The organism is Dactylosporangium sp. CS-033363 (genome assembly GCF_050942475.1).
In the GTDB taxonomy this organism is placed as follows: domain Bacteria; phylum Actinomycetota; class Actinomycetes; order Mycobacteriales; family Micromonosporaceae; genus Dactylosporangium.
On record NZ_CP192032.1, the window covers coordinates 6,093,090 to 6,149,659 of the forward strand.

51 protein-coding genes (1 of these 51 only partly in view) are annotated in these 56,570 nt (G+C 71.8%); 18 read left to right on the top strand and 33 right to left on the bottom strand.

The features are described from left to right. Window positions 1–98: 98 nt before the first annotated feature. Window positions 99–2,294 carry a discoidin domain-containing protein gene (locus ACQPZ4_RS28220; protein ID WP_433041573.1) on the top strand — a complete coding sequence of 732 codons (2,196 nt, stop codon included), beginning with the start codon at window positions 99–101 and terminating at the stop codon, window positions 2,292–2,294. Between the two features lie 159 nt (window positions 2,295–2,453). On the opposite strand, the gene ACQPZ4_RS28225 is transcribed toward ACQPZ4_RS28220, so the two are convergent. After that, entirely contained in the window at window positions 2,454–2,642 is a 189-nt protein-coding gene (locus ACQPZ4_RS28225) for a hypothetical protein (RefSeq protein WP_433041575.1), read from the bottom strand. Between the two features lie 73 nt (window positions 2,643–2,715). Here ACQPZ4_RS28225 and ACQPZ4_RS28230 point away from each other — a divergent pair, with 73 nt between their 5' ends. After that, window positions 2,716–3,606, top strand: a complete 891-nt coding sequence (locus tag ACQPZ4_RS28230) for a TIGR03620 family F420-dependent LLM class oxidoreductase (RefSeq protein ID WP_433041577.1) — start codon at window positions 2,716–2,718, stop codon at window positions 3,604–3,606. A 217-nt stretch (window positions 3,607–3,823) separates the two neighbouring features. Here ACQPZ4_RS28230 and ACQPZ4_RS28235 read toward each other — a convergent pair whose 3' ends face one another. From ACQPZ4_RS28235 to ACQPZ4_RS28245, 3 genes are all read right to left on the bottom strand, one after another. After that, window positions 3,824–4,306 (bottom strand): carboxymuconolactone decarboxylase family protein, encoded by a 483-nt coding sequence (locus tag ACQPZ4_RS28235; RefSeq protein WP_433041579.1) that lies wholly within the window; start codon window positions 4,304–4,306, stop codon window positions 3,824–3,826. Window positions 4,307–4,370: 64 nt separating this feature from the next. Beyond that, window positions 4,371–5,231, bottom strand: a complete 861-nt coding sequence (locus ACQPZ4_RS28240) for an SDR family oxidoreductase (RefSeq protein ID WP_433041581.1) — start codon at window positions 5,229–5,231, stop codon at window positions 4,371–4,373. Further along, window positions 5,231–5,974, bottom strand: coding sequence for an SDR family oxidoreductase (locus ACQPZ4_RS28245; protein ID WP_433041583.1), 744 nt, complete (start codon window positions 5,972–5,974; stop codon window positions 5,231–5,233). The genes ACQPZ4_RS28240 and ACQPZ4_RS28245 overlap by 1 nt, the downstream gene beginning before the upstream one ends. Window positions 5,975–6,076: 102 nt before the next feature. Between ACQPZ4_RS28245 and ACQPZ4_RS28250 the strand changes: the two genes are divergently transcribed. Further along, window positions 6,077–6,925 (top strand): helix-turn-helix domain-containing protein, encoded by an 849-nt coding sequence (locus ACQPZ4_RS28250; protein WP_433041586.1) that lies wholly within the window; start codon window positions 6,077–6,079, stop codon window positions 6,923–6,925. Here the strand turns inward: ACQPZ4_RS28250 and ACQPZ4_RS28255 are convergent. Next, window positions 6,840–7,685 (bottom strand): hypothetical protein, encoded by an 846-nt coding sequence (locus tag ACQPZ4_RS28255; RefSeq protein ID WP_433041589.1) that lies wholly within the window; start codon window positions 7,683–7,685, stop codon window positions 6,840–6,842. The genes ACQPZ4_RS28250 and ACQPZ4_RS28255 overlap by 86 nt on opposite strands. A gap of 72 nt (window positions 7,686–7,757) precedes the next feature. On the opposite strand from ACQPZ4_RS28255, the gene ACQPZ4_RS28260 reads away from it, so the two are divergent. Genes ACQPZ4_RS28260 through ACQPZ4_RS28270 form a run of 3 tightly spaced genes read left to right on the top strand, consistent with a single transcriptional unit; the run spans window position 7,758 to window position 8,804 of the window. Then, on the top strand, window positions 7,758–8,066 hold the full coding sequence (locus ACQPZ4_RS28260; protein ID WP_433041592.1) for an ArsR/SmtB family transcription factor: 309 nt from the start codon (window positions 7,758–7,760) through the stop codon (window positions 8,064–8,066). A 1-nt stretch (window position 8,067) separates the two neighbouring features. Further along, entirely contained in the window at window positions 8,068–8,535 is a 468-nt protein-coding gene (locus ACQPZ4_RS28265; protein WP_433041595.1) for an SRPBCC family protein, read from the top strand. Then, window positions 8,532–8,804, top strand: coding sequence for a YciI family protein (locus ACQPZ4_RS28270; RefSeq protein WP_433041598.1), 273 nt, complete (start codon window positions 8,532–8,534; stop codon window positions 8,802–8,804). The genes ACQPZ4_RS28265 and ACQPZ4_RS28270 overlap by 4 nt, the downstream gene beginning before the upstream one ends. Here ACQPZ4_RS28270 and ACQPZ4_RS28275 read toward each other — a convergent pair whose 3' ends face one another. Next, window positions 8,805–9,410, bottom strand: a complete 606-nt coding sequence (locus ACQPZ4_RS28275) for a YitT family protein (protein ID WP_433041601.1) — start codon at window positions 9,408–9,410, stop codon at window positions 8,805–8,807. A 100-nt stretch (window positions 9,411–9,510) separates the two neighbouring features. Between ACQPZ4_RS28275 and ACQPZ4_RS28280 the strand changes: the two genes are divergently transcribed. Together ACQPZ4_RS28280 and ACQPZ4_RS28285 are read left to right on the top strand one after the other, a co-directional pair. After that, window positions 9,511–9,972, top strand: a complete 462-nt coding sequence (locus ACQPZ4_RS28280) for an Lrp/AsnC family transcriptional regulator (RefSeq protein WP_433041604.1) — start codon at window positions 9,511–9,513, stop codon at window positions 9,970–9,972. Continuing rightward, complete coding sequence (locus ACQPZ4_RS28285) at window positions 9,965–11,158, top strand: CoA transferase (protein ID WP_433041607.1); 1,194 nt, start codon at window positions 9,965–9,967, stop codon at window positions 11,156–11,158. The genes ACQPZ4_RS28280 and ACQPZ4_RS28285 overlap by 8 nt, the downstream gene beginning before the upstream one ends. Here ACQPZ4_RS28285 and ACQPZ4_RS28290 read toward each other — a convergent pair. The 9 genes from ACQPZ4_RS28290 to ACQPZ4_RS28330 form a co-directional block, all read right to left on the bottom strand. Beyond that, window positions 11,142–12,080 (bottom strand): RNA polymerase subunit sigma-70, encoded by a 939-nt coding sequence (locus ACQPZ4_RS28290; RefSeq protein WP_433041610.1) that lies wholly within the window; start codon window positions 12,078–12,080, stop codon window positions 11,142–11,144. The two genes, ACQPZ4_RS28285 and ACQPZ4_RS28290, sit on opposite strands and share 17 nt — an antisense overlap. Next, window positions 12,077–12,985 carry an alpha/beta hydrolase fold domain-containing protein gene (locus ACQPZ4_RS28295; protein WP_433041613.1) on the bottom strand — a complete coding sequence of 303 codons (909 nt, stop codon included), beginning with the start codon at window positions 12,983–12,985 and terminating at the stop codon, window positions 12,077–12,079. The genes ACQPZ4_RS28290 and ACQPZ4_RS28295 overlap by 4 nt, the downstream gene beginning before the upstream one ends. Before the next feature lie 36 nt (window positions 12,986–13,021). Continuing rightward, complete coding sequence (locus ACQPZ4_RS28300) at window positions 13,022–13,735, bottom strand: polysaccharide deacetylase family protein (protein WP_433041616.1); 714 nt, start codon at window positions 13,733–13,735, stop codon at window positions 13,022–13,024. Continuing rightward, window positions 13,732–14,490 carry a glycosyltransferase gene (locus ACQPZ4_RS28305; protein WP_433041619.1) on the bottom strand — a complete coding sequence of 253 codons (759 nt, stop codon included), beginning with the start codon at window positions 14,488–14,490 and terminating at the stop codon, window positions 13,732–13,734. The genes ACQPZ4_RS28300 and ACQPZ4_RS28305 overlap by 4 nt, the downstream gene beginning before the upstream one ends. 85 nt (window positions 14,491–14,575) lie before the next feature. After that, window positions 14,576–14,698: a hypothetical protein gene (locus ACQPZ4_RS28310; RefSeq protein ID WP_433041622.1), complete on the bottom strand. Its 123-nt coding sequence runs from the start codon at window positions 14,696–14,698 to the stop codon at window positions 14,576–14,578. A gap of 225 nt (window positions 14,699–14,923) precedes the next feature. Beyond that, on the bottom strand, window positions 14,924–15,331 hold the full coding sequence (locus ACQPZ4_RS28315; RefSeq protein ID WP_433041625.1) for a DUF3224 domain-containing protein: 408 nt from the start codon (window positions 15,329–15,331) through the stop codon (window positions 14,924–14,926). Continuing rightward, window positions 15,304–17,082 carry an ABC transporter ATP-binding protein gene (locus tag ACQPZ4_RS28320; RefSeq protein ID WP_433066685.1) on the bottom strand — a complete coding sequence of 593 codons (1,779 nt, stop codon included), beginning with the start codon at window positions 17,080–17,082 and terminating at the stop codon, window positions 15,304–15,306. The genes ACQPZ4_RS28315 and ACQPZ4_RS28320 overlap by 28 nt, the downstream gene beginning before the upstream one ends. Before the next feature lie 17 nt (window positions 17,083–17,099). Continuing rightward, window positions 17,100–17,585, bottom strand: a complete 486-nt coding sequence (locus ACQPZ4_RS28325) for a S26 family signal peptidase (protein ID WP_433041628.1) — start codon at window positions 17,583–17,585, stop codon at window positions 17,100–17,102. Continuing rightward, window positions 17,582–18,067, bottom strand: a complete 486-nt coding sequence (locus tag ACQPZ4_RS28330) for a hypothetical protein (RefSeq protein ID WP_433041631.1) — start codon at window positions 18,065–18,067, stop codon at window positions 17,582–17,584. Before ACQPZ4_RS28330 ends, ACQPZ4_RS28325 begins: the two co-directional genes overlap by 4 nt. A gap of 133 nt (window positions 18,068–18,200) precedes the next feature. Here ACQPZ4_RS28330 and ACQPZ4_RS28335 point away from each other — a divergent pair, with 133 nt between their 5' ends. Both ACQPZ4_RS28335 and ACQPZ4_RS28340 read left to right on the top strand, forming a co-directional pair. Beyond that, window positions 18,201–18,398 carry a hypothetical protein gene (locus tag ACQPZ4_RS28335; protein ID WP_433041634.1) on the top strand — a complete coding sequence of 66 codons (198 nt, stop codon included), beginning with the start codon at window positions 18,201–18,203 and terminating at the stop codon, window positions 18,396–18,398. 638 nt (window positions 18,399–19,036) lie between these two features. Then, complete coding sequence (locus ACQPZ4_RS28340; protein WP_433041637.1) at window positions 19,037–20,473, top strand: RNA-guided endonuclease InsQ/TnpB family protein; 1,437 nt, start codon at window positions 19,037–19,039, stop codon at window positions 20,471–20,473. Window positions 20,474–20,492: 19 nt separating this feature from the next. Here the strand turns inward: ACQPZ4_RS28340 and ACQPZ4_RS28345 are convergent, their stop codons facing one another. The 4 genes from ACQPZ4_RS28345 to ACQPZ4_RS28360 all read right to left on the bottom strand — a co-directional run bounded on the left by ACQPZ4_RS28345 (window position 20,493) and on the right by ACQPZ4_RS28360 (window position 24,852). Further along, the gene (locus ACQPZ4_RS28345) at window positions 20,493–21,665 is read right to left on the bottom strand and encodes a glycosyltransferase (protein WP_433041640.1); all 1,173 of its coding nucleotides are present in this window, start codon (window positions 21,663–21,665) and stop codon (window positions 20,493–20,495) included. A 77-nt stretch (window positions 21,666–21,742) separates the two neighbouring features. Next, window positions 21,743–22,858: a hypothetical protein gene (locus ACQPZ4_RS28350; RefSeq protein ID WP_433041643.1), complete on the bottom strand. Its 1,116-nt coding sequence runs from the start codon at window positions 22,856–22,858 to the stop codon at window positions 21,743–21,745. Beyond that, window positions 22,855–23,373 carry a SigE family RNA polymerase sigma factor gene (locus ACQPZ4_RS28355; protein WP_433041646.1) on the bottom strand — a complete coding sequence of 173 codons (519 nt, stop codon included), beginning with the start codon at window positions 23,371–23,373 and terminating at the stop codon, window positions 22,855–22,857. Before ACQPZ4_RS28355 ends, ACQPZ4_RS28350 begins: the two co-directional genes overlap by 4 nt. A gap of 78 nt (window positions 23,374–23,451) precedes the next feature. Next, complete coding sequence (locus ACQPZ4_RS28360) at window positions 23,452–24,852, bottom strand: BTAD domain-containing putative transcriptional regulator (protein ID WP_433041649.1); 1,401 nt, start codon at window positions 24,850–24,852, stop codon at window positions 23,452–23,454. 88 nt (window positions 24,853–24,940) lie between these two features. On the opposite strand from ACQPZ4_RS28360, the gene ACQPZ4_RS28365 reads away from it, so the two are divergent. After that, the gene (locus ACQPZ4_RS28365; RefSeq protein WP_433041652.1) at window positions 24,941–25,648 is read left to right on the top strand and encodes a siderophore-interacting protein; all 708 of its coding nucleotides are present in this window, start codon (window positions 24,941–24,943) and stop codon (window positions 25,646–25,648) included. 11 nt (window positions 25,649–25,659) lie between these two features. Next, entirely contained in the window at window positions 25,660–26,133 is a 474-nt protein-coding gene (locus tag ACQPZ4_RS28370) for a hypothetical protein (RefSeq protein ID WP_433041655.1), read from the top strand. On the opposite strand, the gene ACQPZ4_RS28375 is transcribed toward ACQPZ4_RS28370, so the two are convergent. Both ACQPZ4_RS28375 and ACQPZ4_RS28380 read right to left on the bottom strand, forming a co-directional pair. After that, on the bottom strand, window positions 26,130–28,664 hold the full coding sequence (locus ACQPZ4_RS28375) for an MMPL family transporter (protein ID WP_433041658.1): 2,535 nt from the start codon (window positions 28,662–28,664) through the stop codon (window positions 26,130–26,132). The two genes, ACQPZ4_RS28370 and ACQPZ4_RS28375, sit on opposite strands and share 4 nt — an antisense overlap. Window positions 28,665–28,696: 32 nt before the next feature. Further along, window positions 28,697–29,338: a TetR/AcrR family transcriptional regulator gene (locus tag ACQPZ4_RS28380; protein WP_433041661.1), complete on the bottom strand. Its 642-nt coding sequence runs from the start codon at window positions 29,336–29,338 to the stop codon at window positions 28,697–28,699. 98 nt (window positions 29,339–29,436) lie between these two features. Here ACQPZ4_RS28380 and ACQPZ4_RS28385 point away from each other — a divergent pair, with 98 nt between their 5' ends. From ACQPZ4_RS28385 to ACQPZ4_RS28400, 4 genes are all read left to right on the top strand, one after another. Continuing rightward, a complete protein-coding gene (locus ACQPZ4_RS28385) occupies window positions 29,437–30,210 on the top strand; it encodes an alpha/beta fold hydrolase (RefSeq protein WP_433041664.1) in 774 nt (257 codons plus the stop codon). 230 nt (window positions 30,211–30,440) lie between these two features. Continuing rightward, window positions 30,441–31,292 carry a carbohydrate ABC transporter permease gene (locus ACQPZ4_RS28390; protein WP_433041667.1) on the top strand — a complete coding sequence of 284 codons (852 nt, stop codon included), beginning with the start codon at window positions 30,441–30,443 and terminating at the stop codon, window positions 31,290–31,292. Next, window positions 31,289–32,149, top strand: coding sequence for a carbohydrate ABC transporter permease (locus tag ACQPZ4_RS28395; protein ID WP_433041670.1), 861 nt, complete (start codon window positions 31,289–31,291; stop codon window positions 32,147–32,149). The genes ACQPZ4_RS28390 and ACQPZ4_RS28395 overlap by 4 nt, the downstream gene beginning before the upstream one ends. A gap of 41 nt (window positions 32,150–32,190) precedes the next feature. Further along, a complete protein-coding gene (locus ACQPZ4_RS28400; protein ID WP_433041673.1) occupies window positions 32,191–33,555 on the top strand; it encodes an ABC transporter substrate-binding protein in 1,365 nt (454 codons plus the stop codon). Window positions 33,556–33,580: 25 nt separating this feature from the next. On the opposite strand, the gene ACQPZ4_RS28405 is transcribed toward ACQPZ4_RS28400, so the two are convergent. From ACQPZ4_RS28405 to ACQPZ4_RS28415, 3 genes are all read right to left on the bottom strand, one after another. Further along, complete coding sequence (locus ACQPZ4_RS28405) at window positions 33,581–34,195, bottom strand: hypothetical protein (protein ID WP_433041676.1); 615 nt, start codon at window positions 34,193–34,195, stop codon at window positions 33,581–33,583. A gap of 83 nt (window positions 34,196–34,278) precedes the next feature. Then, window positions 34,279–34,779 carry a hypothetical protein gene (locus tag ACQPZ4_RS28410; protein ID WP_433041679.1) on the bottom strand — a complete coding sequence of 167 codons (501 nt, stop codon included), beginning with the start codon at window positions 34,777–34,779 and terminating at the stop codon, window positions 34,279–34,281. Between the two features lie 5 nt (window positions 34,780–34,784). After that, entirely contained in the window at window positions 34,785–41,165 is a 6,381-nt protein-coding gene (locus tag ACQPZ4_RS28415) for an RHS repeat-associated core domain-containing protein (protein ID WP_433041682.1), read from the bottom strand. 411 nt (window positions 41,166–41,576) lie between these two features. On the opposite strand from ACQPZ4_RS28415, the gene ACQPZ4_RS28420 reads away from it, so the two are divergent. Then, complete coding sequence (locus tag ACQPZ4_RS28420) at window positions 41,577–45,299, top strand: CBM96 family carbohydrate-binding protein (protein WP_433041685.1); 3,723 nt, start codon at window positions 41,577–41,579, stop codon at window positions 45,297–45,299. A gap of 82 nt (window positions 45,300–45,381) precedes the next feature. Then, complete coding sequence (locus ACQPZ4_RS28425) at window positions 45,382–47,016, top strand: DUF885 domain-containing protein (protein ID WP_433041688.1); 1,635 nt, start codon at window positions 45,382–45,384, stop codon at window positions 47,014–47,016. A gap of 12 nt (window positions 47,017–47,028) precedes the next feature. On the opposite strand, the gene ACQPZ4_RS28430 is transcribed toward ACQPZ4_RS28425, so the two are convergent. The 9 genes in view from ACQPZ4_RS28430 to ACQPZ4_RS28470 are tightly spaced (at most 30 nt apart) and all read right to left on the bottom strand, a layout consistent with a single transcriptional unit that may run on beyond the window. Then, window positions 47,029–47,976, bottom strand: a complete 948-nt coding sequence (locus ACQPZ4_RS28430) for an aminotransferase class IV (protein WP_433041691.1) — start codon at window positions 47,974–47,976, stop codon at window positions 47,029–47,031. After that, the gene (locus tag ACQPZ4_RS28435) at window positions 47,973–48,461 is read right to left on the bottom strand and encodes a 3-isopropylmalate dehydratase (protein WP_433041694.1); all 489 of its coding nucleotides are present in this window, start codon (window positions 48,459–48,461) and stop codon (window positions 47,973–47,975) included. Before ACQPZ4_RS28435 ends, ACQPZ4_RS28430 begins: the two co-directional genes overlap by 4 nt. Further along, entirely contained in the window at window positions 48,458–49,702 is a 1,245-nt protein-coding gene (locus tag ACQPZ4_RS28440) for a 3-isopropylmalate dehydratase large subunit (protein ID WP_433041696.1), read from the bottom strand. The genes ACQPZ4_RS28435 and ACQPZ4_RS28440 overlap by 4 nt, the downstream gene beginning before the upstream one ends. Further along, window positions 49,699–50,721 (bottom strand): isocitrate/isopropylmalate dehydrogenase family protein, encoded by a 1,023-nt coding sequence (locus ACQPZ4_RS28445; RefSeq protein WP_433041699.1) that lies wholly within the window; start codon window positions 50,719–50,721, stop codon window positions 49,699–49,701. The genes ACQPZ4_RS28440 and ACQPZ4_RS28445 overlap by 4 nt, the downstream gene beginning before the upstream one ends. A 2-nt stretch (window positions 50,722–50,723) precedes the next feature. Beyond that, window positions 50,724–51,875 carry a homocitrate synthase/isopropylmalate synthase family protein gene (locus tag ACQPZ4_RS28450; protein ID WP_433041702.1) on the bottom strand — a complete coding sequence of 384 codons (1,152 nt, stop codon included), beginning with the start codon at window positions 51,873–51,875 and terminating at the stop codon, window positions 50,724–50,726. Continuing rightward, window positions 51,868–53,400 (bottom strand): argininosuccinate lyase, encoded by a 1,533-nt coding sequence (gene argH, locus ACQPZ4_RS28455; RefSeq protein ID WP_433041705.1) that lies wholly within the window; start codon window positions 53,398–53,400, stop codon window positions 51,868–51,870. Before argH ends, ACQPZ4_RS28450 begins: the two co-directional genes overlap by 8 nt. 30 nt (window positions 53,401–53,430) lie before the next feature. Continuing rightward, the gene (argG, locus tag ACQPZ4_RS28460) at window positions 53,431–54,651 is read right to left on the bottom strand and encodes an argininosuccinate synthase (RefSeq protein WP_433041708.1); all 1,221 of its coding nucleotides are present in this window, start codon (window positions 54,649–54,651) and stop codon (window positions 53,431–53,433) included. Window positions 54,652–54,666: 15 nt separating this feature from the next. Further along, window positions 54,667–55,881: an argininosuccinate synthase gene (locus ACQPZ4_RS28465; protein WP_433041711.1), complete on the bottom strand. Its 1,215-nt coding sequence runs from the start codon at window positions 55,879–55,881 to the stop codon at window positions 54,667–54,669. 13 nt (window positions 55,882–55,894) lie between these two features. Beyond that, window positions 55,895–56,570 carry the 3' portion of an MFS transporter gene (locus tag ACQPZ4_RS28470; protein ID WP_433041714.1) on the bottom strand. 563 nt of this gene lie beyond the right edge of the window, so only the last 676 of its 1,239 coding nucleotides appear in the window; its start codon lies beyond the right edge, outside the window — the gene reads right to left on this strand; the stop codon is at window positions 55,895–55,897.

Below are 56,570 nucleotides of genomic sequence, written 5' to 3' on the forward strand. Positions count from 1 at the left end.
ACGGTTGGGCGGCGGTTCTACGGTCCACTCATCCGCCCCGCATCCCCGCGCTGCCCGCCATTGCCGCGCGGTGATGGTGCACGCCCCTGGGAGAGCCCATGAGACGCTCGTTCATCGCGTTGGCAGCCGTCGCCGCGGCGCTGCTGGCGTACACCCTCGTCGTGATCACAAGACCGGCGCTGGCCGCGACCGCCTGCGGTACCACCAACGTCGCCCTGAATCGCCCGGCCACCGCGTCGTCGCAGGAGAGCGCGAGCCTCGGCCCGGCCAAGGCCGTCGACGGCTCCGCCACGAGCCGCTGGTCCAGCGCGCACGGCGTCGATCCACAGTGGATCCAGATCGACCTCGGCGCCACCACGCAGCTCTGCCAGGTGGTGCTGACCTGGCAACGATCCTACGCCAAGTCCTACCGCGTCGAGGTCTCGGCCGACGGCACGAGCGGCTGGTCGCCGATCTACTCGACCACCACCGGCGCGGGCGGGACCGAGGCCCTGGCCGTCAACGGATCCGGTCGTTTCCTACGCGTGTACGGCCTGACGCGCGCCACCCAGTACGGCTACTCCCTGTTCGAGGTCGCGGCGTACAGCGGCTCCGGACCGGACAGCAGCCCGTCGCCCAGTGTCACCCCGTCCGGCGAGCAGCTGCCCGGCGGCGGCGACCTCGGCAGCAACGTCGTCGTGTTCGACCCGAGCCAGTCCTCGGCGACCATCCAGGCGCGGCTCGACCAGATCTTCACCCAGCAGGAGAAGAACCAGTTCGGCACCGAGCGGTACCAGCTGCTGTTCAAGCCCGGCTCGTACTCCGGCCTGAACGCCCAGATCGGCTTCTACACCTCGATCAACGGCCTGGGCCAGAACCCGCAGGACGTGCAGATCCACGGCGACATCACCGTCGACGCGGGCTGGATGGCCGGCAACGCCACCCAGAACTTCTGGCGCTCGGCCGAGAACATGTCCATCTACCCGGTCAACGGCACCGACCGCTGGGCCGTGGCCCAGGCCGCCCCGTTCCGCCGGATGGACGTGCACGGCGGCATGACCCTGGCTTCACCGAACTGCGGCTGGGCGTCGGGCGGGTACATCGCCGACAGCCGGGTCAGCGGCCAGATCAACCCCTGCTCGCAGCAGCAGTGGTTCACCCGCGACTCGACCATCGGCAGCTGGAAGGGCGCGCTGTGGAACATGGTGTTCTCCGGCGTGCAGGGCGCTCCGCCCACGAGCTTCCCCTCGCCGGCGATCACGACCCTGAACACCTCCCCGGTGACGCAGGAGAAGCCGTACCTGTACGCCGACGCGTCGGGCGCGTACCGCGTGTTCGTGCCGTCGCTGCGCACGAACTCCTCGGGCGCGACCTGGATCAACGGTCAGACCCCGGGCACGTCGCTGCCGCTGACCCAGTTCTATGTGGCGAAGCCGGGCGTGTCCGCGGCGACGCTGAACCAGGCGGTCGCGCAGGGCCTGAACCTGCTGTTCACCCCGGGTGTGTACCACCTGAACTCCACGGTGAACATCAACCGCGCCAACACCGTGGTCCTCGGCCTCGGCTACGCCACGATCGTGGCCGACAACGGCGCGCTGCCGATGGCCGTCGGTGACGTCGACGGCGTGAAGATCGCGTCGCTGCTGTTCGACGCGGGCCCGACCAACTCCCCGGCCCTGCTGCAGGTCGGCCCGAACGGTGCCTCCGGCAACCACGCGGGCGCCCCGAACGTGATCTCCGACGTGTTCCTGCGCGTCGGCGGCGCCGGGGCGGCGAAGGTCACCAACGCCATGGTGGTCAACAACAACAACACCATCATCGACCACATCTGGTCGTGGCGCGCCGACCACGGCGACGGGGCCGGCTGGACGTCCAACCCCTCCGACACCGGTCTGATCGTCAACGGCCAGAACGTGACCGCGTACGGGCTGTTCGTCGAGCACTTCGAGAAGTACAACGTGATCTGGAACGGCAACGGCGGCAAGACCATCTTCTTCCAGAACGAGCTGCCGTACGACCCGCCGTCGGCCGCCGCCTGGTCCCACGACGGGATCACCGGCTACGCCGCCTACAAGGTCGCCAACACCGTCACCTCGCACGAGGCGTGGGGCATGGGCAGCTACTGCGTGTTCACCACCGACTCGTCCATCGCCGCGTACCACTCGTACGAGGCACCGGTGAACGCCAACGTCAAGTTCCACAACATCCTGACGGTGTCGCTGGGCAAGGGCTCCATCACCCACGTCATCAACGACACGGGCGACGCGGCCCTGCCGACCAAGGTCGTCCCGCACACGGTGGTCAGCTACCCGTAACCTGCACCGCCTGCTGACCAACGGAGGAGCCCGTCCGGCCCGCAATCTCGCGGCGCCGGCCGGGCTTCTAGCCGTGCCGCCGCCATGAACCGCGAGATCGGGTCGAGGCACGAGTGGGCGTGGGCGGCCCGATGACCCGGATCCGCAGGTCATGAACAATCAGTCCGGCGGTTCCAGCGGCGTGGCGGTGCGGGTGGCGGCGATGTCGTCAGCCTCGGGGTCGATCGACAGCGGGTCGCGGACCTGGCGGTCGAGGTCCACGTCGGCGTCGCCGGTGCGGGGCGGCTGTTCGTCCTCGGGTACGCCGGAGCCGGGGATGGGGTTGCGGTCGTCATGCGGCACTGTCATGTCCGTCTTGTACCCTTCCCGACCGGTCCGAAGCGCCATGCATGATCGGGGTGCGGGCGGGAAGGGGGGCCGCATGGCAGCACCACAGATCGTGAGCGCGACCCGGCAGGCCCTCGGCGCCGTCGGGGTGTGGACCAACGCGGTGCAGGTCGAGCCGGCCGCGGTACAGCGGGAGGTCGTGGCCCGGATCGAGACGCTCGGCTACGGGTCGGTGTGGCAGGGCGAGGTCGTCGGGACCAACGACGTCTTCGCGCAGGAGGCCGTCTGGCTGGCCGCCACCTCGCGGATCGTGGCCGGGACGGGCATCGCGAACATCTGGGCCCGCCACCCCGGGACCGCGCAGGCCGCGGCGGCCACGCTCGCCGACGCCTGGCCGGGGCGGTTCGTGCTCGGGCTGGGCGTCAGTCACGCGCCCGCCGTGGAGCGCTCCGGGCAGCAGTACTCCCATCCGCTGCAACGCATGCGCCACTACCTGTTCAACATGGGCGGCCGGCCCGAGCACCTGCCGATCGTGCTGGCCGCGCTGCGCCCGAAGATGCTGCAGCTGGCGGCCGACCGGACCGACGGGGTGCACACGTACTTCGTGCCGCCCGAGCACACCGCGAAGGCGCGGCAGGTGCTCGGGCCGGACCGGCTGCTCATCCCCGAGCAGGCGGTCGTGGTGGAGACGAGCCCGCAGGTGGCCCGGGAGGTCGCCCGCAAGCACACCGCGAAGTACCTGCAGCTGCCCAACTACGTCAACAACCTGCGCCTGCTCGGGCTGGACGACGACGACCTGGCCGGGACCGGCAGCGACCGGCTCGTGGACGCGATCGTCGCCTGGGGCACGCCGTCGGACATCGCCGAGCGGATTCGGGCGCACCACAACGCGGGCGGCGACCACGTGCTCGTCCACCCGCTCGGCGACAGCCCCGGCGACGTCGTGCGCCAGCTCGAGGAGCTCGCGCCGGCGCTGCTTCCCTGACGGCGAACCGGGCGGAAGTACCGCCGCGCCCATAGCGGCCTGGTCGTGGTCCAGTCGGGCACGGCGTGCTCGAACCGGCTCAAGGGGGAGCCGAACAGCTGGAACCTCATCGAGGCCGGAGGCGACCGGCTCACGGTGTCGAACCGCCGCTACACGGGCGGGCGGTTCGACATCCACGAGCACGTGCAGTACCGGCGCGAAACCGCGAATGGACGGACTATCGCGAGTAGTTCTGCCCGAACGGACGCCCCGGGATGGGCTTGGCGACCAGGCCGACCGGGATGAAGAACATGATCTGGGCGATGGCGAGCACCAGCGTCCACATCGCCTTGTCGTCGTAGTGCTCGGCGGTGCGGGCGAACAGCTCGTCGGACACCCGCTCGCCGAAGAACGACGGGGTCAGGACCGCCTCGGTGAGGTCCAGGGCGGCCTTCTCCTGGGCGGTGAAGTACGGCGAGTCCCGCCACGACGGCAGCGAGTCGATCCGCTCCGCCGACTCCCCCGCCGTGCGCAGCATCCCGGACTGCATCACGGTGTGGTAGGTGCTGCCGACGAGCTGCCCGGCGCGCAGCTGCACCAGGCCGATCGTCGCGTCCGGGACGGCGCCGTTGTGCACGGCCTTGGACGTTTCGGCGCCGAACGACGCCATCTCGGGGAAGAACTGCAGCGGGTCGGGCAGGCGCGAGGTGAGCTCGGACATGAGCGGTTCCTTTCGAAGTGGGTTCACCGACTCCGACGACGCAGCCCGCCCGAATGTGAGCCCGCTACTCCCCGAGCAGCTCCGCGATGCCGATCCGGCGGTAGAACTCCGCGCGGATGCGGTCGTACACCACGGAGACGACCTCGCTGCCGTCCTGGCTGGGGTCGACATGGACCCGGAACGGGCGCCGCCCGGCGGGCGCCTCCACGGCCCGCACGATCGCCTCGGCGACCTCGTCCGCGGTGCGGCCCGCCGGGAAGATGCCGGCCAGGGCGGGCGCCATCGCATCGCGCAGCGCACCGTAGCGCTCGTCGTACTCCGCCGCGCGTGTCGTGTCCGCAGGTGCACCGGCGTGCGCGAAATGGTTCGTGCCGCTCGGATACGCGCCCGGCACCACGATCGTCGTGTCGATGCCGAACCGGATCAGCTCGGCCGCGTAGCTCTCGGCGAGCGCGTCCATGCCCGCCTTGGCCGCGAAGTACGGGGCCAGGAACGGCGGATGGCCGCCCCGCGTCGAGGAGGAGCCGACCCACACCAGGTGCCCGGCGCCCTGCGCGCGCAGGATCGGCAGCACGGCCCGGTTGACCCGCTGGGTCGACACCACGTTGACGTCGTACTGCTCGGCGAGCTGCTCGGGGGTGAACGCCTCGAGCGGACCGAGCACCATGTGGCCGGCGTTGTGCACGACGACGTCGATGCGGCCCCGCTCGGCCATGACGTGTTCGACGGCGGCGTCGGCCGAGGCCTGGTCCTGCACGTCCAGCTCGACCGCGCGGAACCCGGCCCGCTCGGCCTCGGCGGCGGCGGGCGCGTTGCGGGTGGCGGTGGCGCGCATCCCGGCGTACACGACGTGGCCGCTCGCGGCGAGGGCCCGGGCGGTGAGGTTGCCGAAGCCGCTGGAGGCGCCGGTGACCAGGGCGATCATCAGATGACACCGCCGTTCGCGCGGATCGTCTGGCCGTTGACCCAGTGACCGGCCGGGGAGGCGAGGAAGGCCACGAGCGCGGCGATGTCCTCGGGCTCGCCGAGGCGGCCCAGCGGCGGCTGCTGGGCGGCGCGGGCGACCGTCTCGTCGTCCTTGCCGTCCAGGTACAGCTCGGTGCGGGTCGGGCCGGGCGCGACCGTGTTGACGGTGACGTCGCGGCCGCGCATTTCCCGGGCCAGGATCAGGGTCATCGCCTCGACGGCGCCCTTGCTGGCCGCGTACGCGCCGTACGTCGGGGCCTGCAGACCCACGATCGACGTCGAGAACGTGATGAGCGCGCCGCCGGGGCGCAGGCGGCGGGCGGCCTGCTGGGCGATGACGAAGGTGCCGCGGACGTTCGTGCGCTGGATGGCGTCGAACTCGGCCAGGTCGAAGTCGGCGACCGTTTCCAGGGTCATCCGGCCCGCCGCGTTGACGACGACGTCGACGCCGCCGAACGCGGACTCGGTGCGGTCGAACAGTTCCCGCGCCGCGGCCTCGTCGGCGATGTCGAGCTGGACGGCGAACGCCGCGCCGCCGGCGGCCTCGACCGCCTTGACGGTGTCGGCGGCGTCGGCGTGCCGGCCGGCGTACCCGATGACGATCTTGAACCCGTCGGCGGCCAGGCGCAGCGCCGCGGCCCGCCCGATGCCGCGCGAACCGCCGGTGACGATGGCGGCGCGGCCGGTTGTCGTAGTGGTCATGGGCACCACTGTGGGCGGCGGACGGCGTGCGGTACAGACGACGCCGACAGGGGGGATGCCAACCCCTGTCTCCGGCCGGGCCCCGCGCGGGACACTGGGAGCATGGACCTGGCCGAGCTGGGCGCGTTCCTCAAGTCGCGCCGCGACCGCATCCGCCCGGCCGACGTGGGCCTGCCGACCGGCCCGCGCCGCCGGGTGCCGGGCCTGCGCCGCGACGAGGTGGCGCAGCTGGCCGGGGCCTCGGTCGAGTACTACATCGAGCTCGAACGCGGCGCCGGCTCGCAGCCCTCGGAGCAGATGCTGGCCGCCCTCGCCCGCGCGCTGCGCCTCACCCGCGACGAGCGCGACCACCTCTACCACCTGGCCGGACGCCCGATCCCGGTCCAGGGCGGCCCCGCCTCCCACGTGCACCCGGGCATGCTGGACCTGCTGGAGCGCCTCGACGGCACGCCCGCGCAGGTCATCACCGACATCCACGTCACGCTGGTGCAGAACCGTCTGGCCCGCGCCCTGCTGGGCGACCAGACCCGTCACGAGGGGCTGAGCCGCAGCTTCGTGCACCGCTGGTTCCTGGATCCGAAGGGCCGCATCTCGTACCCCGAGCAGGACCACGAACACCAGTCGCGCTCGTTCACCGCCGACCTGCGCGCCGCCGTGGCCCGGCGCGGCGGCAAGGACCCGCAGACGGCGCGGCTCGTGGCCGACCTGCTCGAACGCTCGCCCGAGTTCGCGGCGCTGTGGGAGGAGCGCGACGTGGCCGTGCGGCGCGACGACCGCAAGCGGATCATCCACCCGGCGCTGGGTACGGTCGAGGTGAACTGCCTCAACCTGTTCAGCGAGGACGGGCGGCAGCGGCTGCTGTGGTTCACCCCGGCGGTCGGCACCGGCGCGGTCGAGCAGCTGGAGTTGCTGGCGGTACTCGGGAATCAGGACCTGCTGCCGTCGTCATAGCCGCGGCATGACGAGCGCCTCGTCGCAGGCCAGCTCGATCATCTGGTCGAGGGTGAGCGGGGCGGGTTCCGGCGTGGTCGAGGCCCCAGTTGCGCACTTCGAGCACGACGCCGGTGCCGTCGGGCTTGGTCACGTCGATGCGCGCGATGCGCGGCTTGGCCTGGAAGTCCCACATGGTCAGGACCTTCTCGCCGTGCGGGCCGGTGCGCTCGGAGCAGACCGGGTCGGGGCAGGTGCGGAACTGCCCGACGCCGTAGCCGGCCGGCCATTGGGACGAGATCTCCTTGCCGATCGTGAGCAGGACGTTGCTCACGCCGGACGTGTCGCGCAGGTCGGGGGCGACGGTGAAGTGCTCGGCGTACCGGTCGCCGGCGTCGATCCCGAACTCGAGGGGGTGCCCGCTCGCGCCGTTGACGCGCGTGTCGAGGAAGGTCGTGTCGTGCGGTACAAGCGACCGCAGTTGCTTGTCGAAAGCGGCGCTCAGCCGGGCGATCTGGGCCTTGTTGTAGTCGTCCGGCGGCACGGTCGGGGTCGCGCTGGTGCCGTAGGTGGGCGACGGCGTCATCTCGAAGCGCGGCACGCAGGCGACGGCGCTGGACGACGGCTCCATGACCGTCGTCTCGCAGCCGGTGTAGATGCCCGAGGGCTCCGGCGCGGGGGCGGCCGGCGTCGTGCCGCGGTGCCCGCCGATCAGCGTCACCGCCACGAGCGTGCCCGCCACCGCGGCGCCGCCGCCGATCGCCGTCAACCACCGCCTCATGTCCATATGAACGGCCGGATGTGCGCGAATGGTTGCCGCCGTCCATTGGTAAGTGATAGCTTACCGTTCGCCATGACGAACGTAACCGCGATGCTCACCGCGCTCGGCGACCCGATGCGCCAGACGATCCTCGACCGGCTCTCCGACGGCCCGCTGCCGGTCGGCCGGCTCGCGGACGTGCTGCCGATCAGCCGCCCGGCGGTGTCCCAGCACCTCAAGGTGCTCAAGGACGTCGGGCTGGTGCTCGACCGGCAGGAGGGCACGCGGCGGCTGTACCAGGTCGACCCCGAGGGCCTGGCGCTGCTGCGGGCGCACCTGGACGGCGTGTGGGCCCGGGCGTTGCAGTCATTCGGGGAACGGATCGCCTCAGAGGAGACCTGACGTGTTGCAGACCGTCCAGCCCATTCAGCGCGACATCGTCGTCGGCGTGCGCCCGCAGCGCGCGTTCGAGGTGTTCACCGGGGACATGACCTCCTGGTGGCCGGCGTCGCACCACATCGGCTCGGCCCCGATCGCCGAGGTGCTCATTGAGCCGCGGGTCGGCGGCCGCTGGTACACCCGGCATCAGGACGGCACCGAGACGTCGACCGGGTTCGTGACCGTCTGGGAGCCGCCCACCAGGTTCGTGGTGACGTGGCAGATCGGGGCCGACTGGAAGTACCACGACGACCTGGTGACGTCGATCGAGGTCCGCTTCGTCGAGCAGCCGGACGGCCGCACCCGGGTGCTGCTGGAGCACCGTGGCCTCGAGGCGTTCGGCACCGACGCGGCCAAGATGCGCACGACCTTCGAGGGCCCGGACGCGTGGACCGGCATCCTCGCCGCGTACGCGCAGGTGGCGGCGGCGTGAAGTACGTGGTGCTGTACACCTCGGCGCCGGACGTGGCCGCGAAGGCGCCCGCGCACTTCCCGGCCCACAAAGCCCGCCTGGACGCCTTCCACGCCCGCGGCGACCTGCTCATGGTCGGCACGTTCGGCGACCCGCAGGCCCAGGGTTCGATGGCCGTGTTCCGCACCCGCGAGAGCGCCGAGGAGTTCGCCGGCGGCGACCCGTTCGTGCTCAACGGCGTGGTCGCGGCCTACGAGATCCGCGACTGGCACGAGATCCTCGTGCCGTAGTCACGCGAGGTAGCGGCCGGGGCGGTGGTTCAGGGCGATCACCAGGTTGAGCACCACCGCACCGGCGGCGGAGATGGCGACCGTGGACAGCGGCGCGACGAGGGCGCCGAGGGCGATCACGGCGCCGTCGAGGGCGAGCTGGACCCAGCCGGCGCGCCAGCCGAGGCGTTCCTGGCACACCAGGGCGACGACGTTGAAGCCGCCGAGGCTGGCGCCGTGGCGGAACAGGACGAGCAGGCCGACGCCGACGGCGAGGTTGCCGGCGAGCGAGGCGTACACCGGGTCGATGCGCGCGACCGTGAGCACGTACGGATGCGCGAACGAGAACACCGCCAGCAGGCCGACCGCGATCGCCGAGCGGAGCGCGAACAGCCGGCCCTTGCGCGCGACGGCGAGCGCCACGAACGGCAGGGTGACGGCGACGTACAGCGCCGCGAACGGCCATCCGGTCGCGTGCGCGAGCAGCAGCCCGAGGCCGGCCGTGCCGCCGGTGACCGCGCCGCCGGCCTGGAGCAGGAACAGGCCGACCGCGGCCAGGAACGATCCGGTCGCGATGCCCACGACATCCTCGACGGTGGAGTGCGGAACGGCGATCGCGCTGGTCATGCCCGCCAGCGTGCGTCGGCGGTGGTCATATGCGCAACAGCGGCCTGCGCGACTGCGCACCTTGTCACGCATGTCCATGTGATCGTGCCAGAATGCGCACATGGACAGCCTCGACGCCCGGATCCTGCTCGCGCTGGACGACGATCCGGACGCCACGACGCTGGCGCTCGCGCACCGGCTGGGCATCGCGCGCAACACGCTGCACGCGCGGCTGCAGCGGATGCGCGCTTCGGGCGCCCTGCGCGACTTCAGCCGGCGCGTGGACCCGGCGGCGCTGGGCCGGGGGCTGATCGCGTTCGTGTCGGTGTCCGTGTCGCAGACGCAGGGGCGGCGGGCGGTGACCGCGCTGTACGAGCTCCCGGAGGTGATCGAGATCCACTCGACCACCGGCGACGCCGACTTCCTGCTCAAGGTGGCCGCGCGGGACACGCACGACCTGCACCGCATCGCCGACGCGCTGCTGGCGGTGCCGGACATCGTGCGCACGAGTACCGTCATCTCGCTCAACGAGGAGATGCCGCTGCGCATGCGCGCCCTGCTCGAAGCGCACGCCGATGCCTGATCAACCGCTCGCGGTCGCCGACTGCGCGATCGACGCCGTGGCCGCGTGCCTGGACGCCGCCGCCGATCTTGCCGAGACGCGCACCGGGCGGCGGCCGGACGTCCTGCTCGATCCCGCGCATGTGGCCGCGGCCGTGCGCAGCGAGGCGCTGCTGCGCGATCGCGCCGGGAACGGCATCGAGGGCTTCGCCCCGCTGTCGCGGCTGTGGCGGGCCGCCGACGGCTGGGTGCGCACCCACGCGAACTATCCGTGGCACCGCGCCGCCCTGCTCCGGGCCCTGGGCGACGACGTCGGGACCGCGATCGCCGCGCGCGCCGCCACCGAGGTCGAGCGGATGGTGTACGAAGCCGGCGGGCTCGCCGTCGCCGCGCGCACCACAGCAGCATGGCGCGCCGACGGTCCCCTGATCCGCATCGACCCCACCGGCGGCGCCGTCCGGCCGGTGCCGCTCGACCGGGTCCGCGTCCTGGACCTGACCCGCGTGATCGCCGGCCCCGTCGGCACCCGGATGCTGGCCGCCCTCGGCGCCGACGTGCTGCGCGTCGACGACCCGAACCGCCCGGAACTGCCCCTGCACGCCGTCGACGGCACGATCGGCAAGGCGAGCACGCTGCTCGACGGCGCGACGCCGGACGGCCGGCGGACCCTGGACCGGCTGGCGGGCGAGGCCGACGTCATCGTCACCGGGTACCGTCCGGGCGCCATGCGCAAGCTCGGCCTCGCCCCGGACCAGCTCGCCGAGCGGCACCCGGGCAAGGTCGTGGCGACACTTTCTGCGTGGGGTACCGGCGAAATCTGGGGCGATCGGCGCGGCTTCGACAGCCTCGTGCAGGTCGCGACCGGCATCGGCTGGGCGTGCAGTGCCGACGGCGTGCGCCCCGGGGCCCTGCCGTGCCAGCTGCTCGATCACGCCACCGGCTATCTGCTCGCCGCGGGCGTGCTCGAAGCGCTCGCCGCGGGCCAGGGCGCGCACGTGTCGGTGTCGCTCGCGCGCACCGCCCGCTGGCTCCTCGACCGGCCGCCGGGCCGGGCCGAGGAGCCGTTCGACCCCGACGCCTACCGGGTCGACCTCGGCGGCGGCTGGACCGGCATCGCCCCGCCGGGCCGGCTCGACGGCGTGCCGCTGCGCTGGCCCCGCGAGCCCGCATACGGCGCGGCCCCTCCCGAATTCACGAGGCCGGCCTGATCAGTTCCGGAAACCCGAACGCCACAATGCGCCGGATGCCCGTCTTCGTCGTGCTCAAAACCGCCACCCCGAACGGCGCGCCCCGGAACCACACGAACGCCGCCGGCTGTCCGTTCATGCGAGTCGGCTCCATCCGCCAGTCGCCCGGCGCGGCGAGCACCTGCGCCATATAGGGAATGCACGTCCGCTTCCCCGCGAACCACGTGCGCGACGGGAGCAGTTCGAGCGACGCGTCGGTGCGCAGCGCGCGCTCCAGGATGGTCACATCGCTGCGCTCGAACGCCGCGATGTACTGCTCCAGCAGCGCCCGCGCCGCCGGATCGTCCGGCTCCGTGAGCTCGTCGTCCTCGGCCGGCGCCACCTCGTCCAGCCGCGCCCGGGCCCGCTGCAGCACGCTCTTCACCCCCGCGACCGACGACCCGAGCATCTCGGCGACGTCGGCGGCCGGGAACCCGAGCACCTCGCGCAGGATGAGCACCGCCCGCTGCCGGGGCGGCAGGAACTGCAGCCCCGCGATGAGCGCCAGCCGCAGGCTGTCCCGGGCCGCCACCACCGCCGCCGGGTCCGCGGACTCCGGCGTCACCAGCGCGTCGGCGATCGGCCGCAGCCACGGCACCCCGGGATCGGCGTCCCCCGGCGGCGCGTGCGGGTCGTCGGCCGGCGCCCCGAGCCCGGACGGCAGCGGCCGCCTCCCCCGCTGTTCGAGTGCGTTCAAACACGCATTGGTGGCTATCCGGTACAGCCAGACGCGCACCGAAGCCCGCTCCTCGAACTGCGGATACGCGCGCCACGCCCGCAGGTACGTCTCCTGCACCAGATCCTCGGCCTCGTCCGGCGAGCCGAGCATCCGGTAACAGTGCGCGAGCAGTTCCCGCCGCAGCGGTTCGGTGCGCGCCGCGAACGACGCCTGATCGTCTCTCACAGGCCCAGCTTGGACCGCAACCACCGGGCAGCGCGAGCGATCGCCGCGTCCGCGTCGGCGGTCCGCCCGGCCGACATCTGGAAGGTGTGCTGCTCACCGGGGACGACGTCGAGCTCCGCCGCGACCCCGTGCTTGCGCGCCGCCTCCTCCAGCCGTACCGCGTCGTCGAGCAGCATCTCGCCGCCGCCCGCCTGGATGTACATCGGCGGCAGCCCGCTCAGGTCCGCGAACAGCGGGCTGACCAGCGGATCGTCCGGTGCCACGCCGGCCGGCAGCAGCATGCTGACGAGGCCGTCGATGTCCATCGGGGTGTCGCCGCCGAACAGCAGGTCCGTCGGGTGGTTGGCGACGACCGAGGCGCCGCTCTGCGTCATGTCCGTCCACGGCGAGATCGGCACCAGCGCGGCCGCGAGCGGCAGGTTGTCCATGCGCGCACGCAGCATGAGCGAGACGCACAGCCCGCCGCCGGCCGAGTCGCCGGCCACCGCGAGATGCCCGGGCCGGACCTCGTCCAGCAGCGCGCGGTACACGGCGGTGACCTCGTCCAGCTGCGTCGGGTACTGCCGCTCGGGGGTGTGCGAATACGCGGGCAGCACCGCGCGCACCCCGGCCGCCTTGGCCAGGTGCGCGTAGAGCTTGCGGTGCGTGTACACGGAGCCGCCGACGTACCCGCCGCCGTGGATGCACAGCAGCACCCGGTCGCGGGCGGCCCCGGCCGGCTCCGCCCACAGCACCGGCACCCCGCCGAGCTCGCGTTCGAGGTAGTCCACGCCGCCGGGCTCGGCGGTCACGTCGCCCCAGTGCGAGTCGATCGTCCGCCGCTGCTCGATCGTGAGCGGCGGCCGGACCAGGGCGAGCCCGTTGCTGCGGCGGTAGAAGCTGTTCAGGGAGTAGATGTCGTCCATGCCGGTACTGACCGCCGGGCGGGCGAAAGGAATCGGTCAGTGGTACGCGGGCACCCCGAGCAGCTCGTCGACGGTGACGAACCGGTAGCCGCGCGCCGTGAGCCCCTCGATCGTGTCCCGGACCGCGACGACCGTCTGCGCGCGGTTGCCGCCGTGCCCGTCGAACCCGTCGTGGAAGATCAGGATACTGCCGGGCCGGGTCTTGGCGATCGCCCGGCGGGCCATCCGCGCGCCGGAGATCTGGAACACCTCGAGGGCGTGGCAGAACTCGCCGGCCACCGGGTGCAGGTCGCTGCGGCGCAGCATGCGCAGCAGGGCCGGCTGCCGCCACAGCCACGGCGTGCGGGCCAGCGCCGGCGTGCGGCCGATGACCCGGGACAGGATCGTCTGGGTCTGCTCGACCTCCCGCGCGAACGCGTTGGGCCGCAGGTAGGTGCCGAACGTGTGGCTCAGCGAGTGGTTGCCGACGACGTGCCCGTCCTCGATCACCCGCCGGGCGACCTCCGGGTGGCGCTCCACGCAGTGCCCCACGTGGAAGAACGTCGCGCGGATGTCGTGCGCGGCCAGCAGGTCCAGGATCTGCGACGTGTACGGCTCGTTCGGCCCGTCGTCGAACGTCAGCGCGACCACCCGCTCCTCGTCCGGCCCGTGGTACGGATAGTCCCGCGAGGTCGGCGAGAACGGGGACATGAGCAGCCAGTACGCGGCCCCGAGCGCCGCCGCGACCGCGAGCACCCCCAGCACGATCACGGCATGACCTCCAGCGTCTCGGGCTCCGGGCGGAACGCCGGCGCCTGGCCCAGGACCCGCCGCCCGGCGACCCGGTTGACCGTGTAGGTGAGCAGATAGTGCACCGGCAAGGACACGAACACGTTGTACGCGAATCCGCGCGCCAGCCGCCGCCCGGACGTGTACGTGGGGTTGCCGTGGTCGTACACGATCCGCCCCTTCCCGCGCAGCCGCCGCAGCTGGTCGAGCTCGTCGCCACCCTGCGTGAGCGCCGTGTCATAGCCGGTGAACGCCTCGCGCCGGAACGCGATGTTCGTGGCGCTGGCGTACATCGCCCGCCCGGTCAGCCGGTACGCCCCGTTGACCAGCCCGAACAGCGCCCGCCCGTAATGGCGGCCCCAGCGCGGCCCGTCCGCGTACACGCACGGCCCGACCACGGCGACCACCCCGTCGTCGGCCCGGAACCGCTCGTCGATGCGCGACAGCCAGTCCCGCCCGTGCACCGTGTCGGCGTCGGCCGAGATGACGATCTCGCCGCGCGCCTCCTCGGTCCCGCGCTGCCGGGCATTGCACACGCCGGGCACCGGCTCGGCGACCACCCGCGCCCCGAAATCGCGCGCAATGCCCGCGGTGTCGTCCGTGCAGTTGTTGTCGACGACGATGACCTCGAACACTCCGTCGTAATCCTGCTTCCGCAGCGACAACAATGTGTCGGTGAGGTACCCCGCCTCGTTGTAGCACGGAATGACGACGCTGAACCTCGGCCTTTCTGTCATGCGCCACAGTCTTTGCCAGCAACCGCTTCGAAACGATCCGGAACTCCCCCGAACCCGACCGGGGGTTTACCCCAGTACCGTCCCCCTAGGCCTGTGCGGCCTGCCGGGCCATCCATTGCCAGATGTGAATCCCGCTGATGCTCGGGTCGTTGCGGGCGACGTAGATCCACGACCAGTGGCCCGGGAACTGGTGCCCGTTCCAGACCACCGTGTCGTACAGCGACAGCAGCGAGCGCGGACGTGTGGTAGCTGAACGCGTCCACTTCCGGGTTGACGAGGTGGCCCTGCGCGAACCGCTCGATCGTGACGGCGCGGCCGGTGCGGGTGCGCAGCGGCGCGTCCTGCCTGAGCGTGTAGTGCCGAACCTATCATTGATACGCGGCTATGCGCGGGTTACGCTCGGCAGGATCGGGACGGGACCGTCGCAGGGCCGTCACGCGATGTCGTAGTCGAACCAGACGCGGTGGGTGCCGTCGGCGTCCACGGCGAGGCCGCCGCTGCCGGTGATGCCGGACAGCTCGCCCGTACCGCTGCCGGACACGATCGCGAAGAACTCGCCGCTGCGGTCGGCGCCCGAGGTCGCCGCGGAGTGCACGAAGTTGCAGGTGCCGGTGCGGCCGCCGACCGTACCCTCGAAGGATTCCATCGCCACGTAGGTGCCCACGCCCGAGGCCTGGTCGAACGCGGCCGTGAAGACGGTGGCCGAGCGGCCGCTGATCTCGCCCTCGAAGTGCTTCTCGATGAGCGCCACGCCGACCGGCAGCGCCGTCTCGATCGGCGGGTCGGGCGTCACCGGGGTCGGGACGAAGCTCTTCACGCTGAAGGTGCCATCGGCTCGCATACGCCGATGCTATCGGTCGCCTGCCCCGGCAGTTGGTAACCGTCGGCCTGCAGGCGGAACAGCCGCGCGTACCGGCCGTCGAGGGCCATCAGCTCCTCGTGGGTGCCCTGCTCGGCGATGCGGCCCCGATCGAGCACCGCGATGTGGTCGGCGTGGCGGACGGTGCCGAGCCGGTGGGAGATCAGCAGGCTGGTCCGTCCGGCGCGCAGCTTCTCCAGGCTGCGCTGGATGCCGGCCTCGGCCTCGGCGTCCAGGCCGGCCGACGGCTCGTCGAGGATGAGCAGGTCGGCGTCCTCGCGCAGCACCGCCCTCGCGATCGCGACGCGCTGCCACTGCCCGCCGGACAGCACGACCCCGGCCTCGTCGCCGTCGCCTTCTTCGTACATGCGGGTGAGCATCGTGCGGTACCCACGCGGGAGTCCTTCGAGCGTCTCGCCGATGCCGGCCGCTGTGGCCGCCGCGTGCAGCCGTGACTCGTGTGCCTGTAAGTCCCCGACCGCGATGTTGTCCGCCGCGGACAGCTCGTAGCTCATGAAATCCTGAAACACGACGCCGACCCGCTGCCGCAGCGACGTGGTGTCGAGCTCGCGCACGTCGGTGCCGTCCCAGGCGACGCTGCCCCGCGTCGGCTCGTACAGCCTGGTCAGCAGCTTGATCAGCGTCGACTTGCCGGCGCCGTTGAGCCCGACGAGGGCCACCGCGCGGCCGGCGGGAATGTGCAGGTCGACGCCGCGCAGCACCCAGTCGTGGCCCGGGTGGTAGCGGAACCACACGTCCCGAAGCTCGATCCCGCCGCGCAGCGCAGGTGCTCCAGCCTTTGCCGTGTTGCCTGCCGTGTCCGCCGCCGGTGTTTCCGAAACGATTGCCGTGTAACTCCGGAACAAGGTGCGCATCTCGGCGGCGCTCGCGATCTGCCCGACGACGGTGGCCAGCGCCCCCTGCACCCCCGCGACCGCCGCCACGAGCACCCCGATGTCCCCCACGCTGCCGTCACCGGACCCGATCCGCGCCACCGTCCACAGCAACGCCACACCGGAAACCGCCGCCGTCACCAGCGCCAACGCGCCATCCACCCGCACCGCGGCCCGGTCCACCGACCGCTCGCCGGCCTGCGCCGCGTCCAGCTCGCGCAGCATCCGGCCCCGGAAGAACCCGCCCAGCCCGAACAGCCGGATCTCCTTCGCCGCCCGCACGTCCAGCAGCAGCATCGCGTAGAACAGCTGCCGCCGCGTGTACGGCGTGATGCTCACCGCCACCCCCGCCCGCCGCCGCGCCAGCCGCAGCTGCGCCAGCAGGCTGGGAATCGCGGCGACCAGCACCAGCCCGGCCGCGGGCGGCGACACCGCCAGCAGCGCCACGAGCAGCCCACCCCCGGTCAGCGCCCCCTGCGCGACCCCGAGCACGGCGGCGGCGAGCTGCTGCGGCCCCGACTGCCCGGCCGCCTGGGCCAGCCGCAGCCGATCCTGAAACGCCGGGTCCTCCAGCTGCGCGATCCCCGCCGGCGCCGTCACCGCCGCGAACAGCCGCTCCTGCGTCAGCCGCGTCACCCGCCGCCCGATCTCGGCATCGGCATACGCGCTCACGTGCGCCGCCACCGCGACCGCCGCCCCGATCCCGGCCAGCCCCAGCGCCGGCGGCCAACCCGGCCGATCCAGCAGAACCTTCGTGACCCAAGCGGTCGCCGCCGGAGCAAGACCGAGCAGCAACAACGTCAGCAGCCGTACCGTCACGTGCCCCGGCGCCGCCCGCACGTACAACGCGAGCACCCTCATCGCCGCGCGAGCCGCCGCACCGCCCGGCCGACGATCCGATCGGCGTCGAAGTACCCCAGCTGCCGCGAGTCCGAACTCTCCGCCGCGTCGCCGAGCAGCACCATCTTCCCCGCCGGCACCGTCGCCTCGGGCACGTCCGCAAGCGCCGGCACCCGATCCCGCGGCACCGGCTCCCCCGGCGACGCGGCCAGCCGCTTGATCACAAGCCGCAACGGCTCGCCCCGGCCCCGCTCGCCTGGCTGTCCATCGCCGCCCGCGCCACGCACCGGCCCGGGTTGCTGTTCCTCGCCGCGCACGCCACGGGCCGGCCCGACGATCACCACGTCGCCCGTCCGCGCCCGCCCGCGCCGAGCCAGCACCCGATCACCCGGCTCGAACGTCGGCGTCATGCTGCGCCCGGTCACCGTGACCACGAGAAACGCCCGCCGCAGCCAGACCAGCCCGGCGACCGCGACGGCCCCCGCGGCGAGCCCCGCGATCATCCCCGCCCCGCCCCGACCGGCGCCCGCAGCGCCCCGAGGTCGTGCCCGCTCCCGGCGATCGTCCGACCGTCCATCGCGAACACCGAAGGAAACGACGAAACCCCAAAAGCCGCGGCAACGGTACCGCCATGATCCTCGCGAACCACCCGGGCCACCGGCGCCAGCAGCTCCACCATCGAGTCCACCTCGGCCCCGTCGCCCACGACCACGGCCAGCACCGACTCCCCGGCGACCCGCTCCACGAACTTCGGCAGCAGCTCCGCACACGGCCCGCACCCCGGCGAGAAGAACCCGACGACCGAGGCCGACCCGTCGAAGTCCACGGTCGTCCCCGGCGCCGCGATGGCCGGCGGCCGCCCGGCCAGCGCCTGCGCCAGCTGCTCGGTGTGTTCCCGCAACCGCCGGATCACCCCGACGGTCAGCAGCAGATCGATGACACACAGCACGCCGACCACCGCTACCGCGGCCGCGAGTATCGCCATGAGAACTCCCCTTTCCGGTGGCGGGCACGCTAACCGCCCCCGATACACGCGAGATACACGCCGCCGACACCCCCGCTGTATCGCCCGGCGGTACGTTCCGGCCCCGATGTCGATCAACCTGAATGGAGGCAACATGCGACAGCTCGGCAAACTCGCCGACCGCCTGGTCAGCCGGCTCGTCCCGAAGGCCGACGCGGCCGCGTGCAGCGGCTGCTCGACCGTCCCGTACCACTACGTTGGCCCGTGCAACGGCGGCTACTGGCGCACCCGCACCTGCTGCAACCTGGTCGGCCCCGGCGGCTGCGTCACCCACTGCACCTACTCCTGCTGACCGGCAGGCGGCCGCCGGTAACCGTCCCGGCGGCCGCCGCCCAGCCGTTGCCACATACTCGGTGGATGGGTCTTGGGCAGCTGGGGCATCCCGCTGAGATCGAGCTTCCTGCCGGAAGGATGACGCAAGGCATCGCGCGCCGTGGCGGGCAGCTGCTGCGGCCGACCGGTCCGGGTCCCTTGCAGTACACGGGTTCCTGCAACACCTCGAGTCCGCGGGCTTCGCGGGCGCACCACGCCTCGTCGGTACCGAAGGCGACCACGATATCCTCACCTTCCTGGAAGGCGACGTACCGGTCGATCCCAAATGGCAGCCCGGACGAGGCCACTGGCTGCCGCCGTAAGCCCGCTCGGACGAAGCGCTGCTGGGCGCCGCCGACCTGCTCCGACAGCTCCACCAGACCGCACACGCCTCCTTGCCGCCGAGCGCCTGAAGTACGCCCCGGTGACCGCCGCGGAAGCGGCCGAAGGTCTCGAACACCACGCCCTCGAGCTGCGCTGGCTGCAGTCCGTCCTCCCAGCACTTGAAGTGGCGCTCGCGGACTGACCCACTTGAGTCAGACGGGGGCAGCGCGAATCGAACTGGCGTGCTAAACATCATGCATGCCTCGTCGCCGCGATCCCGGAGCGCCACGGGTCGTGCACCGCACCGCCCGAGTCGGTCTGCACAGGCTGACCAATGTTCAGCGCAAGCGCTGCTTCGGCTTGTTGCGCTCCGCCGCGGACGTCTGGTCCTGCGCGCTGGAACTCAATGCGTGGCGCCGGCAACGCCGCGACACTCCACTGGTCTCGCTGGAGGCGCTCTACAGAGAGCTGACGCTGGCCGGCCCTGGCGCATTCGGCGAACTCGACGCGGTTGGCGCTCGTTCCGTGCTGCGCCGGTTCTCCGATGCCTGGTTCTCGGCGGCGAAGCGGCGTAAGGCGGGAGACCTGACCATCCGCTTCCCCCGGCGACGGCGCGGGCTGATGGCCGTGCGCTGGCACCACGGCGTCTTCAGATTGCAGGGCCGTCGTTTGCGGCTTCCGGCAGCACTCGGGTGCGATCCGTTGTGGGTACAGCTGGATCGGGAGGTGCCGTACCCGGCCGAGCAGGTCCGGTCCGTGACCCTGCTCGCCGACGGCGGTCGCCTGTGGGTCGACGTGACAGCCGAAGTCCCCGTGGCGACCTATCCAGACACCAAACGGCCCGATCCGGACCGCGTTGCCGGCGTCGACCTCGGCATCATTCACCCCTTCGCGGTCGCCGGTCCGGAGGGACAGGCGTTGCTGGTGTCCGGCCGGGCGATCCGCGCCGAGCACCGGATGCACCTGGCCGACACGAAGCAGCGGCGTCGGGCGGTGGCCAAGCGAGCACCGATGCCGGGCCGGCGCCGATCGCGGCGCTGGCAGCAGTACCGTCGCCGGGAACAGGTCGTGCAGGGCCGCTACCTGCGGCGTGTTCGTCAGGCCATGCACGAGGCCGCCCGGATGGTCGTCGACTGGGCCGTCGAGCATCGGATCGGGACCCTGGCGGTTGGGGACCCGCGAAGCGTGCTGACCATTCCGGCCGGGCGGCGGCACAACCTGCGGGTGCGCAACAACTGGCGGGTGGGCCAGCTCATGGCGATCCTGCACGACAAGGCCGAGCTGGCCGACATTTCCGTCCGGCTGGTGAACGAACGCGGTACGTCCAGCACCTGTCCGAACTGTCGGCAGCATGTTGCTCGACCGGCTGGACGTACGACGATCTGCAAGTCCTGCAACACCATTGGGCACCGTGACCTGTTCGCGGCCGCCATCATCGCCACCCGCACGCCAACTGATGCGAGTGGCGGCCTCACCACGGCGGCGGCTGTGCTGCCGCATGTGGTCACGCACCGTCGAGCGGGGCGGCACCTTCCCGGTGCCGGCCTGTCCCGGCGTGACCCCCGCCGACCACACCGGTCGTCACCGCCGTCGGTGACGACCGGAGAGGCGCCGAGAGGGTCGGTTGGCCGGCTGTGGCCCGCCTTACCGACAACGGTAGGGAGTCGCTCGCCAAATCCATGCGGCGAGGAGTCGCAATCACCGCTCAAATCTGGGTTGCGAACGCGATGACAGCACTACACGCATTGCACTAGCTCATGTTGAGAAGGAGGCGAGACGCCGTCGAGGCGCCGTCGGTGCGGATCGTGGCGGCCACCGCGGTCGCCCGTTCGCGGACCTCCGGCGCGAGGGCGGTCCGCAGCGCGTCGCCGAAGGTGGCGGCGCGGGATCCGATGCCCAGCGCCGTCACCCGGTCGGCGAAGTACGGCTGGTCGGCCCACTGCGGCACCACCACCTGCGGTACGCCCGCGCGGGTGGCGGTCGTCGTGGTGCCCGCGCCGCCGTGGTGGACGACTGCGGCCACGCGGCGGAACAGGTGCTGCTGGTTCACCTCGCCGATGACCAGGCAGTCCGCGTCGTCGTCGACGCCGGCCAGCTCCGCCCAGCCCCGCCCGACGATCGCGCGGTGTCCGGCGGCGCGGATGAGCGAGATGGCGGACGTGGCGAAGCCGGCCGGCGCGGGCATGCTGCCGAAGCTGACGTACACCGGCGGCGTTCCCGCTTGCAGGAAACTGTCCACTTCGGACGGCAACGGACGCTCGTCGCGCAGGAACCAGGCGCCCGTCTGCACGATGTCGGCGCCGCCCGGCCACGGGGCCAGGGTCGGGTCCGCGGCCAGCCAGGGCTGTTCGCCGCGAACGAAGGCGCGCACGTCGTCGACCGGCGGCAGGCCCGCGGCGGCGCGGTGCTCGTTGAGCGGTTCGCGCAGGAACGCGTTGTGGTTGGCGACATCGATCGCGTCGAGCTCGTCCGGATCGTGCACCTCGGCCGGCACCGGGCGGCCGGGCAGCGGCGACGGGCGGTGGTGCGGCGAGGGGAGGAAGATCGGGCAGTAGCTCACGTTCACCGCCGGCACCTTCAGCAGTTCGGCGACCGACCGCGCCCCGGCCGCGACCGGCAGCAGCCCGCTCGTCACGATGGCGTCGCACCCCTGGGCCGCGGCCGCGAGCCCGTCGAACTGCGCCGCGATGAGCCCGGCCGCGATGCGCTGCACGTCGGGCGCCGCGGGCCGTTCGCCGTGCGCGATCTCCTTGGCGGGCCGCCCGACCGGCACGAGTGGTACGCCGAGCTCGTCCAGCCGCGCCGCGCAGTCGGGCGGTGCGCACACGATTGCCTCCGCTCCCATGGCACGCAGTCGCAGGGCCAGCGCCGCGAGCGGCTCGACTCCCCCGCGCGAGTCGTACGTCGACAGGATCACCCTCATGACCTGCGATTCTGCGCCCTGGCCGGGGCCTTGCCGCAAGCCCCGGCCGGCGTTGTACGGTTGAACGGGAGGGGCGCTCAGCCGGGGTAGCAGATGAGCGTGATCGGCCTCGACACCTGCGTGACGGTGGTGAGCGCTCCGGTGTCCTTCGCGATCAGTTCGATCGACACCGTTCCTGCCGTGTACGGGTCGCTGCGGCTCGGCGTGACGTGCAGCAGCAGCGGGCCGTCGGGGTGGATGCCGATCAGGTACCGCTCGTCGGGCTGCCCGTACTCGACGCCCCCGTTGAGGGAGCGCTCGGCGGCCGGGATCGCATCGGGCAGCGGATACCGCTCGCTCAGCCGCCCCGCGTCGAGGTCGAACCCGACGAGGTACCGCCCGGCCGTGTCGCGGGTACCGATGAACAGCGTGCGGTCGTCCGGCCCGAGCATCGGCGTCGCGAGGTCGGCCGGCACCGACTCGGTCGGTCGCAGCCCCAGCTCCGCGGCGGGGATGTCGCGAAGGACCCGTCCGGTGGTGCCGTCGGCCAGGCGCAAACCCGCCAAGGGGGCCGGACAGAGCACCAGCATCCCCGAGTTCCGCACCGCACACACCCGGTCGTCCAGTGGCACCGTTGCGCGGGACCCTCCGGCGGCGAGGTCCACCAAATACGTGACGCCGACCTGCAACACCAGCCGCCGCCCGTCGGGCGACCAGTGCGGGCCGGCCGTCGTCGCGCCGTTGCCGCCTCCGCCGAACTCCTGCCGCGCGGTGCCGGTCAGGTCGCGCAGGACCCAGGTGCCGTCGGAGCGCGCGACGAGCAGCCAGCGCCCGTCCGGCGAGATGCCGTCCACGCGCAACCCGTCGACGCGGTACTGCCTGCCGTCCGTCATCACCACGACCCAGCCGGCGTCACCCGAATAGGCCAGCGCGGCCCGACCGGCACCGTGCTCGCCCGGCAGCACCGGCGGCGACGCCTCCGCCACGAGCCGCGCCGGCAGTCCGGCCGCGACCGGCGCCGGGTCCGGCCCGTCGTGGCCGCCGAACGGCAGACCGACCGCGAGCAGCCCGGCCACCACGAGCAGCGCCGCCGCGACGGGTACCAGCCGCGTCACCAGCTGCCGCCGCTTGACCACCCGCACCGCGCGGTCGGTCACGTCGTAGGTCCGCGCCTCGCCCGCCTCCTCGGCGAGCAGCTGCCTGAGCCCGGTCATGCCGGCACCTCCGCATCCTCGATGAGCTCGGCGAGCTCGGGCGCGACGACCCGCAACCGGGCCAGCGCATGATGGGCCTGACTCTTGACCGAACCGGCGGAACACCCGAGCGCGTCGGCGGTGTCGGCCTCGGACAGATCCTCGAAGTACCGCAGCACGATGACCGCCCGCTGCCCCGGCGCCAGCTTCGCGAGCGCGTCCCGCAACACGATGCGGCGCACCGCCTCCGCCGACTCGTCCCGCCCCGTGGCCCGCTCGGGCGGGTCCGCCGTCGGCGTCTCCGGCACGCGCTTGCCCCGCCACGACGAGACATGCTCGTGGTACAGCGCCCGCCGCACGTACGCGTCCGGCGCCCCGGCCGCACTCACCCGCCGCCAGTGCCTGGCCACCTTGACCAGCGTGACCTGCACCAGGTCCTCGGCCTTGTGATGGTCGCCGGTCAACAGATACGCGACCCGCGACAACTGCGCCAGCCGCGCCGCCACGAACTCCCGAAACCCTGCCTCATCGTCCACCAGCACCCCTCAAGACGTCGTGTCACCCCCGTACACGAACGCTGCCGCTCCGGAGGTTGGCACCCGCCCGGGAAAGGTTCAGCCGAGCACGGCGCGGCGCAGGGCGAGGGGTGAGCCGTCGCAGCTGCGGGCCAGTTGTAGCAGCCGCGGCCCGCTGTCCGGCGAGCCGCCGCCCAGACCCGCCAGGATCTCGACGGAGTCGGCGACGGTCAGCGGGCCGAGTCCGATGTGGACGGTACGGTCGTGCACCGCGAGTCGAGCCCGGCTGGTGATGATGACCGCGCTGCCGGCCGTGGCGGTAAGCAATGGCCGGACCTGAGACGAAGCAGCCGCGTCCTCCAGAACAACCAGCAGGCGGCGGTTGGCGGCGATCGTCCGGTACCGTGCGGCGGCTTCTTCTTCCGAATCGGGAATCTGCCCCGCAGGCACGCCGAGCGAGCGCAGGCACTGCCCCAGCACGTCGACCGGACGGCGCACGGGCCGCGCCGGATCGGACCCATGCAGGTCCACATAGAGCTGCCCATCGGGAAAGTGCCGCCCAAGCCGAGTCGCCACCCGCACGGCCAGAGCCGACTTCCCGATCCCCGCCGGCCCGTCGAGCGCAATGAACACCGGCCCGTCGGAGCGCAACACCGCCTCCGCCATCGTCGCCTGCTCCCGGTCACGCCCCACCAGCAGCATCGCGTCCGCCGGCAGCTCCCGCGGCACCGATTCCATGACGGCAGCACCATCGAGCGCAGGATCCCGGCGCAGCATCGCGCGGTGCAGGCGGATCATCTGCGGCCCGAGGTCGACGCCCAGGCGGTCGGCGAAGCAGCGGCGGGCCTCGGCGAACGCGGACAGCGCGGCCGCCACGTCGCCGGTGCGGTACAGGGCCAGGACCAGCTGCGACCACAGCCGCTCGCGCAGCGGGTGCTCGTCCAGCAGCCGGCGCAGGTCGGAGACGACGCCGATGCCCTGGCCCAGGCGCTGCTTGGCGTCGATCCAGTCCTCGATCGTCGTCAGCCGCTGTTCCTGCAGCGGGCCCAGGCACCGGTCGAGGCCGGCCGAGCGCTCCAGGTCCTCGCCCGGCCCACCCTTCCAGAGGGAAACCGCCCGCCCGAGCAGTTGCACGGCGCGGGCCGGTTGGCCGGCGGCCAGGGCGGCGCGGCCGTCGGCGGTGAGGCGGCGGAACGCGGTGACGTCGAGTTCGTCGTCGCCGACGGCGAGCCGGTAGCCGGGTCCGTGCCCGCTGAGCCGCACCGCGCCGGTGGCGTCGACGAGGAGCCGGCGCAGGCGGGAGGCGTACGTGCGCACGTTGGCCACGGCGGACCTGGGCGGGTCGCCGTCCCACAGCATCGCGACCAGGCGGTCCAGCGGCACGATCCGGTTGGGTTCGAGCAGCAGGGCGGTCAGGAGGCTGCGCTGCTTGGCCGGGCCGATGGGCAGCGCGGTGTCGTCCCGCCAGATCCGGACGGGGCCGAGCAGCTGGAACTTCACCCGCACACCCCCGTGTGACGAAGTCGCTCGATACTTCGCAATATTTGAACACGTGATCGCAAGAATCCGCCATAGTAGGATCATCGGGATGACGTACCCGCGGCGGCACTTTCTGACCAGGGTCGAGGGCGTGCACGACGTCGCCGCGGGCATGCGTCAGGTCGATCTCGTCGGGCCGGAGGTGCCCCGGCTGCGGTTCCGCCCCGGTGCCCACGTCGTCGTCCGGGTGCCGAGCGACACCGGCGAGGCGCGGCGGGTGTACTCCATCTGGAGTCACGAACCCCGCCACTCCCGGCTGTCGCTGCGCATCGCCCTGCACGACGCCGGCGGCCCGGGCTGCGTCTGGGCGCGCGAGACGCGAGCGAACGACCGGGTGACCCTCGAAGCCCCGCGCAGCAAGATCACGCTCGACGAGACGGCCGCGTTCCACCTGTTCGCGGGCGACGAGACCGGGGCGGTACCGCTGCTGGCCATGCGCGCCGCCCTGCCGAAAGCAGCGACGGTGGTGGGCGTCTTCGAGGCCGCCGGCGCCGCCCAGGAGATGCCGGCCGAGGAGCCGCTCCCGTGGGTGCACCGCGGCCGCGCGTCGGCGGTCGGCTCCCGGGTCCTCCTCAGGGCCGTCAAAGACTTGGAGCTGCCGCCCGGCAAAGGCGCCGCCTACATCGCCGGGGAGAGTGACACCTGCCGGCTGCTGCAGCGCCTGCTCATCGAGGGCCGCGGATTTTTGCGCCGATCGATACACTCCCAGCCACAATGGACACCGGGCCGTCCGGGATTCGGGGCGGGTCAGGACTGAAGGGGACGCGCATGCTCCGCACCTTCCGGCTCACCCTGCTCGGCTTCGCCGTCGTCTGTCTCGTGTCGCTGCTCGCGCAGCCGGGCGGGCTGTTCGAGTTCGCGCGCGGCAACCACGTCAGCACCGCCCAGCTCGCCGACTGCGTCGAGGACTACGACAACGTCGAGCGCTCCACGATCACCTGCACGGCGACGTGGGACGAGGGCGCGGTCCAGGGCACGGTCCACGACGTCGACGCCCCGCACGCCACCGTCACCGACGGCAAGACCAGCGGCAACCACTTCCAGGTCCGCCCGGCCGACGACGAGCTCACCCCGGCCGTCTTCGCCAACGGCACCGACGCCCGCCCGTACGTCGCGAAGTGGGTCTGGCTCGGCGCCGCCGCCCTGGTCCTCGTGCTGGCCCTGGCCGCCTGGGAGGCCGTGATGCTGTTCCGGGCGCCGGGGATGCTCTCCCGCAAGCGCCCGGAACAAGCCACCGTCTAGGAGACCTGCGCGGGCTCCGAGGCCGGAGCGTGGTGCCCGCCGTCGATCGGGTGGGTGCGTTCGAGCTTCGCGCCCTCCACGTCGACGTCCGGCAGGATGCGGTCCAGCCAGCGCGGCAGCCACCACGCCGACTTGCCCAGCAGGTGCATCGCGGCCGGGATCAGCAGCATGCGCACCACGAACGCGTCGATGAGCACGCCGAACGCGAGGCCGAAGCCGATCGGGCGGATGGTCGCGGACTCGGAGAAGATGAAGCCCGCGAACACCGAGATCATGATGACCGCGGCCGCCGTGACCACCGCGCGGCCGGCGAACAGGCCGCGGCGCACCGCGAGGCGGGCCGAGGCGCCGTGCACGTACGCCTCCCGCATGCCCGAGACCAGGAACAGCTGGTAGTCCATGGCCAGGCCGAACAGGATGCCGATCTCGATGGTCGGCAGGAAGCTCAGCACCGGCTCCGGGTCGTGCACCCCGAACACGCCGCCGAGCCAGCCCCACTGGTAGATCGCGGTGAGCCCGCCGAACGCGGCCAGCAGCGAGAGCACGAAGCCGACGGTCGCGGTCACCGGGACCAGGATCGAGCGGAACACGAAGATCAGGATGATCAGCGACAGGCCGACCACCAGCGCCAGATAGATCGGCAGCACGTCGGCCAGCTTCTGCGACACGTCGATGTTGCCGCTGGCGTTGCCGGCCACGCCGAGGTCGACCTGGCCGGTCGTCACCGACAAAGGTGAAAGGTCACGCAGGTCGCGGACCAGCTGGGCGGTGGACTCCGCGGCCGGTCCCTCCTTGGGAACAACCTGGAAGGCCGCCACGGTACCGTCGTCGGACGCTCCGATCGGCGCCACCGCCACGACGTCCTTGGTGGCCGCGATCTTCCCGCCGATCTCGGCCTGGGCCGCGGTCAGGTCGGTGCCGGTGGCCGCCTTCGGCAGGTGGGCCACCACGAGCAGCGGCCCGTTGACGCCGGCGCCGAACTTCGCCTCGACCGTCTTGTACGCCCGGTACTGCGGCGAGTCCTCCGCCTCCGACGAGCCCGTGGGCAGGCCGAGGCGCATCGACATCGCCGGGATCGCGATCACGCCGAGCACGGCGATGCCCGCGAGCAGGGTGAGCACCGAGCGGCCGGTCGACATCGTCTTCTGCGGCAGCGCCGGCTGCGCGGACACGTCGCCGATCGCCCGGCGCTCCTTGCGGCTGAGGATCCGCATGCCGACGAGCGACAGCAGGGCCGGCGTCAGGGTGATGGCGACCAGCACGGCGACCGCGACGCAGACAGCACCGACGGTACCCATGAGGCCAAGAAACGGGATCCCGGTGACGTTGAGCGCCAGGAGGGCCACCAGCACGGTCGAGCCCGCGAAGACGACCGCGTTGCCGGAGGTGCCGTTGGCCAGGCCGATCGACTCGTGCACCTCGACGCCCTGCTTGAGCTGGCGGCGGTGCCGGTTGAGGATGAACAGCGAGTAGTCGATGCCGACGGCCAGGCCGAGCATCACGCCCAGCACCGGGGTCACCGAGATCATGGTGACCACGTCCGAGAACGAGAGCGCGGCCAGCACGCCGACGCCGACGCCGAGCAGCGCCCCGATGATCGGCAGCGCGGCGCCGATGACGGTGCCGAGCATGACCAGCAGCGCGATGGCGGCGATGATCAGACCGGCCGCCTCGCCGGGGCCGAGCACGCTGGGCACGCTCTGCGCGATGTCGTTGGAGACGTCGATGGCCACGCCGTCGATGTGCGCGTCGGCCGCCTTGGCCAGGATCGAGTCCTTGACCGTCTTGGGCACCTCGTGCGTCGGCGTGGTGAACTGCACGGCCCCGATCGCCGCCGACCCGTCCTTGGCCACGGTGCGGATCTCGGCGGCCATCTGCAGCAGCTGCGCGCCGAGGTCGAGCTGCTTGGTCTGGTCGGCGAGCTGGGTCTTGCCGGCGTCGAGCTCCTTTTGTTTCGCGTCAAGCGCCTGCTTTTGTACGTCCAGTTGCTGCTGCTGCGACTCCAGCTGGGCCTTCGCGCTCGACGAGAGGCCGGGCTGGGCCTTCTTCGCGTCGAGCTGCTGCTGGGCTCCGGCGAGCTGGCCCTTGGCCCCGGCCAGCTGGGCCTCGCCGTCGGTGAGCTGCTTGGTCGCCTGCGACAGCTGCATGCGCCCGTCGGTGAGCTTCTGCGCCTGGGCGGCCCGGTCGGCGTCGGTCTGGAACGGGTCGGTGACCCCGCGCACCCCGGGCTCGGTGCCGACGTTCTTGAGCAGCGCGTTGATCGCGGTCTTCTGCTGGTCGGTGAAGGCGGCGCCGCCGGACGTGGAGAACACGATGGTGCCGGTGCCGCCGCTGGCCTTCGGGAACTTCGCCGCGAGCTCGTCGGCGACCTTGCTCGTGGGCGTGCCGGGGATGGTGATCGCCCCGGACAGCGAGCCGGAGAACATGGCGTACGTGGCGCCGGCGATCGCCATGACGACGATCCAGCCGGTGATCACGAGCCAGTGGCGGCGGGCGCTGAAACGCCCGAGCCGGTAGAGCAGTTCGGCCATGGCCGCAGAGTTTCCCTTCGGAATTGGCGAAATCAGGTGGGGAGGTAGCCGTTGCGGATGTTGTCCAGCAGCCGCGTGAGCAGCTCGTCCCAGACCGCCCGGCTCGCGTCGTCGAGGGTGGCGCCGGTGAGTTCGATCCAGCGGCCCGCGATCACCGTGATGCCGCTCATGAGCGAGTGCACCAGCAGCTCGACGTCGAGGGGGTTGGCGCCGGCGTACCGCCGGGTCACCTCGGGTGCCAGCGCCCCCGCGACGCGGCGGAAGGCGGTGTGGGTCAGCATGAACTTGCGCGGGTCGTCCATGTCGTGGCGGCCGCCGAGGATCTTGGTGACCGAGACCACGGCCGGGGCCAGGTCGGCCGCCCGGAACAGCCGGGCCAGCTCGTCGAACATGGAGGCCCGGCTGCCGGCGCCGACGGGCGCGGCCGCCACCTCGGCCAGGAAGTCGGCCACGAGCACGGAGATCACCTCGGTCCCGAGCGTGAGCAGCACGTCGTCGAGCGAGGCGAAGTGGTTGAAGACGGTACGGCGGGCCACGTCGGCCCGTTCGGCGAGCTCGTCGACGGAGAAGGGCGCCCCGTCCCGCTCGTCGATCAGGCTGCGCGCGGCGGCGAGGATCGCGGCGCGGTGCCGGGCCTTCAGCGCCTCCCGACGCCCGCTCGAATGATCAACCACACCCTTACACTAGGTGCAACGATGCACTGGGTGCAAATGACAGGACGTGTCAGTCCGGTGGCGGTTGCGTGTCAGGACGGTCGGCCACCGTACTCACCATGACACAGCATTCCTCCTGGTCGGGCCTGGTCTCCGTCGACGACACCGCACTGTACGTGACCGACACCGGCGGTTCGGGCCGCCCTGTGATCTACCTCAACGGCGCCTACGCCGACCAGTCGCACTTCCGGAAGGTGATCGCCGGGCTCGGCGACGGCTACCGGCACATCGCCTACGACGAGCGGGCCCGGGGCAAGTCCAGGACCTCCGCCGACTACTCGTTCGAGGCCTGCCTGCGCGACCTGGACGCCGTCCTCGCGGCGCGCGGCGTCACCGAGGCGCCGATCCTGGTCGGCTGGTCGTACGGCGGCATCCTCGGCTGGCACTTCGCCGACCGGCACCCCGAGCGCGTCGCGGGCGTGGTCGTCGTCGACTCCTTCCCGATCGGCCTGACCGGCCCCGAGGGCGCCGCGCGCATCCGCAAGCTGTTCCGCCGGATGCGGTTCATCCTGCCGCTGGTCAGCCGGTTCGGGCTGTCCGCGCGGATGAGCGTCGATCAGCACGCCGACGTGAACATCGAGGTCAACGAGATCTCGGCGGCCAGCGTGCCGGTCCTGCTGCGGGCCACCTGCCCGGTGCACTTCGTCCTGGCCACCGGCGACAGCCTGGGCAGCGGTGGCGGCGAGATGGACGAGGGCCGCAAGGTGCTCGACCCGATCGTCGCGGCCAACCCGAACGTCAGGATCAGCGCCAAGGTGCCCAGCAACCACTCGAAGATCCTGCGCAACGACTCCCCGGCCGTGGTCCGGGCGGTCCGGGAGCTCCCGGTCTGACGCCCCGCCGTGGATAGCGTCGCTCTCCACTGTCCGGCATGGACTTCCGGCGGAGGATCGACTGCGTTCACCGCGCGGTTGATGATCGGAAAGCTCACCTGGCTTAGCTGCCGATCATGATTGGAGGGCTCAGGCGGACCACGGCCGAGCCGGTGACGCCTGCAGCCGTCGTCCCGGCCGACCGGGACCGCACGCGGCGGGCGAAACGGCGCCGGACATTGCGAGAGGCCTTGATATTCGTCGCGCTGGCCGCGCCGAACTTCGCGCTCATCGTGGTGTTCACGTACCGTCCGCTGTTCCAGAACATCTACTACTCGACCCTCGACTGGACGCTCGGCTCGCCCCGGGCCCGCGCGGTCGGGTTCGACAACTACGTCACCTTCTTCACCTCCTCCGAAGCCGGCGAGGTCCTGCTCACCACGGCGCTGTTCACCGTGGCCACCGTCGTGCTCTCGATGGGACTCGGGCTGCTGGTCGCGCTCGGCCTCAACCGCAAGGTGCGCGGGGCCGGGCTCGCCCAGGCCACGGTGTTCTCGCCGTACGTGCTCTCCGGCGTCGGCGTCGGGCTCGCCTGGCAGTACATCTTCGACCCGACGGTCGGGGCGCTCGGGGCGATCCTGCGCGCGTTCGGCGTGGACAGCCCCGAGTGGTTCAACAACGAGACGCTCAGCCTCGTCATGGTCGTCATCGTGTACGTCTGGAAGAACCTCGGCTACGCGGCCGTCATCTACCTGGCGGGGCTGCAGTCCATCTCCTCGGACATCCTCGAGGCGGCCGCGATCGACGGGGCGGGCGCGCGCCGCAAGTTCTTCTCGGTGGTCTTCCCGCTGCTCTCGCCGACGACGTTCTTCCTGCTGGTCACCAGCACGCTGAACTCGCTGCAGGCGTTCGACCTGATCCGGGCGATGACGCCCCTGGGCCGCGGGACCACGACGCTCATCTACGACGCCTACCTGCGCGCCTTCGGCGGGTACAACCAGGCCGGCTACTCGGCGATGCTCTCGACGGTGCTGTTCGCGCTGCTGGTCGCGCTGACCCTGGTCCAGCTGATCTTCCTCGAGCGACGGGTGCATTACCGGTGACCACAGTGGACTCCAAACCCCTGTCGCGGCGCAACGTGCTCGGCGCGCTCGTGGCCGACTACGTGCCCATCACGCTGGCGATCCTGGTCGTACTGCTGCCGCTGGGCTACCTGATCCTCTCGTCCTTCAAGAGCCCGCCGGACGTCATCACGCGCAACCTCGTGGTGCTGCCCGACCCGTGGCACGTGGCCAACTACGCCGACGCCGCGCGCGAGGTCCCCTTCCCGCGGCTGTTCCTCAACTCGGCCGTCGTCACCGTCGTCGGCGCCGGGATCAAGGTGCTGCTGTCCATCATCACCGCGTACGCGCTGGTGTTCGTGCGGTTCCCGGGCAAGCGCTGGGTCTTCTTCGCCGTGCTGGCCACGCTGATGGTCCCGCCGCAGGTGAGCGTCGTGCCGAACTTCACCTTCATCAGCAGCCTCGGCGGGCAGGACACCTACTGGGGGATCATCCTGCCCGGGCTCGGCAGCGGCTTCGGCACGTTCCTGCTGCGCCAGTCCTTCCTGCAGTTGCCCGCCGACGTGCTGGAGGCCGCGGAGGTCGACGGCGCCGGGCACTGGCGGCGGCTGTGGCGGATGGTGGTGCCGATGGCGGCGCCCAGCATCGCCACCGTGGCCCTCGTCAACATCGTCTTCGAGTGGAACGACTACCTCTGGCCACTCGTGATCGTCTCCAACCCGGACATGATGACCCTGCCGGTCGGCCTGACGCTGCTGCACAACAGCGAGAGCGCGGCCGCCTCCTACGGCATCGTCATGGCCGGAACCGTCATGGTGCTTCTCCCCGTGCTCGTGGTGTTCGCCGCGTTGCAGCGCTACATCGTCACCGGCTTGACGCAAGGTGCCGTCAAGGGATGACGAGGGTCATGCGCACTCATCAATCAACCAGGAGGTACAGCGTGTCCTTGTCGCAGCCGACCGACCTCAGCCGGCGGAGGTTCCTCGGCCTCGCCGCCGGTGGCCTGACCGCGGCGGCCCTGGCCGCGTGCGGCGGCGGTCCGTCGACGTCGTCGGACGCCCCGTCCACCCAGCCCGAGCAGAACGACTACACCGGCGTGAAGCCCGCCGGCACCATCACGTTCTGGACGTCGAACCCGGGCGGCTCGCAGGCCGTCACCCAGGAGATCATCGACGCGTTCCACCAGAGCCAGTCCGACATCAAGGTGCAGCTGGTCTCGGCCGGCTCCAACTACGAGGACATCGCGCAGAAGTTCCAGGCCGCGCAGGCCGGCGGCACCCTGCCCGACCTCGTGGTCCTGTCGGACGTGTGGTGGTTCCGGTACTACCTGCAGGACTCCATCGTCCCGCTCGACTCGCTGTTCAAGGCGCTCAACTGGGACACCGGCGACTACCGCGAGCAGCTGCTGAGCGACTACAAGTACAAGAACGCGACCTGGGCGGTGCCGTGGGCCCGCTCCACCCCGCTGTTCTACTGGAACAAGGCGCACTGGGCGGCCGCCGGCCTGCCCGACCGCGCCCCGAAGACGTGGGACGAGTTCGCCGAGTGGGCGCCGAAGCTCAAGTCGGCCAACGCGGGCCTGCAGAACGCCTTCCAGCTGCCGGCCCTCGCGGGCTACGCGGGCTGGAGCTTCCAGAACAACCTCTGGGGGTACGACGGCGGCTGGTCGGCCAAGGAGAGCTTCGACGTCACCTGCGACAAGCCCGAGGCGGTCGCCGGCCTGCAGTTCCTGGCCGACGCGGTGTACAAGGGCAAGTGGTCGGGCGTGGCCGGCAAGGACTCCACCCAGGACCTCTCGGCCGGCGCGGTCTCCGCGACCGTCGGCTCGACGGGCAGCCTGGTCGGCATCCTCAAGGTCGCCAAGTTCGACGTCGGCGCCGGCTTCCTGCCCGGCGGCCCGAAGTCGACCTCCCCGGTCTGCCCCACGGGCGGCGCCGGCGTCGGCATCCCGAAGAAGATCAAGCCCGAGAACCAGGTCGCGGCGGCCACCTTCCTCAAGTTCCTGACCTCGCCCGAGAACACGCTGAAGTTCGCGGCGGCGACCGGGTACATGCCGGTGCGCAAGTCGGCCGACACGTCCTCGCTGACGTCGAAGACGCCGCAGGCCCAGGTCGCGATCGACCAGCTCGCCGTGACCCGCAACCAGGACTGGGCCCGGGTGTTCCTGCCGGGCGCGGACCAGGAGATGGCCAACGCCTGCGCCGAGATCCTCACCAAGAACGGTGACGTGCAGGCCCAGATGACCAAGCTCAAGGGCACCCTCGAGGGCATCTACAACACCCAGGTCAAGCCGAACCTGAAGTAGTGCGAACGGCCCGGGGCCGCGGCGTTCAGGCGTCGCAGCCCCGGGACCAGGCCGCCGCGGCCCGCAGCGAATCGGGCGCGAAGGTGGTCCGGAACGGCTCCCCCTGCTCGGCCCGCACCTCGACCTCGTGCTCCCCGACGAACGCGGCCCGCTCGAAGACGTCCTCGGGGGCGTTCACCTCGTAGGAATGGGAGAAGCAGGCCACGTTGTCCGCCGACTCGCGGCTGCCCAGCCCGGACCGCGTCCGCAGCCGCAGGTAGTCGATCGGGTTGCCGGTCTGCGGATAGTGCACGAGCACCAGCTCGAACCGCCCGTCCGGCGAGACCGCGACGCTGGTCGTCGCGCCGCGCTCAACGCCGGCGCCCGCGGCCTCCAGCCCGGCGCAGGCGACGAGCCACGCCACCACAAGCGTGACCCCGACGGCGATCTGCGCCGCGAGCGTCCGCCGGATCAGCAGCGCGGCGCCGACCCCGACCAGGACCACGACCCCGGTCGCCACGAGGACAGTCGTCGACGCCTTGCCGGCCGGAATGAGCGCCACGTAGCGCCACGGATTCGCCGCGGCCACCGACTCCACCACGACCGCGACGAGCGCGAGCGCCCCGAGCACCACCGCGAGGCGCTTGCGCCTCGCACTCACCGAGCTGTCCATGGCCCCCGCCTTCGCACGGTCGTACGGCGGCCCGAGTCTAGGCCGCCGCCGCGCACCGCGTGACCCCGCGCTCAGCCGCTCGCGGCACTGCCCACCGCGTACGCCTCCAGATCCCAGGACGTGACGCCCGCCGCCCCGTCGATGACCATGGGATAGGGGCCCGGACCGACGGCCTCGGAGTCCGACGAGAACACCGTGAAGACGTACTGCCATTGCGCGTCGCACGGGAAGCGCTCGTCGTCGCGGAGTGCCTTCAGCTGGATGTGGACCGGGAGGACGCCGGAGCCCGAGCACCGTCCGCGGAGCTTGATCGCCCGTCCTGCGGGTATGGCGACCTCCACGTGCCCGGCGCCGTACGTCGCCGAGCCCCACGCGGCCACCAGCCGGCCGCCGTAAGGAAAGGACCCGGAGTTCGGCGACGGGCCGCCGGCCGACGCCGGCCCCGCGGCCGCCGAAGGACTCGGCGCCGAGGCGGTGGCCGGCGTCGGGGGGCTCGACGGGCCGGTGCAAGCACCCAGCCCGCCGAGCACGACAACGCCCGTCGCGGCCGCCGAGATCAATGACCGCGTCACAGTGCCTACTTGATGTGGTTGAGGACGGAGACCCCGACGTCGTTCGCGCTCTTGCCACCGGTCGGGATCGACCCGACCTTGGTGGGCACGGCGGTCGGACCGAGCAACTGTACGTTCATCCGCATCTTCGTGTACGACACCGGGTTTCCGTACGCATCCTTCCCGCTGACGCGAACCAGCTCCCACTTCACCGCGACGATCGGCACGATGATGGCCCGCTGGCCCGGCTCGACGCTGTACTCGTTCGAGAGGGTGCGCTCGTTGCCTTTCGACCAGGTGTAGGTGAACGACTCCTCGGCGCTCGCGCTCATGCCGAACGAGCCTGTCACGCCCGCGGTCGCACCGATCTCCGCGGTGAGCTCGCGAGTGCTTCCCAGCGATTCGGACCACTCCGCCGTCTGGGACACCGCGGTCGACGACGAGAAGGTCTCCGAGGTGACATCGTTGCCGAACGGTGCGGACAGGGGTACGTCCTCGAGCACGAACTGCTGCTCGTCGCCGCTGGCCAGAACCGTCTCCGTGAGATACGGGTTCTCCGCGAGGAACGGTGCGACGAAGTGATCCCGGTCGGCGATGCGGGCCTTGGCGGCGCGGCGGCGGGCGCACGCGACGTCACAGTGCGCCTTGGGATTGTTGTCGATCGCGTCCTCGGCCGCCTTCCTCGCCGCGCCCAGGACCCGTCCCTCCGTCTGCACGGCCGACCAGTTCGCCAGGCAGTCGCCCGTGCAGTCCGGCCGCAGCCCGGACGGGTCGGACCGGGTGACCGGCGAGTTGCCGGCGTACGCGTACCCGCCGATCTGGTTGACGTCGTCCTCGAAGACGGGGTCGCGCTGCAGGAACCGGCCGGTGAGCGGGTCGTAGTTGCGGGCGCCGAGCAGGTTGAGGCCGCTGGCCGGGTCGGCGGGCTGGTTGAGGAACGCCCGGTCGTCGGCCCAGGAGCCGGGCACGGTGCCGCGGGTGCCGCCGAACGGGGAGAAGTACCGCCGGCTCACGGTCTGCGCGGGGCCGGCATCGATCGACAGGCCCTGGGTGCCCTGGGCGTTGCCGAACTCGTAGGTCAGCGCGCCGGCCGACGAACGCACCATGGTCACGCCGTCGGACAGGTGGTAGGACCGCAGGCCGCTGAGGGTGTTGGTGCCGATGTCGAGGGTGAGCTGCTCATCGCCGAGGTACAGGGTCACCTTGGTCGACGAGCCGACCTTGTCCCGCTGCAGCAGGAGTGCACCGTCGGCATCGTAGCGGTAGGTGGCCTTGTTCCCCGAGACCGCATCGGTGACCGACTCGGTCTTGTCCTGCGGCGTGTACGTCACGGTCTGGTTGGGGCCCCCGCCGATCGTCCGGCCCGTGGTGTTGCCGGCCGCGTCGTAGCTGTAGCTGTCCGTGGTGTCGGTGGGTCCGTCGTTGAGGACCGACTGGAGCTTGTCGGCGGTGTAGGTGCCGGTGCGTACCACGTCGTGGGCGGCGTTGCCGTCCTGAGCGTGATCGGTCATCGTGGCGCGGTTGCTCGCCGCGTTGTAGGTGTAGGACTGCCAGTACCTGGCCGGGCCGCCGAGGTTCGCCGCACTGCCCGCCGTGTGGTCGCAGCCGCCGATGTTCGGCACCGAGGGCGCGGCCGCCGTGTGGGTGCCGCCGGAGTCGCTCCACGCCTCGGTCAGCCGGCCCAGCTGGTCGTAGGAGAAGCACTGCAGGTCGGTGGCGGCCCCGCCACCCTGCACGTCCCGGATCGCGGTGACGCGGCCGGCCGGGTCGATCAGGCTGACGATGTCGTCGGCGTGGGTGCTCGCGGACTCCCGGTCGATGAACTGCTCGATGATCCGATCGCCGGCCGTGTCGTAGTGCGTGGTCTTCACCACCTGGTTCGGCATGTCGCCGAGCGTCGTCGTGGTGTGGTTGCCGTACGGGTCGACGACGACCGAGGTGAGCATGGAGGAGTTGCCGGCGACCACGGTCGGGACGCCGTTCTGGTTGTACTGCGTGGTGACGGTCTCGGCCGGCAGTCCGCCGTCGCTGTTGTACGTGGTCGCCGACGGCAGCCCGGTGATCGTCTTGTAGGAGGTGCTGCTGGTGTACGTGCCCGCGAGCTTGGCCTCGTCGGCCGGCCCGGCCGGGATCGTCACCGCGGTGCCCGTGATGGACCCCCGGTTGTTGTACCCGGTGACCGCCTTGACGTACGCGGAGCCGTTCGCACCGCCCACGTACGCCGTGGAGGTGGCGAGCTTGCCCTTGCCGCCGGGGGCCGTGTCGTACTCCCATTTGGCCAGCAGTGTGCCGCCGTCGCTCTGGGTCGACTTGCGCCCGAGGCCGTCGTACGTCCACGTGATCGTCTTCGGCCGGGCGTCCGCCCCGCTGAGCAGATCGCCGGCCGGGCTGTAGTGGGTCGTGACGGTGCCGCTGTCCGGATCGGTGGCCGTGGCCGGGTTGCCGTGCAGGTCGTAGGTGTAGGTCCAGACCCGTCCGCCCGGGGCGGTCACCTTCGACCGTTTGCCGTCGGGGAAGTAGCCGTAGGTGAGGATCGACGCGTGGGCGGCGTTGCCGTCCGGAGTCGCCGTCGTGTAGCTCCACAGCGCGGTGGTGCGCCCGCGGGCGTCGGTGAACGTGCTGGTCGCCGTGCCGCCGGTGGGCGGGGTGACGTCCGTGCGGTCGCCGCCCGGGTAGGCCGTGGTGGTGGTCCACTGGGGCTGGCCGAGGGCGTACAGGGTGACGGCGGTGGTCCGGCCCTGCCCGTCGTAGGTGTTCACGTTCTCGCCCGGAACCGAGGCGTCGGCGGCCGGGTAGAGCGTCGCGCTCGGGAACGCCGTGACGTAGAACGGGCGGGTCTTCTTGGTGGCCCACCCGTGCGTGTCGTAGAAGGTGTCGGTGACCAGCGAGCCGTTGCTGCCGTCGAGGGAGACGCTCTGGGTCTGCCGTTCCCGGCCGAGGGCGTCGTAGATGGTGTAGGCCCAGGCGTAGGTGGCGTCGTCGCGCAGCGTCCTCGTCGAGGAGAACGACGGCGACACGGTGCCGTTGACGCTGTAGGCGCACACGATGCTGGCCGACTGGGTGGTGGCCCGGCCGGGCAACCAGACGCCGGTGACCCGGCCCAGGCCGTCGTACGCCTCGGAGGTGGCGTTGTCGTTGGGGTCGACGGTCTTCGTCGGCACCTGCCGCGCCTGGTCCATCGTCGTGACGGTCTTGAGGTGGAAGGTCGTGTCGGTGCTCGTGATGCCCGTCGGCAGCTGCCCGGACTCCGGCGTGTAGACCGTGGTGCTGACGAGGCCACGCGCGTTGGTGCCCGACGTCGGGCGGCCGTACGGGTCGAACGTCGCGTCCGAGACGGTTGCGGCGTAGGCCGGCGTGGAGCCGGTGTACGAGTCGACGTCCTCGACGCGGGTGACGTTGCCGACGTCGGTGATGACACCCGGTGCGGCGTTGCCGTCATAGTAGGTCTGCGTGTCGGCGATCGTGGTCGCCGCGCCCGGCGCGGTGGCGCAGGCCCCGGCGACGGTGAGGTTCCGCTTCGCGTAGCCGACCATGCCGGCGTTGCTGCCGGCCGGCGGTGTCGCGTAGGTGGTGGTGGAGCACGTCTCCTGCGAGTCGGCGGTGCCGAGCAGGGACACGTCGCCCTGGTCGTCGCTCTGCTGCAGCAGGCCCGTCGTGGCGGAGAACGTGTCGGTCCGCTTCACCGTGCGCCAGGCGCCGGTGCTCAACAGCGTCAGCCGCTTGCTGGTGCCGACGTTGACGAACTGGGCCAGCTTGGCCGGCAGGCCCACCTGGGCGGTCTCGGCGTGCGACGCGGTCTGGGCCGACCACGGCAGGCTGATCTCCTTCGCCGTCACCGTGCCGCCGGCCTGGGTGTAGGTGTCCATCTCCAGAGCCGTGTCCGCGTACTGGTTCGCGTCCACGACCGCGTCGCCGGTGCTCGTCGTGACGGTGACCGACTTCTGGGAGCCGCCCGTCTGGCTGGTGTAGTCGCCGTGCATGCCGCGCAGGTACGTCGTGGCCGTCTGCGTCACCGGGTCGGGCGCGGCGCCCGTCGTCTTGATGACCTGCCCGAAGCCCCGGAACTGGTTCCAGGTGCGCTCGGCGTTCTTCGTGGTGACCGCGTCGTCGCGGTGCCAGGCGGCGTCGCCGACGTAGCTGAAGTGCGACTCCATGTCCTTGGCGCCGGCGATGACCGGGTCGTGCTGCACGACCTTGGCCACCACCCACTTCTGGAACCAGTCGGCGACCGGCGCCGGCTGGCCCTGCCCCTGCCAGTACTGCTGGTAGCACAGCATCGTGTTGTTCGTCGGCGACGGCAGGTGCGATGCCCCCGGCGTCTGGTCGCACGCCTGGATCGTGGCGGTGCTGTTGGCGTACGTGACGGTGATCTGCTCGCCGGTCTCCGTGGTGATCTTGTCGAGGCGCTGGTGGTTGTAGGCCGGCCAGGTCCCCGAGCCGGGCACCCGGTTCGCCATCGTCTGCGTTCCCGTGAAGATCACCGGTGGCAGCGAGACCGCGGTGGTGGCGTTGTTGCCCGTGTGGGTGATCGAGTCGAGCCACAGCGACGGGCTGGAGCCGTCGTTGGGGTCGGGGAACGAGTGGGCCAGCGCGTAGGTGTCGACCGGCTTGTACGTCCCGCCCTTGTTCACCAGGGTCTGGATCTGACTCAGCTGTACCGTCGAGAAGTACGAGATGCCGCTGTTGAGGCAGGTGCCGGTGTCCGCGCAGATCTGGTCGAACGGCGTGTCCGGCCAGTCGGGTGCCGTGGCCTTCGTCAGGTTGCCGTAGGAGGAGCACTCGCTCGCCGAGCCCTTGCACCGCTGGGCGGTGGTGAACACGATCTGCGCCGCCGGAACCGGCGAGGCCTGGCCCGCCACGTCGGACCTGCGCCAGCCGTAGTTGATCTGCTTGAGGTACCCGCCGCGCACGTACTGGGTGTTCGTGTGCGCGCTGCCGCGGGCGTAGTAGTTGGTCTCGGTGCCGTAGGAGTACGTCGTCGTGTTGCCGTGCGGGTCGACGACGTAGTCGAGGTTCCAGCGGTAGGCCATGTTGGACGCGAAGCTGTTCGTGCCGGTGCCGGAGCTGTAGCACGGATCGCCGGACTTCGGGCAGTACACCGGCTGCGTCCAGGCGCTGCTCGAGGCCGGGTCGACGCCCGTACCACCCTCGGCGGAGGGCAGGTGACCGGCGCCGAAGTACATGCGGGTGCCGTCCTGCAGCGTCACGACCCAGTACTCGCCGTTGTAGGCGCCGTTGCTCCCGCCGGTCCTGAGCTCGATGGCCGCGCCGTTCTCGTTCGCCAGGTGCCACGTGTGGGCCGAGTCGTCGTAGACCAGGCCGCCGGACATGCCGGCGACGTCGACCGACACCTCCTGGCCGCCCCAGCCCCAGCAGCTGTCGGTGGAGTTGGCGACGCCGTCGTCCTTGCACGGGATGTACGACCGCTCGATGTAGCCGGGGTTGTACGACCAGCCCGAGCCCACCCAGTCCGACTGGGCGTTCGTCGAGGCCGTCATGCCGTCGACCGAGGCCGAGGAGTAGGCCAGGGTGATCCCCGGCGTATTGCCGCCCAGGGCCGGCGGCGCCGCGATCGGATACGAGTAGGTGAAGCTGCCCGTCCCGCTCATCGACCAGGCGTCGGAGGGCTTCAGGCTGGTCGCCTTGTAGTTGCCGGCCGAGCCGTCCGGGGCGCTGTCGACCGCGAGTACGGCCGTGCCGCTGCTCAGGCGGGTGGCGAAGGCCGGCGTCGTCACCGTCGTGGTCAGGCGGCCCGAGCCGGGCTCGACGGTCGTCGGCACCGGGGTGCGGGTCTGGCACTCGGGCAGATCCGGGGTGCTCAGTGCGCACGCCGGCAGCTGGACCAGGCGCAGCCGCTGGGCGTAGTTGCCGCCGAAGCGGCCCGCGAACGCGTCCGGGGCGACCTGGACCCGCACCGGCGCGGCGCCCGTGGCGCCGTCGGCGCGGGAGACCGAGAGCAGCAGGCCCGAGTCCACGTGGGCCTGGGCGGCGCGGTCCTGGCGGGCGATCTCGACGCGGACCAGGCCCGGTGCGTCCGCGTTGCCGCCGACCCAGACCGGGGCGCCGTCGACGGCCGCCGTGGTGCCGCGGTGCTGGCGTTCCTGCTGGTCGAGGGTGCGGGCCGGGACGCCCGCGGTCGCGGCCAGGGACAGGGTCTGGACGCCGGGCACCGGGTCGGTCCGGTGCGGGGTCCGGTACTGGGCCATCTGCGCCGGCGCGGCGCCGCCGGCGGCTCCCGCCCGGGGATCGCGGGGCACGCCCTGCGTGGCCGGCCTGGGCGTGTTCGGCGGGATCCAGGTGCCGCCCTTGCCGGGCGGGGCGGCCACCGCGTTCGCGGCCAGGGCCAGCTGCGCGCCGAGGATCACCGCCGTCACCAGCGCGACGCGCCGCCGCCCGACCAAGATCAACTTACCTGCAGGACCGTCCACCAGCAACCCCCGTCGCCCAGGCGGCCGCCACCATCCACAGTGGATGAGAGATGACGGCACACGTCAATGCCTGAGCGAGAACGTAGACCCTGAAAGGCATTCCGCGGCGTCCCGTTGCGTGTGGTTCAAAACACACGCGGTGAGCGCAGCGCCGCCGAGCTGCGGATGTCCGTTTCGCGGATCGGAAGATGTCCACTTTGGACGGCTAAGCGACCATGAGTACTGGACGGTTGCGGTCGGCGCGAGAGATCGCCGTCGCTCTATCATTTGCGCCAATTCCGCGACCCGGAAACGGGGCTGGGTCGCCGCGGGCTCGCGTGTCGCCGGGTGGCGATGCGCGCTGGGCCGCGGCCGGTCCCTACGCCGGCCACACACCCAGGAGACCGCACGATGCAGATCAGGCAACGCCGCGGACGTCCGCGGCTCGCGGCGGCGCTGGCCGTCGCGCTGGCCTTACCCGCCGCCGCCGTCACGTTCGCCGCACCGGCCGGCGCCGCGCCGGCCGGTCCGCCGCCCGGATCCGAGGCCGCCGCGACCGCGCAGGCCAAGGCCGGCGGCAAGGCGGTGGCCGTGGAGTCGGCCCGCACCGCCTACAGCGAGACGCTCGCCAACCCGGACGGCTCCTTCACGTTCACCTCGAGCGCCCGGCCGCTGCACGGCTGGAACGGCCAGGCCTGGGCCGCGCCGGACGCCACCCTGCGCGCCGGGGCCGACGGCACCCTCTCCCCCGCCGCCGCGGCCTCCGGGCTGCGCCTGTCCGGCGGCGGCACCGGCCCGCTCGCCGTGTTCGACGACCGCGCCGGGCACCTCATGTCCGTCGCCCTGCCGATGGCGCTGCCCAAGCCCAGCCTGGACGGCGCGACCGCGGTCTACGCGAACGTGCTCGGCGGGGTCGACCTGCGCGTCACCGCGACCGTCGACGGCGGCATCACCGAGGTCCTCGTCGTGCGCGACGCGACCGCCGCCGCCGACCCGGCCCTGGCCGAGCTGCGGCTGAGCACGAAGCTCACCGGGTTGCGGATGGCCGCCGACAGCAGGACCCAGGCCGTCAACGCGGTCGACGCCGCCACCGGCCGGTCGGTCTTCGCCGCGCCGCCGCCGCTCATGTGGGACTCGGCCCGCCCGGCCACGGTGCGGGGGCAGTCGCTGCTCAACGCCGAGACCGCCGCGCCCGCCGGGGACGAGCGGCCCGCCGCCTCCACCGACCGCGGCCCCGGCCGCATGGCGCAGGTCACCGCCGTCCCGCTGCGCACCGACGGATCGGCCATCACGCTGGCGCCCCCCGCGGCCGCACTGCGCGGCGCGGACGTCACCTACCCGCTCTACATCGACCCCGCGATCGCCCCGATCACCAGCCCGCAGGCCTACGTGCAGTCGTTCCACACCACGAGCGTGGAGTACAACCCCGGCGACAACCTGCGCGTCGGGTTCTCCGACTGGCCCGACGCCAAGGGGTACAAGCCCGGCAAGACCCGCAGCTACCTGCACTTCGGCCAGATCTCGTCGCTCGCCGGCAAGCAGATCCAGGATGCCCAGATCCAGCTGATCCAGACCAGTTCGTCGTGCACCGGCAGCTTCACGCTCAAGGCCGCGACCACGAACGACTTCGGTCCGAACATCAACTGGGACAACCAGCCGGGCATCGGTGGCAGCCCGTCCGACAGCATCACCGTGAACGGCACCAACGGCGGCTACCAGATCCCGGCCACGAACATCGCGACCAACGCCCGGGACCAGGGCTGGCCGACGGTGAGCGTGGCGTTGTTCATGACGAACGAGGACGACCACTGCGGGTACCGCAAACTCGCCCTGAACCCCGCCCTCGTCGTCACCTACTGGTCCCAGCCCAACCAGCCCACCGGCCTCAGCGCGAACAACGGCGGCCAGTCCTACCCCTGCAACACCACCGCGCCCGGCACCCGCATCCCCGCCGCGGCCAACCACCAGCTCACGCTCGACTACACCGTCTCCAGCCCCGACACCGGCGGCGACAGCCTGTACGCCAACGCCTGGGTCGGCGTCGACGGCGGCAGCCCCGCCTCGATCGTCACGGTCATCCCGTACTCCGGCGGGAACTACACCGTCCACGACCCCATCACGGTGGCCGACGGCAAGCGGTACGCGTGGTACGCCCAGGCCGACAACACCCACCTGTGGAGCCCGACCACCGCGACCTGCTACTTCCAGTACGACGCCACCGCACCGGGCGCACCCGCGGTCAGCAGCACCGCCTACCCGGCCCAGGGCCCGTCGACGGTCACCGCCGGCAACTCGGGCAACCTCACCCTCGCCGCGACCGACGGCGGCACCAACCCGAGCGGCGTCGCGGCCTTCCAGTACAACGTCAACGGTACGAGCGTCACGTCCGGCGGCAGCGGCCAGCAGTCGGTCGCCGCGGCCGGCGGCACGGCCACGATCGGCGTCGCGCTGGCGGCCCTGCACTGGGGCACCAACACCGTCTGGGCCCAGACGGTCGACGCCGCGGGCAACGTCTCGCAGCCGGTGCACTACGACTTCTTCGTCCAGCAGTCGGCGTTCGGGCCGTACACCCCGGGCACCGCGGGCGACATCGACGGCGACAACAAGCCGGACCTGACCACCGTGGACATCGCCGGCAACGTGCGGCTGTACACGAACCCCGACGTCGTGCCGGTGCTGCCCACCGGCAACACCACCGTGGACCCGCTGCAGTACGGCGGGCGGGTGCTCCTGCCGTACAACCAGGACACGCTCTGGCCGAGCGGCACGTTCGCCGGGGCGATCGTCGCGCACGCCGGCTCCTTCAGCGGCAAGAACGCCGACGACCTGCTCCTCATGCAGAACGGCAGGCTCGCGGTCGCCCAGAACGCCGCCGGCAACGGCACGACCTGGACGATGACCAGCGCCATCGACAGGCCCGCCTGCTCCGGCTGCTCCGGGTACAACGCCGACGACTGGTCGGCGGTCCGCCAGATGATCGCGGTCCCGCCCACCACCCCGGGCGGCCGGCCGAGCATGATGACGCTGGAGTTCTGGCAGGACAACATGCAGCTGTGGCTGTACACGCCGACCTCCGGCGCGATCGGCTTCAACGCGCCCACCCGCATCGCCGGCAACTACTCCGACTGGGCCTGGGAACAGGCGCAGCTGCTCGGGGCCGGGCCGTTCCCCGGGCTCGCCGGCACCACCCTGCTCATCCGCGGGATCGGCACCGGCAACGTGACCGCGCTGGAGAACGCCACCGTGCCGCTGACCGGCTCGCCGGCGACCACCAACCGCCAGATCATCGGCGGCGGCTTCTACCAGTCGTCGGCGGCCATGTCGACCGCCGGGCGGGTCGACCCGCAGGGTCACTGGGCGCTGATGTCGATCGGCGTCGACGGCAACCTCGGGGTGTTCGACGCGACGAGCAACGGGACCACGACCACGTTCGCCCCCGGCCGGGTCATCGCGGCCAGCGCCTGGACCACGCACCAGGTCGCGATCGGCTCCTCGTACACGCCGCCGAACAAGGTCGGCGTCGAGACCGACGGGCAGACCACGGTCGACCCGCTCTTCCCGGGCTACAACTACTCCGGCACCGCGCTCGCCACCGCCGCGATCGGCAGCGGCGCCGAGTCGTCGTGCCCGTGGGGATCGTGTCAGCCGGGCCTGATGGCGGGCTACTCGGTGAGCGTCGGCGGCGAGAACTCCTTCACCATCGGCGGCGGGCGGTCGAACCACTACGACGTCTGGCAGGCGATCGGGCAGACCCTGCCCGCGCCGGCGGCGGCCGGCGGCGGTCCGGCCCAGCACATCTCGTTCCTGGGCGCCGCCGCGACGCCCGGCGACACCAACGCGACCGGCACGGCCACGGTGACCTTCACCAACGGCCACACCCAGCAGGTCCAGATCATCCTCACCGACTGGGCCCAGGGCAGTGTCCCGCAGGGCGGCAACACCGTCGTGGCCGCGATGCCGTACCGCATCAACGCCGCGACGGGCGCCAGAGACAACGTCCCGGTGTTCATCTACGCCACCGCGGACGTCCAGCTGCTCGACAACGGCCAGCCGCTCGCGAGTGGCAGCCAGATCGCCTCGATCAAGCTGCCGGACAACCCCGCGATGGCCATCTTCGCCGTCTCCGTCTACTGACCACACCGAAGGAGGGCGGCCGGCCTGCGGGCCGGCCGCCCGGACACCCACAAACGCCGGCGACTCCGGTAACATATCGATCGTGACCGCTTCCTTGGAACCGCGGGTGCACGGGATCTGCAACTCCTATGTGGACAGTTATGCGCGGTTGTACCCGACCGCCGCCACCGAGTTCGGCATCAGCGGCTACGACGACCTGCTGCCGGATCTGTCGCCCGAAGGCCATCGGGACCGCGAACAGCTCGCCCGGCAGGCGCTGCGCGCTATCGGGGCCGCGCAGCCGCGGGACGAGGCCGAGCGGGTCGCCAAGGCGGTCTTCGCCGAGCGGATCGGCCTGGAGGTCGAGATCCACGCGGCCGGGCTGCCCGCCGGGTCGCTCAACATGACGTGGAGCCCGGTGCAGGAGGTGCGGCAGGCGTTCGACCTCATGCCCGCCGACACCGAGCAGGACCGGGCGGCGATCGCGCGGCGGCTCCGTCAGGTACCGGCGTCGCTCGCCGGGTACCAGGTCTCGCTGCTGGCCGCGGCCGGCCACGGGATCGTGCCCGCCATCCGGCAGGTGGAGCGGGTCGTCGAGCAGTGCCGCACCTGGTCGGACGGGTACTTCACCGGCCTCGCCCAGCCCGACGAACACGCCGCGCGGGCCGCCGCCGGGGCCTACGCGGAGCTGGGCCGGTTCCTGGCCGAGGAGCTCGCGCCGCGGGCCGGCCGGCACGACGCCGTCGGCGCGGATGTATACCGGCTGTGGTCCCGTAAATACCTCGGGGCCGACCTGGACCTCGCCGACGCCTACGCGTGGGGCTGGGAGGAGTTCGGCCGCGTGGAGCACGAGCTGGTCCAGACCGCCGCGCGGATCGCCGGCGGCGGCGGGCCGGCCGAGGCGGCGGCATTACTTGACGCCGACAGACGGTACAAGATCAGCGGTAAGGACGGATTCCGACGCTGGCTGCAGGAGCTGTCCGATCGGGCCCTGGCCGAGCTGCGCGGCACGCACTTCGACATCCCCGGCGAGCTGATGCGGCTCGAGTGCCGCATCGCGCCGTCCGGGGGCGGGATGGGCGCCTACTACACCAATCCGGCCGACGACTTCAGCCGGCCGGGGCAGATGTGGTGGTCGCTGCCCGCCGACCGGGAGGAGTTCTCGACGTGGCGGGAGCTCAGCACGGTGTACCACGAGGGCGTCCCCGGCCATCACCTGCAGATCGGCACCGCCGTCGCCACCGCGGGGCTGAACCGGTTCCAGCGGCTGCTGTGCTTCATCGACGGCCACGGCGAGGGCTGGGCGCTCTACGCGGAGCGGCTGATGCGCGAGTTCGGGTACCTCGACGACGGGCAACTGCTCGGCATGCTCAACAAGAGCCTGTTCCGCGCGGCCCGGGTCATCGTCGACATCGGCATGCACCTGGAGCTTGCCATCCCGGCCGGCAGCGGGTTTCACGAGGGCGAGCGGTGGACGCCCGAGCTCGGCCTCGAGTTCATGGCCACCCGGACGCTGACCGACAAAGCCCGGGCCCGGGACGAGATCGACCGGTACCTCGGCTGGCCCGGCCAGGCCCCCTCGTACAAGCTCGGCGAGCGGCTGTGGCTGGAGCTGCGCGAGGAGGCCCGGTCCCGCCGCGGCGCCGCGTTCGACCTGCGGCAGTTCCACATGGACGCGCTGCGCCGCGGACCGGCCGGGCTGGGGACGCTGCGGGACCTGGTCCTCCCTCCACAGTAGACCGACGACGGGCTAGACCGGTGACAGCCATCCGGCGTGCGCGGGCGAGCCGGAACCGCGGACGAGGTCCTGGTACGCCCGCCGGATCCGGCTCGTCACCGGGCCGGCGGCACCGTCGCCGACCGGCATGCCGTCGATCGTGCCGATCGGGAGCACCTCGACGCCGGTGCCCATGAGGAACAACTCGTCGGCCAGGTACAGCTCGGTGCGGTCGACCTCGCGGTGCACCAGGGCGATCCCGAGCTCGGCGCACAGCTCGGCCACGGTGGACGCCGTGATGCTCTGCAGGACGTCGCTGGTGAGCGACGGCGTCACCACCTGCCCGTCGCGGACCAGGGCGACGCACGAGCTCGGCGCCTCGCTGACCTTGCGGCGGTCGTTGAGCAGGATCGGGAAGTCGTGGCCGTTCTGCCGGGCCTCGATCAGCGCCAGCCGGCCGTTGTGGTAGTTGGAGAACGCCTTGACCCGGGCCGGCGTCGACGCGTCGGCCGGGCGGGTCCACGAGCTGACCGCGGCCCGGCAGCCCCGGTCGGCGCCGAGGGCGCTCTGGAACGGCCAGGAGTCGATGACGAGCCGGCAGCGGGCCCCGTCCGGCACCATCACCTCCCGGATGACGCCCTCCGGGAAGATCCAGGGCCGGACGTAGGTGTCGGTGCGGTACTCGTTGACCCGCAACAGTTCCAGCACGCCCGCGCGCGCCTCGGCGAGGTCGAACGGGACGTCGAGGCGGCAGATCCGGGCCGAGTGCAGCAGCCGGGCCAGGTGGTCGTCGAGGCGGAACGCCTGCAGGTGCCCGCCGTCCCGGCCGACGTAGGCCTTGATGCCCTCGAAGACCGCGGTGACCCCGGCGTGCCCGGCCGCGTTCACGTGGACGGTGGCCTGGTCCCAGGCGATGATCTTGCCGTCGCTCCAGATCCAGCGGGGGTTGCCGGAGGCGTGCGCCAGCGAGGCCAGGCTCACCCCGGGAACCTTCCGTTGGCCTTGACGAAGTTGACGATCCCGCCGGCGTCGATGATGTCCCGGGTGAAGCTGGGCAGCGCGGGCAGGTCGTAGCCGCGCCCGCCGAGGGTGATCCGCCCGCCGGCCCGGTCCAGCTCCACCGCCTCGCCGTCCTGGGCCTCCAGCGCGATCCGGTCGGAGACGAACAGCGGGATGCCGAGGTTGATGGCGTTGCGGTAGAAGATGCGGGCGAAGCTCGGCGCCACGACGGCGGCGATCCCGCGCTTGCGCAGGGCCAGCGGGGCGTACTCCCGCGACGAGCCGCAGCCGAAGTTCCGGTCGGCCACGATGACGTCGCCGGGCTCGGCGTGCTCGGCGAACTCCGGGCGGGCCTCGATGAACGCGGCCTTGCCCAGGTCCTCGTTCGGGCGCAGGTAGGGCGCGTACCGGCCGGGGACGATCTGGTCGGTGTCGACGTTGGCGCCGAACTTCCACACGCGGCTCATGCGGGACTCCCGATCTCGCGGGGGTCGCTGATCCGGCCGGTCAGCGCGGTCGCGGCGGCCACCAGGGGCGACGCCAGGTAGATCTGCGACTTGGGCGAGCCCATCCGGCCGCGGAAGTTGCGGTTGCCGGTCGACAGGCAGACGTCGGCGTCGCCGAGGGTGCCCTGGTGGCGGCCCATGCACGGGCCGCAGCCGGCCGAGCCGAGCACGGCGCCGGCCTGCAGCAGGGTGGCCAGGGTGTCGTCGGCGGCCGCCCGCTCCATCTCCTGGGCCGAGGCCGGGGTCACCATCATCCGCACGCCCGGGGCGATGTGCCGGCCGCGCAGGAAGTCGGCGGCGGCCCGCAGGTCCTGGTACCGCCCGTTCGTGCACGTCCCGAGGAACACCACCGAGACTTCGGTGCCCTGCACCTCGGACAGGTCGACGACCGCGTCCACCGAGTTCGGCTTGGCCACCTGCGGTTCGAGCGCGTCCAGGTCGACGGTCACGGTCCGGCTGTACTGCGCGCCCGGGTCGACGAAGAGCCAGTCCGGCACGGTGAACTGCTCGGCGACCACACCGGTCGGCGGCACGATCCCGGCCTTCGCGCCGAGCTCGACGGCCATGCTCGCGAGGGTCTGCCGGCCGGGCAGCGGCAGCCAGTCGAGGCCGTGGTACTCGATGGTCTCGTACGTGGCGCCCTCGATGGTCAGGTCCCGGCAGAGCTTCAGGGCGAGGTCCTTGACGTCGACGCCGGGCCGGAAGCGGCCGCTCACCAGCACCCGCAGGGTCTCGGGCACCCGCAGCCAGATCTGGCCGGTGGCCCAGACCAGCGCGATGTCGGTGGAGCCGAAGCCGCTGCCGAAGGCGCCGACGGAGCCGTACCCGCACGAGTGCGAGTCCGAGCCCACCACGATCTTGCCGGGCTGGGCGATGCCCTCCTCGACGAGCACCTGGTGGGCGATCCCGCGGCCGGCGTCGAACAGCCGGATGCCCTCCTCCTGGGCGAAGGCGCGGATGGTGTTCTGGGTGTTGGCGGTGGCGACCGAGGTGGCCGGGGCGACGTGGTCGATGACCAGGACGAGCTGGTCGGGGTCGAGCACGTGCGGCACGCCGAGCTGGTCCCGCATGATCTCGATCATGCTGGGGGTCAGCGAGTCGTGGCCCATGACGACGTCCGGCCGGACGATGACCAGGTCGCCGGGGCGCACGGGACGCCCGGCGGCGCGCGAGAGGATCTGTTCGGAAAGCGTCTGGCTCATGCTGTACCTCCGTCAGAGGGTTCTGAATCGAGCTGCTCCAGCACGCGGCGGCGGACCGTGGCCAGCACCGGGGCCCGCACCCCGTCGGCCACGGCGGCGTCGACGGCGCGCTCGACGCGCCGGGCGAGGTCGGGCCGCTCCCACACGTGCTCCAACAGCAGGGCGACGCTGAGGATCGCCGCCGCCGGGTTGGCGGCGCCGGTCCCCGCGATGTCCGGCGCCGAGCCGTGCACCGGCTCGGCGATGCCGGCCCCGTCGCCGAGGTTCAGCGACGGGGCGACGCCCAGGCCGCCGCTCCAGTGCGCGGCGGCGTCGGACAGGATGTCGCCGAAGAGGTTGGTGGTGACGATGACGTCGAACGACTCGGGGGCGCCGACCATCCGCAGCGCGGCCACGTCGACGTAGCACTCCTCGACCGCGATGTGGGCGCTCGGCCCGTTCCAGGCCGCGATCTCCTCGCGGACGCAGTCGCGGAACAGCCCGTCGGTGACCGGCAGGACGTTCGCCTTGTGCACGATGGTGAGCTTCTTCGCGCCCCGGGCGTCGGCGACGCGCAGCGCCGTGCGGGCGATGCGCCGGCTCGCCGCCACCGACGTGACCCGCAGCGCGGTGGCGACGTCGCCGTCGCGGGACTCGCGCCCCACGTACAGGTCCTCCGTGTTCTCCCGGACCACCACCAGGTCCACGCCCGGCCGCGGCGACAGGCCCGCCCGGCTGGCCGCCGGGCGGATGTTCGCGTAGAGGCCGAGCTGCTGGCGCAGGGTCAGGATGGCGCTGCGGTAGCCGGGCACGGACCGGCCGGGCGAGGCGGTGGCCCCGAACAGGGCCGCGCCGCAGCGCCGCACCGCCTCCAGGGTCTCGGCCGGCACCGCCTCCCCGCGGGCCTGGAAGCAGTCCCAGCCCGCCTCGGCCGGCTCGCACTCCACGCCGGGCAGCACGGCCCGCAGCACGTCGACCGCGACCGGCACGACCTCCTGGCCGATGCCGTCACCCGGGATCACGCACAGCCGCGGTCGCACGCCTACCGCCCCAGTCCGTCCACGATGGACAGCAGGGTGGCGTCGTCGATGTCGGTGCCGTTGTGGGCGCGCAGCTTGACCTCGGCCAGCACCCGGTCGAAGGCGGCCTGGCTGGGCAGGTCGACCCGCAGCTGGGTGAGCTTGGCCCGCAGGCCGTGGTGGCCGGTGTGCTTGCCGATGACCAGGCCCCGCTCCGGGGCGCCGACCAGCTGCGGGGAGGCGATCTCGTACGTCGTGCGGTCCCGCAGCACGCCGTGCTGGTGGATGCCGGCCGAGTGGGCGAACGCGTTGTCGCCCACGATCGGCTTGGTGTGCCCGATGGCGACGCCGCTGAGCCGGCTCACCAGCTGGCTCGTGGCGTAGATCTCGTCGAGCTTGAGCCGGGTCTTGCGCCGGTAGTAGTCCTCCCGGATCGCCAGCGCCGCCACGATCTCCTCCAGGGCGGCGTTGCCGGCCCGCTCCCCGATGCCGTTGAACGTGCAGCTGACGATGTTGGCACCGTGGCGTACCGCGGCCAGGGAGTTGGCCACGCCCACCCCGAGGTCGTTGTGGCAGTGGATGCGCAGCCCGACGTCCGGGCCGATCAGCGCCCGGATGTGGGCGACGAGCTGGCCGAACTCCTCCGGCTGGGCGTAGCCGACGGTGTCGGGGATGCTCACCATCGACGCGCCCGCCGACAGCGCCGCGAGGTAGAAGCGCTCCAGGGCCGCGAGGTCGGTGCGGGTCGCGTCCTCGCCGGAGAAGATCACCTGCTGGAACCGCTTGGAGGCGTACCGCACCGAGTCCTCGACCATCTCCAGGACCTCGTCGTGCGTCTTGCCGAACTTGACCCGGATGTGCAGATCGGAGACGGGCGCGACAACCGTGGCGACCGGCTGCTCGGCGAACTTCAGCGCCTCGGCGCCCGCGTCGATGTCGGCGCGCAGGGCCCGCAGCAGCACCGCGGTCCGCCGCCCGGTGACCACTTTGGACACCGCCTGGATCGCCTCGATCTCGGCCGCCGAGGCGCTCGGGAAGCCCGCCTCGATCTCGTCGACGCCGAGCTGGTTGAGCTGCCGGGCGATCTCGACCTTGGCGTCCAGCCCGAACGCGACGCCGGCGGCCTGCTCGCCGTCGCGCAGCGTGGTGTCGCTGATCTGCACGTGGTCAGCCATGATGGTTCCCTCCGAGCGAATGCAGGGCGTCGTGGACGCTGCTGCCCGCGATGACGGCGGCGCTGACCGCCTCGGTGCGCCGGAACGCGGACTCGATGCGCTCCTGGCGCTCGTCGAAGGTCTGCTTGTGCGCCTCCAGCCAGTCCCGCTCGGCCTTGACCATGCGCAGCACCTCGGCGGGCGCGGTGCCGCCCAGGCTCGTGTGGCTGTTGACCGACACGACCGGGTCGAGCACCGGGGCGAGCTCCCGCTCGGTGACCGTCGCCCCGGCCGCGGCCAGCGCGTCGACCGTGGCCTGCACGTCCTCGAACGTGCGGCCGGAGCGGTACAGCGTGCCGACCGCCTCGCCGACGATCCGGTGGCACTCCCGGAACGGGATGTTCTGGGTCTTGACCAGGTAGTCGGCGACCTCGGTGGCCAGCGCGAAGTTCTTGTGCGCGAGCTCCCGCATCCGGTCCTCGTTGAAGCGCAGGGTCGACAGCAGGCCGTTCAGCGTCCGTACCGTCGACAGCGCCGACGCCGCCGCCTCCCAGATCGGCGGCTTGTCCTCCTGCAGGTCCCGGTTGTACCCCGTCGGGATGCCCTTCATCGTGGTGAGCAGCTCGACCAGCCGGCCGTACACCTTGCCGGTCTTGCCCCTGATGAGTTCGGCCACGCACGGGTTCTTCTTCTGCGGCATGATGGAGCTGCCCATGGCGTATCCGTCGGCCACCTCCACGAGCCGGAACTCGTGGGTCGACCAGTAGACGATCTCCTCGGCCATCTTCGAGGTGTTGGAGACCATGATCGCCAGGGCGGCGAGGAACTCCAGGCCGAAGTCGCGCGAGCTGACCGCGTCGAGCCCGTTCTCCTGGACCGCGGCGAAGCCGAGCAGCTCGGTGGTGAGCCGCCGGTCGGTCGGGAACGAGGTGCCGGCGAGGGCGCAGGCGCCGAGGGGGTTGATGTCCGTGGACCGGTACGCCTGGCTGAGCCGGGTCAGGTCGCGGCGGAACATGCTGACGTAGGCGGTCGCCCAGTAGCCGATCGTGATCGGCTGCGCGTGCTGCGTGTGGGTGTAGCCCATGGTCAGGGTGTCGGCGTGGTCGGTGGCCAGGGCCAGCAGCGTCTCCTGCAGGGCGATCAGCTCCTGCTCGACGCCCAGGACCAGGGTCCGGGTGTGCATCCGGGTGTCGGTGACGACCTGGTCGTTGCGGGACCGGGCGGTGTGCATCCGGGCGCCGCGCTTGCCGTGCCGGCTGGTGACGTACCGCTCGACGTTCATGTGGACGTCCTCGTCGGCGACGTCCATGGCGAAGGTGTGCTCGTCGATCTCCCGGGAGGCGCTGCCCAGGCCGCTCAGGATGGCGCGGGCGTCCTCGTCGTCGATGATCCCGCCGGCGTTGAGCATGATGACGTGGGCCTTGCTGCCCCAGACGTCCTCGGTCAACATCGCGGCGTCCACGGCCAGGGATTCGGTGTACTCCAGGGCCGTCGAGGCGATCTGCTCCTGGAAGCGGCCACCCCACAAGCTGCTGCTGCTGTACATGGTTCCCCTTTGGTCTGCTGGATCTGGCTGTTAGATCTCGGGTGCCTGGATGACGGCCTGGCGCCGGCTCCGCCCGCCGAGGAAGACGTTCTCGAAGGCGTAGGTCTCCACGACGGCGCTCATGCCGCTCTGGTCGAAGGTGTCCTGCTCGATGGAGCGCACGGCCGGGTCGAAGAGCGACTGCTCCGACCGGCGGCCGGCGACGATGGCGTTGCCGGCGTGCAGGTCGAGCGCGATCTCGCCGGTGACGCAGCGCTGCGACTCGGCGATGAAGGCGTCCAGCTGGTGCTTGAGCGGGTGGTGCCAGTGCCCGTGGTACACCAGCTCGGCCCAGGTGGCGTCCACGCCCGCCTTGAAGGCGAGCTCCCGCTTGGTGAGGCAGAGCCGTTCCAGGTCGCGGTGCGCGGCGAGCAGGACGCTCGCGGCCGGGGCCTCGTACACCTCCCGCGACTTGAGGCCCATGATGCCGTCCTCGAGCACGTCGATGCGCCCGATGGAGTGCCGGCCGGCGGCCTCGTTCAGCAGGTCGATCATGGCGTTCAGGCCGCGCACGCCGTCGACGCGCACCGGCCGGCCCTCGTGGAACTCCACGGTGACGCGCTGGGCCCCCGGCGGGTTCGGGCCGATCGGGCGCCACCAGATGTACTCGTCCGGGTCGACCTGCCGCTGCAGGTCCTCGATCTCGCCGCTGCCGATGGAGCGGCCCCAGCAGGTCCGGTCGTCGCTGATGCCCTCCTTGTACGTGAGGCCGAACTCCTGGGCCAGCAGCCGCTCGCGGACCCGGGACAGGTTCAGGTCCCGGATCGGGGTGACGACGCGCAGTTCGGGCGCGAGCAGCGTGAACGTGTTGTGGAAGCGGAACTGGTCGTTGCCCTTGCCGGTGGAGCCCTCGGCGACCGCGTCGCAGCCCTGCTCCCGGGCCACCTCGGCGACCTTGGCCGCGATGAGCTGGCGGGTCATCGAGCTCGACAGGGGGTACCCGCCGTAGCTGCCGTTCGCCGCGATCGCCTTGGGAATCCACGTGTCGGTGAAGTCCCGCCGGGCGTCGACGAGGAACAGCTCCAGGGGCAGGTGGGCGACCCGCTCGCGGGCCTCGGCCAGGCTCTCCTCGCCCTGGCCGACGTCGACCATCACGAGGATTACCTCCTGGGCGCCGTACTCGCGCTCCAGCAGCTTGATGCAGACGGTGGAGTCGAGGCCGCCCGAGTAGGCGAGGGCGACCTTCGTCACGGGTTTCTGGACAGTCGTCATGGTGGTCCCCTCGGCTCAGGCGACGGGCGTGCGGCGGATCTGCGCGACGATGCGGTCCGGGAGCGTGGCGATGCGGGTGAAGCCGCGGCCGGCCTCGTGGTCGAACGTGTCCTGACTGTCGTACGTGGACAGTGCGTAGTCGTAGAGGGCGTAGTCCGAGCGCCGCGACACGATGCGGCAGCTGCCCTTGTACAGCTCGACCTCGACCTCGCCGGTGACGAACCGCTGGGTGTCCTCGACGAACGCGGCGAGCGAGCGGCGCAGCGGGGAGAACCAGTACCCGGCGTAGGCCAGCCGGGCGTAGCGCTGGGCCACGCCGGCCTTGAACTCGCGGGTCTCCTGGTCGAGCGTGAGCTCCTCGAGGTCCTGGTGGGCGCGGTGCAGCACGACGGCGGCGGGCGTCTCGTAGATCTCCCGCGACTTGATGCCGACGACCTTGTCCTCGATGTGCTCGATGCGCCCGACGCCGTGCCGGCCGGCGAGCTCGTTGAGCCGCACCGCCAGCTCGACCGGGTCGGCCTTGTCGTCGTCGAGCGAGACCGGGCGGCCCTGCTCGAAGCCGATCCGGACGCGCTGCGGGGTGTCCGGGGCCTGCTGCGGCGAGCGGGTCCAGGTGAACACCTCCTCGGGCAGGGCGACGCCGAGGTCCTCGATCGGGCCGCAGCCGATGCTGCGGCCCCACACGCTCTCGTCGTAGCTGTACGTGGCGCCGGCCGAGACCGGCACCTCGATCCCGCGCTCGCGGGCCCAGGCGACCTGCTCCTCCCGGTTGTGCAGCGGCCAGTCCAGCAGCGGCTGCATCATCGTGAGGTCGGGCCGGATCGCCGCCGCCGCGAGGGCGAAGCGCAGCTGGTCGTTGCCCTTGCCGCTGCAGCCGTGCGCGACCGCGTCCGCACCCTCCTCCTCCGCGATGGCGAGCATCTCCTGGGCCAGCAGCGGCCGGCCGATCGACGACGCCATCGGATAGCGGCCCTGGTACAGCGCCCCCGCCATCAGGCACGGGAACGCGAAGCCGGTGACGAAGCGCTCGCGCAGGTCCCGGACGACCACCTTGGCGGCGCCGATGCGCTCGGCCTTGGCGGCCGACTCGGCGATGTCACCGGGCTGGCCGAGATCGCCGATGAACGCGATCACCTCGGCCCGGTACTCCTCCTGCAGCCACTTGAGCACGGTCGACGTGTCCAGGCCGCCGGAGTAGGCGAGCACGATCTTCTTCGGGCGTTCAGGCATGGGTCCCTCCCCGTCATGGCACTTCCTGAGCCGGTCGCAGTTCCTCGACCGGCGGTTGCGGCGAGCGGCGGCGCAGCGGCGGCAGGCACAGCTGGGCGGACCAGATGCCGGCCACCGCGACGAGCGCCCAGAACACGTTGGTGCTGGCGGCGTAGACGACGCCGCCGATGATCGGGCCGAGACCGTTCCCGGCCGTGATGGTGGCGCCGTAGAGGCCCTGGTAGCGGCCGACGAGATGGGCCGGGGCCAGGCCGCCCATGTACGCCGCGGCCATCGAGGCGTAGAGCATCTCCCCCGCCGTCCACAGCACGACCGTCGCGCCGAGCCACACCATCGAGCCCGCGAAGACGGTCAGCGCGAGGCCGACGCCGGTGAGCAGGTTGCCCACCGCGAGCACGTACTCGGGCCGGCGGCGGGAGACGGCGGCGGTGATCGGCAGCTCGAAGACGAGCACGAGCAGCCCGTTGAGGCCGATCAGGAAGCCGAAGTTCGCCGGCGTCAGCCCCGACGCGGTCACGTGCAGCGGGAGGCCGACGGACGACTGGATGTACACCGCCTCGGCGACGAACGTCATCGCCAGGAACCGCCGCAGCCTCCGGTCGGCCAGCGCCACCCGGTAGCCGCCCGCCTCCTGCGGCGTGGCATCCGCGTCCGCCTTGGCGTCCGCGTAGGCCGCCGGGTCGTGGACG

What these genes read in the sequence shown, in the direction of transcription:
- ACQPZ4_RS28385 (WP_433041664.1), top strand. Translation starts at nt 29,437, where the DNA reads ATGACACAGCATTCCTCCTGGTCGGGCCTGGTCTCCGTCGACGACACC.
- argG (WP_433041708.1), bottom strand. Translation starts at nt 54,651, where the DNA reads ATGACGACTGTCCAGAAACCCGTGACGAAGGTCGCCCTCGCCTACTCG.
- ACQPZ4_RS28295 (WP_433041613.1), bottom strand. Translation starts at nt 12,985, where the DNA reads ATGGACGACATCTACTCCCTGAACAGCTTCTACCGCCGCAGCAACGGG.
- ACQPZ4_RS28350 (WP_433041643.1), bottom strand. Translation starts at nt 22,858, where the DNA reads ATGACCGGGCTCAGGCAGCTGCTCGCCGAGGAGGCGGGCGAGGCGCGG.
- ACQPZ4_RS28275 (WP_433041601.1), bottom strand. Translation starts at nt 9,410, where the DNA reads ATGACCAGCGCGATCGCCGTTCCGCACTCCACCGTCGAGGATGTCGTG.
- ACQPZ4_RS28335 (WP_433041634.1), top strand. Translation starts at nt 18,201, where the DNA reads ATGCGACAGCTCGGCAAACTCGCCGACCGCCTGGTCAGCCGGCTCGTC.
- ACQPZ4_RS28220 (WP_433041573.1), top strand. Translation starts at nt 99, where the DNA reads ATGAGACGCTCGTTCATCGCGTTGGCAGCCGTCGCCGCGGCGCTGCTG.
- ACQPZ4_RS28260 (WP_433041592.1), top strand. Translation starts at nt 7,758, where the DNA reads ATGACGAACGTAACCGCGATGCTCACCGCGCTCGGCGACCCGATGCGC.
- ACQPZ4_RS28250 (WP_433041586.1), top strand. Translation starts at nt 6,077, where the DNA reads ATGGACCTGGCCGAGCTGGGCGCGTTCCTCAAGTCGCGCCGCGACCGC.
- ACQPZ4_RS28420 (WP_433041685.1), top strand. Translation starts at nt 41,577, where the DNA reads ATGCAGATCAGGCAACGCCGCGGACGTCCGCGGCTCGCGGCGGCGCTG.
- ACQPZ4_RS28345 (WP_433041640.1), bottom strand. Translation starts at nt 21,665, where the DNA reads ATGAGGGTGATCCTGTCGACGTACGACTCGCGCGGGGGAGTCGAGCCG.
- ACQPZ4_RS28325 (WP_433041628.1), bottom strand. Translation starts at nt 17,585, where the DNA reads ATGATCGCGGGGCTCGCCGCGGGGGCCGTCGCGGTCGCCGGGCTGGTC.
- ACQPZ4_RS28315 (WP_433041625.1), bottom strand. Translation starts at nt 15,331, where the DNA reads ATGCGAGCCGATGGCACCTTCAGCGTGAAGAGCTTCGTCCCGACCCCG.
- ACQPZ4_RS28440 (WP_433041696.1), bottom strand. Translation starts at nt 49,702, where the DNA reads ATGAGCCAGACGCTTTCCGAACAGATCCTCTCGCGCGCCGCCGGGCGT.
- ACQPZ4_RS28255 (WP_433041589.1), bottom strand. Translation starts at nt 7,685, where the DNA reads ATGAGGCGGTGGTTGACGGCGATCGGCGGCGGCGCCGCGGTGGCGGGC.
- ACQPZ4_RS28225 (WP_433041575.1), bottom strand. Translation starts at nt 2,642, where the DNA reads ATGACAGTGCCGCATGACGACCGCAACCCCATCCCCGGCTCCGGCGTA.
- ACQPZ4_RS28235 (WP_433041579.1), bottom strand. Translation starts at nt 4,306, where the DNA reads ATGTCCGAGCTCACCTCGCGCCTGCCCGACCCGCTGCAGTTCTTCCCC.
- ACQPZ4_RS28285 (WP_433041607.1), top strand. Translation starts at nt 9,965, where the DNA reads ATGCCTGATCAACCGCTCGCGGTCGCCGACTGCGCGATCGACGCCGTG.
- ACQPZ4_RS28370 (WP_433041655.1), top strand. Translation starts at nt 25,660, where the DNA reads ATGCTCCGCACCTTCCGGCTCACCCTGCTCGGCTTCGCCGTCGTCTGT.
- ACQPZ4_RS28330 (WP_433041631.1), bottom strand. Translation starts at nt 18,067, where the DNA reads ATGGCGATACTCGCGGCCGCGGTAGCGGTGGTCGGCGTGCTGTGTGTC.
- ACQPZ4_RS28305 (WP_433041619.1), bottom strand. Translation starts at nt 14,490, where the DNA reads ATGACAGAAAGGCCGAGGTTCAGCGTCGTCATTCCGTGCTACAACGAG.
- ACQPZ4_RS28230 (WP_433041577.1), top strand. Translation starts at nt 2,716, where the DNA reads ATGGCAGCACCACAGATCGTGAGCGCGACCCGGCAGGCCCTCGGCGCC.
- ACQPZ4_RS28465 (WP_433041711.1), bottom strand. Translation starts at nt 55,881, where the DNA reads ATGCCTGAACGCCCGAAGAAGATCGTGCTCGCCTACTCCGGCGGCCTG.
- ACQPZ4_RS28435 (WP_433041694.1), bottom strand. Translation starts at nt 48,461, where the DNA reads ATGAGCCGCGTGTGGAAGTTCGGCGCCAACGTCGACACCGACCAGATC.
- ACQPZ4_RS28280 (WP_433041604.1), top strand. Translation starts at nt 9,511, where the DNA reads ATGGACAGCCTCGACGCCCGGATCCTGCTCGCGCTGGACGACGATCCG.
- ACQPZ4_RS28450 (WP_433041702.1), bottom strand. Translation starts at nt 51,875, where the DNA reads ATGGCTGACCACGTGCAGATCAGCGACACCACGCTGCGCGACGGCGAG.
- ACQPZ4_RS28240 (WP_433041581.1), bottom strand. Translation starts at nt 5,231, where the DNA reads ATGATCGCCCTGGTCACCGGCGCCTCCAGCGGCTTCGGCAACCTCACC.
- ACQPZ4_RS28245 (WP_433041583.1), bottom strand. Translation starts at nt 5,974, where the DNA reads ATGACCACTACGACAACCGGCCGCGCCGCCATCGTCACCGGCGGTTCG.
- argH (WP_433041705.1), bottom strand. Translation starts at nt 53,400, where the DNA reads ATGTACAGCAGCAGCAGCTTGTGGGGTGGCCGCTTCCAGGAGCAGATC.
- ACQPZ4_RS28365 (WP_433041652.1), top strand. Translation starts at nt 24,941, where the DNA reads ATGACGTACCCGCGGCGGCACTTTCTGACCAGGGTCGAGGGCGTGCAC.
- ACQPZ4_RS28375 (WP_433041658.1), bottom strand. Translation starts at nt 28,664, where the DNA reads ATGGCCGAACTGCTCTACCGGCTCGGGCGTTTCAGCGCCCGCCGCCAC.